A 57,671-nucleotide genomic window follows, 5' to 3' on the forward strand; every position below is an offset into this window, starting at 1 on the left:
GCGGTGATCACAATTTCTTCCGGCGACACATGAATACCCTGTGATGCATAACGCCGCGAAATATTACGGCGCAATTTTTCATTACCGGGCGGCAGATTGACTACCGCACTTTGTGGTGCAATACGCCGTGCCACCGCTCCCAGTGCTTTGGACAGTTTTGGCTGAACCAGCAGAGTGGGATCAGGGAATGCCGAGCCGAACGGTACAATTGCCGGGTCTTTGCATGCCTGAAGCACATCAAAAAGTGAGGAATTTATCTCAACATTTTCAGTGAGATGTAAACCCAGCCCGCCTTTTGCCTGAGCAAACGCAGGTGCGCGTTTTGCCACAAAATAGCCTGATTGCGGACGGGCAACAACCCAGCCCTGACTCTCCAGTAACTGATAGGACTGTACGACAGTCATCAGACTCAGTCCCGACTGTCTGGCGCTTTCACGCAATGACGGCAGCCGGTCACCAACCTGCCAGATATCATCTTCGATCTGTTGTTTTATCTGTTCTGCTAACTGTTCGTAGCGTGTCATGTAGCGTTCCCCGGAAAACTGTTATATACATCTTATGATTAATTGTCACTATTATAGTCTAGCAACTCATGGTGTACTACGCCACACTTTTCATCTGCGTAGTTATAATAACGAGAGGTCACAATGTTCGGGTTAAGTGCCCTTGAGCTTGCGCGAATTCAATTCGCCTTCACTGTGTCGTTTCATATCATATTCCCTGCAATAACCATCGGGCTTGCCTCGTTTCTGGCGGTTCTTGAGGGAATGTGGCTGAAAACCCGCAATGACGATTACAAAAAGCTCTTTCATTTCTGGTCAGCCATCTTTGCCGTCAATTTCGGTATGGGTGTGGTTTCCGGTTTGGTGATGGCGTATCAGTTCGGCACCAACTGGAGTTTCTTTTCCGAGTTTGCAGGTTCAATTACCGGCCCGCTTCTCACTTATGAAGTACTGACAGCATTCTTCCTCGAAGCCGGTTTTCTGGGAGTTATGTTGTTCGGCTGGAACCGTGTCGGCGAAAAACTGCACTATTTCGCCACCTGTATGGTTGCACTCGGCACACTGATGTCCACCTTCTGGATCCTCGCCTCCAACAGCTGGATGCAGACGCCGCAGGGGCATGAGGTCATCAATGGTGTTGTGGTGCCGGTTGACTGGTTTGCGGTGATTTTTAATCCGTCCTTCCCGTACCGCCTGCTGCACATGACGACTGCCGCCTTCCTGGCTGCCGCATTTTTTATCGGCGCGTCTGCTGCCTGGCATCTGCTGCGCGGCAATAAATCGGGGGCGATAAAGAAAATGTTCTCGATGTCGCTCTGGCTCATCCTGGTTCTCGCGCCGTTACAGGCCTTGATCGGGGATGCTCACGGGCTGAATACCCTGAAATATCAGCCGGCTAAAGTGGCTGCAATGGAAGGTCACTGGGAGAACAAACCCGGTGAGGCCACACCGCTTATACTGTTTGGTATTCCGGATAACGACCTGGAAGAGACCCGGTTTGCCCTGGAAATCCCGGGTCTGGCGAGTCTTATCCTGACGCACAGCCTTGATAAACAAGTGCCTGCACTGAAAGAGTTTGCACCTGATGAACGCCCGTCTAACGTCTTTATGGTGTTCTGGTCATTCCGCGTTATGGTCGGGCTGGGCATGCTGATGATTTTAGCCGGTGTTCTGAGTCTGTGGCTGCGTTACCGCAAACGCCTGTATGACTCGCGTCCGTTCCAGCATTTTATATTCTGGATGGCACCGTCCGGGCTGATCGCCCTTCTTGCAGGCTGGTTTGTCACGGAGATCGGGCGGCAACCCTGGGTGGTTTACGGCCTGCAGCGTACAAAGGATGCGGTCTCCGCGCATGGCGATGTACACATGAGTATCAGTTTGCTTCTCTTCTTTATCGTCTATGGTTCTGTATTTGGTATTGGCTACATCTATATGATGAAACTGATCCGCAAAGGTATCGCGACGGAGGTTCCTCATGAGCATTGATTTACCGCTGATTTGGTTCGTCATCATCATATTCAGCACGCTGATGTATATCGTGATGGATGGCTTTGATTTAGGGATAGGGATCCTCTACCCCTTTGTGAAAAGCAATGCTGACCGTGACCTGATGATGAACAGTGTTGCACCGGTCTGGGACGGTAACGAAACCTGGCTGGTGCTGGGCGGTGCGGCACTGTTTGGTGCCTTTCCGCTGGCATACGCGGTGATCCTTGATGCACTGGCTATCCCGCTGACGTTAATGCTTATTGCCCTGATTTTCCGTGGCGTGGCATTTGAGTTCCGCTTTAAAGCCGATGAACATCACCGCTATTTCTGGGATCGCGCCTTTATGACCGGTTCTGTCATAACCACCTTTGCACAAGGTGTGGTTGTCGGCAGTGTGATTGAAGGTTTTCCGGTGGAAAACCGTGCCTTTACCGGCGGCGCACTGGACTGGTTCACACCGTTTGCCCTCTTTTGCGGGGCCGGGTTAGTTGTCGCTTATGCGCTGCTCGGCTGTGGCTGGCTGGTGATGAAAACAGAAGGTCATCTGCAACAGCAGATGTATAAGGTACTGAAACCACTGACCGGTGTGATGCTGATTGTGCTGGCTATCATCAGTCTGTGGACGCCTCTGGCACATGAAGCGATTGCTGTCCGCTGGTTCAGTTTCCCGAATATTCTGTTTTTCCTGCCGGTTCCGCTGCTGGTGCTGGTCTGTGTTATCGCGCTGTTGCGCAGTGCCACCCGTCACGGGCACTACACACCATTCTTTGCCGCACTCGCTTTGGTATTTCTTGGTTTTACCGGGCTTGGTATCAGTATCTGGCCAATGATCATTCCCCCGGTGATTGACTATAAAATGGCGGCAGCGCCCGCTGAAAGTCTGAGCTTTATGTTAGTCGGTGCGCTGTTCATTATCCCTGTGATCCTGGTGTATACCTGGTGGAGTTATTATGTCTTCAGAGGAAAAATCACTCATGACCAAGGCTACCACTGAGTCTCCATGGTGGAAAAAAGCCGGCTGGATGTTAGCTATCTGGGCGGGCAGTGTTCTGGCACTGTTTGCTGTCTCTTCGGTTTTCCGCTTATTAATGACGGCGGCGGGAATGAAAGTAAAATAGTCATTATGTTTCATCCGTAAGTACCTCATCAGTACTTCATCAGTACCTCATGCCCTGTATTTCAGGGGCATTGCCCTGCACACCACGCCCCCTCGTGGTGTGCTTTTTTTATGCCTTTTTGGGCAATTATTTTATTAATATCGATTTTATTGATAATGATTACCATTCATTTAAATTCCTGATACACTCTGCGAAACAGATATAACGAAATAGCCCACTGAATAATGGAGTGTTCCGCATGAGCCGGGATAAAAAAGAGAAAAATATCTACCGCCCTGCACCGCCGCGTCTGGTTCAGGTGAAATCGTACATTGATATCACACCAAATCTGCGCCGTATCACCTTTACATCTGAGACCATGGATACTTATCCGTCAGGCTGTGAAGGCGGTCATCTGAAGCTGTTTATTGCCAAAGATGCACCTAATGCGCCTGTGCTGCCGGTTTTATCGGATAAAGGCCCGGTCTGGCCGGAAGGTAAAGAGCGCCCGATAGCCCGTACCTACACTGTGCGCGCCATCCGTCCTGATCTGAAAGAGATAGATATTGAATTTGCCCTGCATGAAGATGCCGGTCCGGCGGTGGATTTTGCCAAAAATGCCAAACCGGGTGATTACATCGGTATTACCAATCCGGGCGGACCGGATCCGCTGCTGCCTTTGGCAAAGCACTATTATATGGCGGGTGATTTAACAGCACTGCCGGCGATTGCGGCACTGCTGGAAAAAATGCCTGCTGATGCGCAGGGAAATGTGGTTGTCCGTATTGATCATGACGATGATAAACAAACGCTGCATAAACCCGCCGGAATAACGGTTCACTGGGTAACCGGCGGCACAGAAAAAACCGATGAGATAGCTGCACTGTTTAAAAGCTGGGCAGTCACCGATGTGACTGAGTGTACTTTCTGGATTGCCGGGGAGGACACTCTGGTGAAAAACCTGCGCCGCTATGTCCGCCGTGAGTTGGGCGGGGAGCACAATCAGATGTATGCTATCCCGTACTGGCGCTTTGGTTATGATGAAGAGGGTTATCATCATCAGCGCCATGATGTAATGGATGCCGACGATTAATAACGATTAATCGCAAAAAAAACAGCGGCTCACAACGGCCGCTGTTTTTATCATGATTATGTATCAGTTATACCCAACGCCATTCAAGATACAGGAAGGCGGCAAGCTCTGATTGCCGGGGAGCATACACAAGTATGTGACCCGGCTAGCTGAGTGCCGCCAACGAACCTGTAGTTTGAATGGATAAGGGTATATAGGCCTGCAATGCCCGCAAACACAGCGATGAACGCACACAATCATCCTGTGTAAACGACACCACCGACACCATTTCATCGTCACTGAAACGGCGCAGTACATCTGCCAGCCCTGACGGCACGTTCCCCGGTAAATCACACTGACTGACATCCCCGTTGACAATGACTGTCACATTTTCGCCCATCCGGGTCAGGAACATTTTCATTTGTGTGACAGTCACATTTTGTGCCTCATCAAGGATCACCACCGCATTTTCAAATGTCCGCCCGCGCATGTAAGCAAACGGGGCAATCTCCACCTTGCCTATCTCCGGGCGCAGGCAATATTGCAGAAATGATGCGCCCATCCGTTTCACCAGAATGTCATATACCGGTCTGAAATAGGGTGCGAATTTATCACTCATATCGCCGGGCAGAAAACCCAGGTCTTCTTCCGCCTGTAATACCGGGCGGGTCACAATTATCCGTTCAATTTCTTTATTAATCAGGGCATCTGCTGCAAGTGCGGTACTGATAAAGGTTTTTCCGCACCCGGCCTCGCCGTTGGCAATGATAAGCTGCTTATGTGCTATCGCCTGAATATATTTACTTTGTGCATCGTTGCGGGGTAAAACTCTGCTGTTATCCCGTTTCTCCCGCGCCATACCAATGGCTTCCACACCGCCCGCGGGGATGAATACGGCCACATTATCATCATTGAAACGTCCCCTGCGGGACTCTTTCCGACCCATTCGTTTTGCCTCTTTGCGTACTCTGACTACCGCTTTTTGTCTGCCCATAATCTTAATCCTGTTGCGTTATGATGACGGAGTAACTGAAACAGTGAGTTGGCAACCGGCGCCTTCCTCAGGCCATGAGTGAAAATCCGGATATAAAAAAACCGGTGATAAACTCCACCGGACATACTCTGAATAATTCAGTATGACGAGTATGTATAAGGGAGGTTATCACCGGTTGGTACTGTCGTTCGTCTGTATTACGCATTCGTTATCCTCAGATGACAAACTAAAGCGAACACTAAACTGACTGTGTGACAGTATGATGACAATGTTACGGACCTTAGCGCAGCTTACAATTTTTCGCCGCAGTATACCCGGCCTCTTCTGCCGAAATTGCGTCTGTGAAATATTCACTGTTTTTAGCACTGACGCGGTTATAGCCGGGGCAATCCGGATGGTGATAAATCTTGCTGTTACGATTGCCGAGGATCCGCTTATTTTCCGGTTTTTTCGCCGGCGATGGTGTTATTTTTACCGGTGTCGTTTTTACCGGTGCGGAAGGAATACGGGTAAAAATACCGCCTGCTGTATTGATATGACCCTGCTCCCAGCGGCGCTCACCGGTTACAAACGGATTAGATTGCCCGGTTACTGCGCTGATACGGCGGTCGCGTTCATGCTCCCACGCTGATGGCGGATAGGTTGCATCCCAGGTTATCAGGAGTTTCTGCTGCTGATCTGACATTGCCAGGTCATAGCGATCATGCATATAGAACCAGACACGGGCAACCTGTCCTTTGACCTCATCACGCGGTTCAAATACCCGCTGTTTAAAATCTACCCGGCTGGTGCATTGCCCGTAACTCTTTGTCCCCGCACCGCGTGCCATACTGTAACGGAAATTACTGCGGTCGCCGTTCACTTCACCAATGGAGGGTGCCAGGTTATGGAGGTCAGCTTCCATCGCGCGGAATACCGGATCTTCGCTGATACAATTTTTACGTCCGCCCTGCTGCCAGCACTGACGTTGATGTCCGAACACCCAGGCAGGGACAATATGCTCCCACTCAATCCGTTCTGCGCGGGTTTGTTGTGATCGCACCTGATAGCCGCAACTGTTCAGATCCACCCTGCCGCCTGATTTTCCTGTCCACTCCCACTGACAGCCGCAATAGAGAGTTCCTTCGCCCTGCGGGTCACGGTTTTGATCATAATACACCTGCTCACGGGACACGATTTTCGCCTCATCAAACCGCTCAGGTGCAGCGGCAAACGCTGCGGGTAATATCAAAAATAATGAGAATAATGACAAACTAAATAATTTTAAAATACGCATATAAATCAGATACCAACAGAATAATGAGGACGGCAATTATGCCATGTCAGACACGGATAATCGCGTCAGATGTGAGAATAACATCTCAATCCGCTGTTTATGACGTGTTTAGGGTGTTTTTTTACAGTATTACCCTGATACAAATTGTATATTCTGGGCTCTGAATGACAGAAAAAGGAGATACATAATGCATCCGTTAGTCGATAAGATGATAGCTGAGATAGTCGGAACTGCCCGTTCCCATAATGAAGAAGAAGTTGATGTCAGTATTCAGGAAAGCTACAACCGGGTACAGATTCAGGTTAATATCGCAGAAAAACCGGTAATGGATATTATCCTGAACCTGAACCCCGCCACTTAAACGCGCGGACGCTTACGGTAAAGCCACAATCCCGGTACCGACAAACCTATCGACAATGCCCCGACAATAAACGCCGCCCGCAGAAAATTACTCACCAGCATCTCGAGCAACTCAGGCGTATAACCCGCCTGTGATAGTTTGACAACAGCCAGCATCGCCATATAGGCATTAATCCCGGGAAACATCGGGATAATCGCCGCAACCGTAAAGACTTTCGGATGAGCCAGCCACCAGCGTGACCACTGAATACCGATAATACCCACCAGTACCGATGCCCAGAACGTGGCGGCAACTATATCAAAATCCGCTGCCATCAGGATAAACCGGCTGCCATGACCAATTGCGCCCAGATAAGCACAATATTTCAGCGCACGTTTCGGTACATTAAAGACCATGGCAAAACCGACCGCAGGGATCGCCGCCAGCAGCATATCCTGCATCAGTGCAGCCAGAAAAGAGAGTACTGTCATCATATCCAGTCCCTCAAACCGGCGAGCGTTATCGCCATAAAAATACCGATACAGGTTGCCAGAGTCAGCAGGCTCGCCATCGCCCAGCGCGCGAGCCCTGTATTCACATGTCCTTTAAACATATCCGCTACCGCATTAATCAGCGGAAAACCCGGCACCAGCAGCAGAACACTCGCTGCCATGGCAATACCCGATGTTGCTGTGAACAGCGGTAGCTTCAGCATCAGTCCGGCCACCATCGTGGCTGAAAATGCCGTAAAACAGAAATTGATCAACGGATTCATATGCCGTGCCGTCAGCACCTGACGAACATACATAGCACAACCGCTGGCAACAAATGTGATACAGGCCCCGTCCCATCCGCCTTTGTTCAGTTTACAGAAACAGGCACAGGAAAGTGCTACCATCAACACCATTATCCAGCGCGGGTAACGCAGCGGCTTAATATGGGCAAATTTTTTCTGTACCCCTTTGTAATCCAGATGCCCGTGTTCCGCGAGGATCACCACATGCTGCACCTCTGTCACCACGTGCATATTGATACCACGATCCACGACTTTACGTGTGGATGTCATACAGTGCCCGTCAATAATTGTTGTTAATACAATGGCATTTGCTGAAATAGCACAATCTACCTGCTCAGCCCCGAGTGCTCTGCCTGTCCGTACCGCCAGTTCTTCCACCAGCATACTTTCCGCGCCGTGCTGCAACAGCAGTAACCCGCACTCAATACATAACCGGGTGATCGTCCGCTGTGTATCAACTGAAATCTCTTTCCCCTGCCCCATAGTTTTACCGTTAGCCGTTGATGGTCTGACTTTCCCGCTATTCTAAATCTTTGTATTAACAACTCACTGGGTTTGATCAAGAGTTTGAATAATAATTTGAACAACAATCTGACCAAGAAATGATTACGCTTTGTCTTATAGTCAGTATGGCAGCAAAGGCAGCTATTGAGCAATCCTCCCAGGCGTGGTTAAATCAGGGCTTATAATCATCACCGGAGCCTGTTTTTGTTATGTCATCTTCCCCGTCACCATTAACCCCGAAAGGGCAGCGCCGCCGCCATGCAATTTTAGCCGCCGCTGCAGATGTCTTTATTCTTCATGGCTACGAGGGAACGACGCTGGATATGATTATTGAACAATCAGGCGGGTCACGCTCCACACTTTATACCTCGTTCGGGGGGAAAGAAGCGCTGTTTCTGGCGGTGATAGAACATCTTATCTGCGGGATTTTTGAAGAAGAGAATGATACCCCGGATATTGCTCCGGAGCCGGAAGCTCTGTTATATGACTGCGGCAGACGTTATCTGAACAGCATTGTTCATCCGCAATCACTCGGGCTGTATCAGTTGATTCTTGCGGAATCCCAGCGCTTTCCGCAAATCAGCGAGCACTTTTATCAGGCAGGGCCTCTGCGGACATCACAACAATTAGCTGCAAGGCTGAAAGCCATCCCCGGGACCGATGCATCACAAGAGACATTACAGGCTGTCGCCGCGCGTTTTCTGGAAATGCTGAAAGCGGATCTTTATCTGCCGGTATTCAGTCAGCGCCATGAAAAACCCACCGCCGAATTTATTGAGAAACAACTGCCGTTATCCGTTGAGATAACGGCCTGTTATATTCGTCACCACCTGACCTGCCAATAGGCGGCGGTAGCAATCAGCATCTGCGTTCAGCCGTTCAGTTCAGCGGCTTTTTCACGCGCGGTATTCAGATCGTCTGCGACAACAACCGGCACGCCATAAATTGCCGATGCCATTGGTGCAAATTGTTCCAGCGCCGCTTTATCCTGTACATCCTGGTTAACTGTCAGGATCATTGCCCGGCAATACTCTGCCATTTTGTCCTTTCCGGTTTTTAACCAGCGGCGGACATATTTACGGGCATCCATATCTTCCTGTGTATCCGGTTTTTCCGGTGCGTCTTTCGGCGGATAAATCAGTGAAAAAGCCGTCTGTTTTCCCAGCAGCACATCCAGCTCTTTTACCCACTGCTCTGTTTGCGCCATATTTTCCGGGAATGCAAGCATAGTCACTACCGGAAATTCGCTGATATCCATATGAATAAAGGTAAACTCTGACATAAAAACTCCGAATCTTATTTTGTATTTATCGGTACAATATTGACCAATTGGTCTTATGTCAACAAATAAGAATGATTTTCACTTTCATCCGCACGAATTATCCGGCTTTTCCCTGCACAGCTTCATTTCTGTTTACTACACAATTATATGGTTTTTACCCGATATCTACGTAATTGTGCGGATATTCATATTATTCTTATATATAAAACAGGATACTCCGGGGCATAGTGACCAATTGTTTATACCTATCCGCCCTACCTACACTATAAGGTTTATAATGAAAAAGCTGACGTTAATTTCCCTGGGATGCCTGTTTTCTCTGACCGCTTTTGCGGCAAATGCAAGCAAGGTATGTGATGAGTATTTCACCGAAATAGACGGTATGGTGAAACTCGCAGAGCAGGAAGCGAAAGGTAATGCCGATGCCACCGCACAGGTTAATGCGATGAAACAACAGCTTGAAACCGCCAAAACACAGATCAAATCTGTCCCGCAGGAAACACAGGATATGGCATGTCAGCAAGGGCTGGATGCATTAAAGGAATTCAAAGCCACAGCAAATAAACCGTAGTTTTCCTCTGTTCCGCTGCATTAAAAAAAGTTCGCTGACGGTAATGTCGGTCAGTTGCTTAACTGACCGACATTGGCTTGTTTAAGGCTATTTTTTTATTTTACAGTACAAGATATCTGTTTCAGCGATTGTAAGCATGCTGAGACTGATACCACCATAACAAACTGAAGATGGATGCAGACAGTGCCAGTGATGAGATGGCTGCCGGTGTGGCTCTGTTATTTGAACCAGACAGAAGCGGTGCGTTTTCATCTTGCTCTCCTTCCGCAATATTAAACGTTTCAGGTATATGGGAAGTTGCGCCTGATTCACCATTGGAAGTTTCGCCTGACTCACCGAAATTATATGTCTCCTCTTCCAGCTCATCCCAGCAATTATCAAACTCTCTCTGTATACTCTGCATGCCATCCTCCACCTCGAATATGAGTGATGCATTATCGATCTGATAGGCAAGTGTCGGAAAATCCCAAGGTTTGCCATCATTGATATCACCCAAAGGATCCCATTCCACAGCAGGATTATCCGCCCCCATATCTTCAGGATAGCTCGTCAACGTTGACTCCGTTAAATTAACTCTGCACGGAGAGTTTTCCGTTTCACCGGAAAAACCGCTTGTTTCCTCAGCCAGAAGTAACTGCATTTCCATCTCATCAACACCACTTTCAGCACCTCTGAAACGCTGCAATGCGGAACGAATCCTGCCGGCAATACCCCTGATTGCCCGCCCTATCCCGGCAATACCATTGATCACCGACACCAGCGGACGGGTTAATAATCTGCCGGCACTGCGCAACCGATCACCGACACTCTGCCGCAATGCAGAAGAAGTCCTGTACACCTGAGATGCCATTCTTCGGTATTCGAATGGAGCCCCCGACTCCTGCATCTCAATGGTCTGTGACATCAGACCGGCAGTATCCCTGTATGTCGCAGGATTATTATGCACCATACAATAGGCATTCATGCCATCCGCTATTCCCAGCGGATCAGGTGAAATCCAGCGGCATAACCACGGTGCATAATAACGGAATCCGTAATCATACAGTCCGGTCAGATTATCCCGTTCTTTATTACTGTAACGGTGATATTTATATTCTGCCTCACTTTCACTCCGCGAACTGAAAAGTGAAGTACCGCCGAACGGATAATATTCTTCCTGCGTAATAATATCGCCCTCAGCACTCAGCTCAAGTGCGACAGATCCCTGCGCATCAAGACAGTTATAACGCATCAGAGAAAGCGGTATTTCTTTCTTTTCCGGCTCCCGCTCAGACAGGCATACCACCGCCGAATGACCAGCCAGCGGAAAGCTCAGTGAATAATGACTGCCCTGTGGTTTACCTTCATAATCATACTCACACAAACGCATGCCGGAAATATATGTCACGGTTTCCCGGCGGCGGGCCTGAGTGATACCGTCAGCAATCCGGCTGCTGAGTTTGCTGCAGCGCTGACCACTACTGTCATACTGATAAAACTCATAGTCTGTCGCCCCGTTTGCCCGCCGTGCGCCATCCGCACGGACAAGTTGCTGCTGTGAGTCGCGGGTAAAACGCACACCGTTACTTTCTTTAAGATGACCGAAACTATCAAAAAAGCGCTCCACTTCATACGGAGAAACCGGTTGCGGTAAACTGCGATTACTTTGCGGTGAAACAGAAAAAACCTGAGTCCGGTTATTTTGCCCGGCACTGTGACGAAGCTGCGTCATATTGCCCGCATTATCATAATCATACCATCGCTGGTAATTCACTAATTGATGTGACCCGCTAACAAGCGGCGTTATTGTATTTTTGCCGCTATTCAGTGCTTCACGACCCGCAGCACGACGTAACCGGTAGCAGGAATCATAGTGATACTGATTATGTGCCGTGATCTGCTGATTATTGAAATACTGATCCTCCCGGCCCACGTCATAACGTTCTGTGACATTTCCGGCGGGATCATACTGATATGAAATATCCTGAATCGGATAATGTGTTTCATTACCGCCCTGACGCCAGGTTGAAATCCGCAGCAGCCGTTTTGTGAAATGTTCCTGAGAATAATAACGGGTAACACCATTGCCCAGCATTTCCTGCTGACATGCACCATTCGCATGATAATCGGCTGACATCAGCAATGCGTGCTGATGCCCGCCCTCATCGGTCAGATGACTGCTGATAAGCTGTCCGCGCCGGTTGTAATTATTGCAGCGGGTATAAACAGAACGTTCCTGCCCGGATTCATGACAAGATAACGATAGCTGCCGGACGGCACCTGATGCAGATAAATCATTACGGTTAATCCACGTCCTCATCTCTGCTTCCGGCGGATGATTCAAATCAACACTCCGGTCACGAACTGACCAGAAACGACGGTTGAATGTTTTATTTTTGCCGGCGATATCAAACGCTGTAAATGTTTCAATTCCGGCACCATTGTGTATCTCCGTACACTGCCCGCGGCAATTATATTCTTCGGCATTATCAACGCCATCACCGTAACGCCGGGTCTGTAATAAGATCGCCTCTGTTCCGTCCAGACTGTGCAGTGACAACAAACGTCCGGTACGATCATAGGTAAAACGCTGGTTGACAGCCCCCTCTCCCGGATTTTTTGTTGTCCATTCCGGCTGGCCATCAGCATGCAACAGGTTTAATGATTCACCACTGTCGATACTGACCTGGTGGATAGGCTGTTGCAGTAAATCCGTGGCAGAAACGAGATTCTGATATCCATGTTCATTTCCCTGTTCCGATACACTGAAACGCGGATCCGCACACATCTGCATTTCACCTCTTTCTCCGTACTGATAACGGGTTATCAGTACATCGGGTATATCTGTACTGTTTTCCCGGTTAAAATCCACTGTCCGCGCAGTCAGCCCTCTGGGATCAAATACGGTCATCCGGGGCGTGTCTGCGCAAAGTTCACCAATTTCAGATAGATTCATGATATTTTTCCTTATACTTTCGGCGGAGTCAGAGTCATTTCAAAACATATCTCCTGCAACTCAATAATCTCCGGCTGATAAAATAATCCCTGCTGATCCTGTGCAATCCACTCCATTTTCAGACGATAGTTAAATGCATTCTGTTTTAATTGCTGAATCTGTTTCGTTGGCGAGCACCTGCATATTGTCGTACCATCCGGGCGGTTAAAATTAAAATGTGTATTTATATTGCCTGCTTTGTTCTTCACAGATACGGCAATAACCTGATTCTGAAACCAGTGATAGTAATGTGTTTCCCCGGGGATAGTTGAAGTATCAACAACTTCCTGATCAAAAAGCTGCCGGCTCATAAGATGCTCATTATTGTAAGTATCATGAATCTGCCGGAAAACAGCCGGGCCGTCGGGATATAGCGGAGGAGACTGAATAATCTGAATAACCTGATGTCCGTGAGAATCATAAATAAATGTTTTTATGGTTTTTCCGCCATCCGGCGTTGTTATCGTCATTCTGACAACATTCTGTTCTCCGCCATATTCATACTCTTCTTTATAACCATCAGAACGGATACGGGAAATCAGCTTGCCATCCTTATTCCACGCATATTTTTCTGTTTCCGGCCACCCAGCCTTAAAAGGACAATGTGTCAGCGAATCCAGACGGGGGGATTTATCCTTATAGCTATAACTGATAATATCGCTGATGCCTGAACTGAAACGCCGGGTACTGCGAATAATTAATCCGTCTTCATTATATTGATAGCTTTGACCGGACAGTATCCTGCCCATATTATTTGTCAGTGACAAATCACCACTATATTTGCAATCCGTCAGTTCATCTAAGTTATTAAACTGACGTAATTCTTTATAATTACGTTCACTCCTTTCCTCACTATGACGACTGCCGTCAGGAGGTGAAAATAGATTAAGCTTTGTCATTTCAACACGATCATTAACGTCATAGTTAAAAATCAATGTGCCTAATGTCTCCCAGTCATCGTTCTTCCTTACACCTAAAGGATCAAGTAGTATATTACCTGATAAAATTTCAGTTTTATTTACATTCCCTCTATCATTATAATCATAACTGTAACGTAATTTTGTATATAGCAGAGAGTTACTTTTTACACTATCAGCCACATACGTATTAACATAAATATCACTCAGACGGTTGTTTTTATTATATTCCGTTTTACAAAAACACCTTACCGTCCCATTAACCACAGACCATATATACTCTATATTACCATTTTCTTCATTATATTGATAAATTTCACGACATTCATCATTCCCGATTGAAATGATTTTTCTTTCCGACCAATCAACCCGGTTAAATACATTACTGGTAATCAGCATCTTACTTTCCCTCTTAAATTATTCCTGTACGTTCAGATGATTATTTTTTAATTTAGTTATCATTGTCATTATCTCCGTACCATACCTGTGGCATTGCATAAGGTCTGAGAATATCCCGCCCCGGCGTCAGAGTAATACAGGCATCCGGCAGCCAGGTTTCCCGTCCGCCATTGAAATAATAGCGCTGAATATTATCAGCATACCTTTTCTCTGAATCCGGTTTATCAATTTCAGTCATTTGCCCGAAAATTCCCCGCTCCACACATAATAAATCACGGTTACCGGATGCGGCTGATATATTATTCTGACGCTGAAACAGCCGCAGAAGATCAAAACCAGAGGAGATTGTGTCATTCTCATCATAGGCCAGATTAAACCAGGGGAAATAGCGCTGATAACGTAAATACCCTTCCGCATCTTGCACAAATACCGGTTTATTCTGTGCGTCATATCCGGTTATTTCACACGGAATAAGATCTGACAGTCTGATATCAATAACAGGGTCGCAGTGGTCAGAAAACCAGGGTCTGAAACGACGAATGATATTGCCGGATAATGTAGTTTCCGGCTCTGGCATAATCCGCCAGCGGGTATCTGCCATCACCTCTTTCAGCTGATTATCGTCCTGCAATAATACGCCGTCAGCACAGGGATAAGCCGCTCCCGGCACATCCCGGCTGAACTGCTGCCGCGGATGCCCTGCACCATCAAAGTACGTAATATCAATTGCGCATGGCGCCATATCCGGTGTTCCGGGGTAATCTGACGCACTGATAGTCATCATCCATGCCGGCAGCGGATTATCTCCCGTCAGCTCATTTTCGTGATACAGAGTGACAGAGGACAGCCCGCTTAACAGTGCTTCTGATTCCTCAATCGCCTGCGCTAAGGTAAGCGGCTCTGGCGGTATAAATTCAGATACCGGTTTAAATCCGACTGTTTTACCGCCTTCTGTGCCATACCGGCTGGTTGCGGTAATATCACCAAATGCATTTAAACGAATCTCACTGGTATTATTATTGATGTCATAAATACGAACAGGCTGCCAAAAACGCTCATCAATGTCTGTCACCTGTATTTTCTGGCCAAATTCATCCGTGAAACTATCCGCCATTCTGTAATAGGTGTTGTAATGAAATAGCTGAACGCCGCCGCGTGTATTTTTACTTTGTGCCGGTAAATAAAATCCCTCCGCATCCAGATACGTCAATGTGCTTCCTGATGATATCCAGACAGATTGCCCCAATTCTTCCGGTGTTCGTTTCTGATATCCGGCCGCACTCAGTTGCTGTGCCAGTTCATCATCACTGAGATGTGTATGATATGGCTGTAATGTGGCGTCATTAAACACCGCCTGTTCATCACCGGTAATCCGGGGCGGATAATTAATCTCTGCGCCGTCCTGCTGGTAGCATGCTTTCTTCCACGTCAGCAGTGTCCGGGATTTACCCGCCAGCGGACTGTCCTGCGCCTGTAATATTTCCCGGCTGAATAAGGTATTGCCGTTCATTTCACTGCCGGTCAGAGAGACACTTTCCTGCCAGTTACATTCAGGCAGAACCGGCAGCCAGCGATCAGGCGTGATCATACTCAGTGAGCGGCGGCGGGTTTCAGTAAACCAGCACAGGGTTTGAGCATCATCGAATGAATTCTGCCACTGAAGCGGGGTGACCGCCGGATAGGAATTTTCCTCAGACTCACTCTGGCGCGGCAGGAAAACAGTTATCTCATGTAACGCTTCGCCGAACTCAGAGTAATCCATGACAATATGCTGCTGACAGGCGGTGTCTTTTTCTGACCGCTGATAATTAATGCTCAGAGTTTCCAGTAATAATGGGGCTGCGCAGATAATATCGTCATTCTGCTGAAGCAGGCGGGCCTGATAACGGTGCTCCTGCACAGAAAACGGAACAGTAGTATCTTCCGAATCAAATAATTCTTCCCGCAATAATGCACCTTTCAGGGCATAATGCAGAGACGGTGCGGTGCTATCCGCGACTATCTGATCTTTATTATCCCGCCAGTGTGTCAGTAAAGAATCTGACGTTACCGGTAATGAAAAATATCCTTCACGTTTTACCGCATCACCCACAGCACCGGTATGATACCAGCGGCGCAACAGACGGGGTCTTTGTAACGGCGTATCGTTGCGGTTGTTACTCTCATCACAGATATCTGTTTCATCAACCCGGTGATAGCCGCAATAATGGCGTTTATCCGTATCATAGCGTCCGCCACGGTAACAATAAGTTGTATGCCGTTCCTGACGGGCTATCAGATCCCGGCGGTGTATACCGGAAAGCAGGGATAAGCGCAGCGGAAGCTGACTCCGGCGTGATGGCTCTGCCAGTTTCTCATCCAGCCAGTAATCTGCCGAACTCCGGTAACTGAGCTGAGTATAAAATCCACGGTGATTGGTGATGGTTTTCAGCAGCCACGGCTGCTCAGATGTCAGATTCAGCCGCCAGTGACGAGCTCCCATATGGCGTTCACTGACCACCAGACTGACGCCTTGTCCGCTCAGCGCGGCAAACTGCAGTGTATTGAGATCATCCCAGGCAAAATCGTCCGGCCAGCTGATCAGTAATGGTTCTGCAAATCCGTTACCGGACAGATTACGGTAATAGTTCAGCCCCGCCGGGGTCGCATAGAGAAGATCATCTGTACCGCTGCCGTCAATATCCGTCATATAAAGGTGCTGCGGACGAAACTGCGTTTCCTTATCAATCTCTCCCGGCAGATGCAGTTCAACCGCTTTGCCGAACTGTCCGTAACCGTTTCCCGGCCAGCAGGTGACACTGTTATACCGGATGCGGGTTAAGTGCGCCCCCCCACTGCCAAGCGGATTCGCCAGCGCAACCCATTCACGGGCATCAGAAGAGGGTAATGGCAAGCACTCGTCATTACAGGTGATAACCGCCGGTTCAAAACCCTCGCGGTTATTGGCATAAAAACGCACGGTATGCGGGCCGATAAGGGCAATTCCCATCAATCCGTTACCGGCTAAGTCAGCAAACTGGCTCTGCGGATGAAAAAATTCAGACGGAAAAGCGGAAAACGGGGTAAAACTATTTTCCTGCTGCTGCGGATTCAGTGTAAAAAAGCCGTTCAGATCCGGACGTAATATCACCCATTCAGGGAATCCGTCACCGTTAATATCCGCCAGCAGGTTTTCATCTCCCTGCTCAGAAGGGATCAGCGGCAGCGGCTGCCAGTCCGCATATTCTGTTCCGTCCGGTGTCACCTCACTGCGTACCGGCGCCTGATATCCCCACACACCTTCATGCCGGGATAACCATCCCGCATAACCTTCACCGTATAAATCCACCAGCAACCCAGTGCCGCGATCCACTTCCGGCCAGTTCATCAGCGGAACATAATCCGTCTGTCCGGTTGTCAGTTTAGCATCCGTATAGGTAAAAGCGACCGGGGGTTTTTCAGCAACACGGAGCGTATCACTAACCGTTTCATACGCCAGCCGGGTAATACGGCTCAGACAGGTCATGACCGGGCTTTCGGTATACTCAAACAGGTAGCGGTTAACCATCACCGGGTCACGTTTCAAATCATCCGCTTTGCGGGAAAACATCAGAATTTGGCGGCATAACCGGCGGCAGCGAGTTTCAAAACCGGCGGAATAGAGTGAAAACGGATCACGGCGCAGCAACCAGCCGGATTCAGGAGCAACGGTCCACGGCGGGACTTGCGATTTCTGTAATGTTCTTTCGCCGTAATCAAAAACAATGTGCAATAAAAAAGCGTCCGGCGCGGGCATGTCCCCCGCCAGACAATACAGAGTCCCGTGAGCTTTTACATTCGCATAATCTGTCCGTTGCGGATAAAGCCGGTTATTTCCGCCCCGCCGTTCCCCGTCATTCACCCCGGTATCATCCTCCCGGCGGTAGTGAAAACAGATATGCTCACCGTTAACGGCCAGAAACTCTTCCTGATACCATTCACTGATCCGCAGCGGGTCAGTTTCATCTGCCACCCGGGCACCAGCGGAATGCCCAAAACAAGTGATCGAGCCATCACTGTGGTATATCAGCCAGAACTGCTGTGATTTATCGGTTTCGCCCGCCCAGCGCTCAATCCGCTCATAACGGTTTTCAGTCTGTGCGCGGTAACGACGGACGGTATAAGGTTGTTCAAGAGTTATCCCCTGACAAACCTGAATGTTACTCCTGACTTCAGGCAACCCGTTATCATCACGGTATTCCGTTAATTCCCCGCCATCCGGTGCAAGAAAAATATCATCATCCTGATAGCGCGGTACACCGTGAAGTGTGCTGCGGGAAATACAGGCAGTCTGCAATGACCAGCCGATACCGGTTTCACCGTTGCCCGATGCGCAGCTGTAATAAAGAGAGCATGATGGTGCTGTCCCTCTGCCGGCGCATACCGCAAGAGGAATATTTGCTGTGGCCATCCCGTCAGCACCGGCACCTGTCACGGTTTCTTCCATTCCTCCCGGAGAGACATTTCCTGAAGGTAAAGACGGCGGCGTTATCGTAACAGCGTCACCGGACCAGATAGTATTTTCCATAACCTTACCTTTGTCTGTAATAGATAAAACAAAAACCCGGTACCGCACATGCGGTACCGGGTCTGGTTATTACTGTTCCGGGGAATAGGTAGCCAGTATTGTTTCTTTATAGGTATTCAGCGGCAGCGGGATCGCAATTGCGCAATAAAACGCATCTTCATCCTCGTCGAGATATTTTGTACTGATAACCGCAAAACCGTTATCTGTCGGCTGGTTGCAGGATAAAATACCGGTTTCAGTATCCAGCGTTGCACCACCGGATTCCAGAACCGTCCACACAGTATCCTCTGCCGGTATTGCGCTTTCCGTATCATCAGGATCAGGGCAATAGGTGAGCTGTACACTGTTTTCCGGCACATTCTCATATGATACCCGGATATATCCGGTTAACAGCACATTCCGGACTAAAATCAGTGCTTCCGTCGTTGTCCCCGTTTTATCCGTCACTGAAACACGTTCGAGATTCAGTTTTAGTTTCGTGTTCCTTTTACCGGCTGTATAGGTATATTCGTTATTGCTGACCCCTGCCAGCGTTGAACCCTGCGGGTTATCGGCCAGTGTCCAGGTCAGTTCCCCTCCGTTCAATGATTCCGCCGTTAAAGCGGAGGATTTGCCCGGCAAAATAACCTGATACGCCGGTGAAATATTCACACTATGAGCAAGAACAGAGACCAGAGCATACACTTTGGTGTCCCCTTTTTCGGCACACACCACCACATGGCGTACACCTTCCGTAATTGCCTTAGCTTGTGGTGCGGTATATTTCCCGGTTGCGGCATCAATATGCCCTAAATCAGCGTTGGTATTGCCTTTTTCGGAATCAGAAAGGCTCCATTTCACACCGCTGACTTCAGGGGTGGTTGTAAACTGATATATTGAACCGGCAACGATATTGATTTCAGTCGGGGTGACAGCAAATGATTCAGAGCCGGGAGCTAACTTCCCCTGCACCAGCAGATCACCGGGAAGATGAGCCAATTCAGAATGAAAGTAATTCGAGCCGGGAAATAATAAATTACCTAAAACAAATGTGTTTACAAGCGGAAGATTATACTGATTGAAATAATTAAAAAATTCAGTTTTTATATCCCCCGCAAATTTATCTCTAAGTATTTTCGAAATCTCCTCCCTAATATATATATAAAACTCACCCAATTGACCACTACTATCATCAGGAATAACTGGCACATCATAAGAATTAATATTTGCATCCTCATTTACATCTTTATTTACACCCTCATTTACATCTTTATTTACACCCTCATTATAATCTATATTTAAATTATAAAACTCAATGTGAACCATATCACCAACATCCCGACCGGAATGAATTAAAGAAATATTACTTTTCTCATTTAAATCAACACTTGCTTTGTAGGGGATATTGATGGTTAAATTCATATCCACTGAGCCTTTATAATCCTCATAATATACTTCATCCAATATAGCCATTGCATGAATATCAAAATAAATCTGATGTAAAAAAATACTGAACTTACTCACCAATTCACTTTCATCACCAGGATTTATATAACCCGGGGATAATTTATATATTTCATTTCCATTTCCAGAATCAAAAAAATCAAAGTTAACGTTAACTTCAAAAGAAAAAGTATATTTTAAAGCAAATGTACTACCATCAGCAATTATATTACTATATTTCCCTTTGGCTGCCTCTAATCCCGATAACGAAGCAGCATCATTACCCATACGATATTTTTTAAACGTAACAGGGAAATCATCGTCTCTGAACTGGATATTATCCAGTACCTGATTGTTACTAACTACCAGCGCACTGGTATAACCATCCGCCAATAACCAATTCGCTTCAGTCCTTCCCGGCTCTGAGTCACTGCCTTTCATCTGCACAAATAACACCACCGCGCCATCGCCTTCATCCTGCGAGCCGCGGGATGCTGTGTTCGGCGCCCCCATGGTGCGGATAACAAACTCATCCGGCTGGAATTGTTCATGTTCATAATTACTGATGGTGCCCAGTTTATAGATCCGCTGTTCTGGCGGGGTTGCCTCAAAAAGGCTCTTAAAAATGCCGCTGATAACATGCTGCTCTACATCATTCACCACCAGGTTATTGGTAAAGTGATCGCCCTCTCTAATATCAAACTGCACCTCACCAATCTTACTTACTGACCCGGGTGCTCTTGACAACGGTACCTTCATACTGATAAACGGGGAATTCAGCGGGGTGATTTTTTCAATCTTATTAACACGGTAAGATCCGTCATCCGCTTCCTGTGTAAAAACAATCATCCCTTTGACAAAATCCCAACCGACCTGCGCCATTGAATCTCCGGTGCCTGTACCGTCGAATGACAGATGCGGGGCGCTCAGTATCAGGTTATGTGTCTGTAACCGGCTGACGCCTGATGAATCCATAATTTCATTCAGCGGCGCTAACACATTACCGGTAATAAACCGCTTAATATGCTGCTGTTTCAGCAGCATGTTGGCCTGCCCGCGCTGATAAACGACAACCGCATCCCAGCCGTGGGTGGTGGTTTTACCGGCCATGTTGGCCAGTAAATCTTTCAGCGGGTAACGCCCCTCTTTTGCCGCAAAAATCCAGTTCACCTCACCGGCAGAGATGTTCAGCATCACCTGTGGCCGTGAATCAGGCTGAATCATCAGTGTAATCTGTAACGGACACTGATCCGTCACCGCCTGAACGGCAACGGCCAGTTTCGCCAGTCCCTCTGCCGCCGGCATACTTTCAGAGCGATGCTCCTGACCGGAAGCTTCGGGTAACCGCCACCGTTCATTTGCCATCTCCGCCGGGCGCTCAGTTAACACCAGTTCAGCCCCCAGTTCCTGTGCCCGGAACTGCATTTTTTGTAAGGCCACTTCGGTTTCTGACAGCGATGCTTTGTCTGTTTTCAGCCTCGCAGTTAATTTACGTTTCCCTTCCGATTGCCCCTGAACCCTGTTCAGCGAAATGCCTTGTTGTTTAAACTGAGACTGAATATCTGACAGTAATAATGTCAGCGCTTTATTATTATCATCGTTTATTTTTGCTGATTTCTCGTTTTTTTTAATAACATTAATTTGAGCATCTTCATTTGAAGAGAAATTAAAATAAATACATGCCCGGATTTTATCCGCTGTATCTATTAATTTACCAAAGATACTTTTTGATTTTTCTGACATAGCATTCTCCATATATAATTAATATGTATTTTATTAATCACACAACTTAAGTTAATTACTGTAAAACAGTTACACTGAGGTAAATTTCATAACGGCGCGGATATTTTTTAAATTCGCCAAAACGATCTCCAGTGTAAAACGGTGACCGACTGCCACATCTGTTTCAACGGTCCACTCAAGGTCAGGTTTATTTTTATCAACAGTAATTAATTCATCTGAGGTTATAATCAGACTATCACCCTCATCCTTTACTTTATGAACAACTAATGCTAATACCATTCCATTCAGAAACTCTGATATCTCCTGTGATAATTTCAGTTTAAGTGATATTTTTTCTTTATATTTAAGGTCGTTATTATTTACACCAGGGGTAATAACTGAATCATTCAACATGAAAATACATTGACTTGCTTCCAGATATTTCTCATCACTGAAAATATGGCATGGAATTTTATAACTGAACTTACCCTGACTATTTAATACTACATCGAATTGAGTACTTTCTTTTCCGGTATAATTGAATTCCCAATCGGTACCCTGTAAATCTAATACTATCGGTGTCTCCGGATCAAACGAAACAGCATCCCGGTGATGGTCCCCTTCCGTCAGTTCCCAGGAAACAGTTTGTCCGCTGATTAAATTATCCGGTAAAAGTTTCAGATCCAGTGAATAGAATTCAAAAGCCAGAAAAGCAAAACCAATATTAAAATCAATATCGTATTTTCTGCCCATGTAACCATCAGTGACACGGACAGAACCTTCATCCTGTAAATCTGCAGACAATACCACACCATCCAGATGAACCGGTGCTCCTCCCCACTGACTCTGAATTTGCAATGAGAATTTTCCGCGTGCAGAAGCAGAGTCAGCAGATATCTGCCATGAGGTTCCGTTTTCTGCCAGACTGACTTCCTGACCACTCGGCGGATTACTGATAACCGAAACGTTGTTACTGGTTTCTGTAACTAATGAAACAGGAATATCCTTCAGTAAAGGATGAGGTTTCACTGTCAGTGTGCAGGTCCGCCCCGGCGCAAGAAATAAATCTCCCGGGGTTGTTACCGGCGCATTATTCAGCGTAATGAGTTCAATTCCTGAGATGATTTCCTGCGGCAGTGCACGACCGGAAAGCGTCAGTGGAATTGTCAATGGCGGAATATTCAGATCCAGATTAAAGAATCCTCCCTGCGGGGAAGTATTGTATATTACCCATTCCGCTGCATTGTCTTTCAGTGCCTGTAATTGCCCGAGAGCCGGTTCTGCTGTCAGTAATGTGTTATCATTGCTGCTCAGTTCTGCCTGTAAGCAGGACAATAATTTATTGACCGTACAATTTAGTGTCATACTCTCTTGCGCAGCAATAATTAACGGTATCTTTTCATTTATTTCCTGACCATTAATCTTCAGTGACTGAATCTCTTTTCCGGTATTATCCTGTAATGCAATAACACGAATTTCCTGTGATATACCGAACTGGTCACTGGTTAATAAGAATGTCAGTTCTCTGCTGTCGCTGCCTGATATATCAATATCCCATGACAATCCTTCCGGTGAAATGTCACGACCTTCCGCCGGCGTGATACTGACACCTGTATTTCCCTCTTTACTTTCGAGCTTAACTTGGCCAAAAGCAGAGTGGTTTTTATCGCAGGTCAGGCGAAAAGCACTCACCTCTCCGTTCATCAGATATCCGGCTTTCCCCGATAGATCAACATCGGCATTGTTTATAGCAACCCGGGCATCATCCAGCCACGGAGAACGGTCATAAACAATAATATCAAACGGATGGCGGCTTTCGCGTCCTGTTTTATCGGTTATTACTGCAACAAGTTTATAATTCCCGCTTTTCTCCGGTAAAAAGGCAAGAACAGCCATACCATCCGTATCCGTTTTGGTCGTACGGGCAAATTCCCCGTCATCAGTTTTCCAGCAAATATCAACATCCGGAACTCCCGGTAAATCCGGATATTCGTCATCATAGTCACAAACAACACGAATACTGACTTCAGCCGATACATTCTGAGCAATAACAGCAACCCCGCTGATTTTCGGTTCCGTCAATTTATAGAGGAAATCGCCTATTTCAGCGTTAAAAATAAAAGGTACTGAACTGTATTCTGACGCCAGTACTATGTCGAATGTCTCCGGAATATCACTGACCTTTTGTGTTAAGCAGGAAATAACCCACTCACTTCCCTCTTTTTTTAACGATTGCACTGTTTCCAGTTTGGGCTCAAAAATGATCGGATAGTTAGATGCCGGAGTATCACTATTCCACTTCAGCAAACAGCCAAGATCACGCCATGCACTGTCATCAGACGGCTTGATATTAAGAATATGCTTACGTCCATAGTTAAGTCGCAGATGGGGCTTATCTGCCGGAATATTTTCATGATCAAATACAATGGATTCCGGGCTGAATCCGCCGATATGTAGCTGCATATCAACGGCAGTCAGGTTAATCCCTTTATTCCCTGCTGATTTTCCGGCATAAAATTCAAGTCTTATTTCAGTATCTTTTTCTGATACATCAAGTAACAATTCATGCTGACTCCACTCTTTTTCATCCGGTAACGAAATTTCTTTCTTATCACGTTCACTTTCCCCGCTCATATATGTCAGAATCAATGAAACAGACGCTTTATTTTTAACAGAGTAATCAAACGATAATGAATAAAAAGGAGGCTGAGCTGACTTCCCGGAACTTTTTTTCGGTAAAATAACAGATTGTGAAACACTACCTGTCCCTCTGATATACAGATAAGTTTTACCATTCTCGTTTTTCTGTGTGTAATTACCCGGTTTACCTGTTTCCCACTTACCCTCATCCCATTTTTCAAAATAAGGATCTGATATAAAATTATGACCTTTAATTTCATCCTGGTTATATTTTTCAGTCATTCTCATTACTCTCTATTTTTACTGATTCAGTATTTTCCAGTAAATTATTTACGGCTGTTTCGAAGGCTTCATTACCACTTCTCGCTGTGTAATTAAGTTTGATAATAATATCATTAAGATTATCAATAAGTTCCGGGCTATTCTGCGGACGGGGAACAGATAACCGCCAGTGTGAAATAGCGCCTGAATGTTCAAAACTATGGTATTGTCCTCCGGTAGAGGCGTCTTCCGGAAACTCCCCGCTATCATCACTGCCACGGGAAAATATAATTTTCTGATTTATCCGCAAATTACGGATAATTAATTCACTATTTATTTCCTCTGTTGGTATATAGAGGGATTTAACCGCATCAATATCCGGTGAAACTAATAACGTATTCGATGTTTGCTCCAGAAGAACCCGCATATTCTGATATGGCGGTAATAATGTCGGAAATGTCACGGATAAAGAGTGAATTTTTCGTGCGTAATGTCCGGGGAAATCTGTATCAAAAAATTGATGGGATAACCCGAAGGACAGTTTTTTTGCTCCTTTTAACGCTTCTTTTACTTCATCCCATGTTGTCAGCGCTGTTTCATCTGTTTTAACCAGGTGGTTACTGACAAGCGATTTCAGTGAAATCGTTCTTGTGATATTCAGGCGGCGTGTATTTTGTTGTGTATACTCCATTTCCATTTCAAGCAGTGCTTTCTGTAATTTAACACCGACCAGAATACCTAAATTATCGCCGCTCCACAGATCGGCAGGAATAAACGTCTGCCGTTTATAATTATCCGTTTCATAACGCCAGGATGCCTCTGTTGAGGCACAAAATGTTCTGACCAAAGAACACAACTGATCATGCAATAAACCAATAATATTGACCATTTTTTCATACAAACTTTCGTTAACCTGCCTGGTTTGGCTGAAATATTCATACAAATTTTTGGCCTGAGTCTGAAGAAGCGTTGTATATTTAACGCTGTTTTCAGCTGCGGTAATGGCTACATTCTGGGCTTTGATTTGTTCATCCAGAACCGTGACTTCATTTTTAGCCTGCTCTGCAGAAAAATTCCATTCTTCCTGACGGCGGCGGTATTGTTCATCCAGCTGAACATACTCCGCGGTACCGCGCATAATATCTGCACTTAATGTCGCGACCCCCCCCACACCGGAAATTAGTGCTGTTTTACCATGATCGCCGGTATCCTGCGCCAAACCAAATATACGAGGAAAAGCAGCCGCGATACCTGCGGCAATAGCAGCACCCGAAATAACGCCCTGAAAGACGGATGAACTCACCAACAGATTTCTGGCCTGACACTCCTTTGTACTCGCACCGCCAGCGGACAGTTTTGTGTAATATTTTTGTTTGTTCTCAGCCATCGTCCGCGCGGCATTCAGAGAGAGCAACGTAGTTTTTTGTTGTTCCAGTAACGATGACTGAATACCGGCACTGGCCTGTGCAAGCGCTGTCGCATCATTTAATTGCATATTCTCAGTATGATAGCGTTCTTTTTGCTCGTAATAACTGAGACGTTTATCCCCTAATGTAATCAGTACCGCCGCCTGTTCTTTTGCTTTTTCCAGCATGTTCCGGAAACAATATGACGGAATATTTAATGACCCTGATTGTAAATACATCAATTCGGCAGTTCCGCCCAGCCGGGAACGCAGCAGGTCGAACGGATCAAACGCAGCAGCATATAATGGCAGGTTCATCATGTTGCCTTCAATATCCAGATAATGACGTAAATTAAATAGACGTTGATCCAGAACTGACTGTCTACTCAGTAAACTTGTCTGAACCGGCAGACGGAACCGCTCATTACCCAGACTGCCGTACCAGAAAAAGCCCCTGAGCTGTTTTGGTATATTTTCCGGATGTATTTCTGAAAATAACTCAGATAAGGTATTTTCCTGTACAGAATATGTTTTATTCTCCAGCAGTTCACTCACGATACATGGCTGCCATTTCGGCAAACTGCGCTCCTTTGGTATATGACCCAGCATTCCCAGAGCCTGATGATAAATTCCCCAGGCACGGGTAATGCTGTCACGGCTGAGCTGGCGGTAATTTAAATCGGCCTCGGAAATCAGGGTATCGATATACATTAAATAGACTGATTTACGATAATGAGAAGGAGCATCTTCGGATATCGCGTAAGGATCAGGTAATGCATTATCGTTATTTTGATATTTCAGGTCGGCCTGCGTTAATGCACGACAGTTCCAATAAGGAGGAGGTAATGATTCACTATCATCTTTTACTGATAAACGGTGCCCGTCATAAGGTGAAAAAATATAATGCAACCACTGACGGGCCTGATAATAAAGACGGTTTTGTGAAAAGCGACTAGCCACCAGATAAGGTAAATAAAAAAACAATTCCCATAAATACCGGCTGTTAGCACTGTATAAATCGAGTTTCTCTTTTGTATTCTCACCATATCCCGGTTCTTGTGCAATTTGTGCGTCCCAGTCAAAAATATGTCTGACTGCAATCTTGGCACGATAGATAAGATCACGAACCTGAACAGAATTAAGACGTATATTCTTCAGTGCTGCACCTGACTGATTAAAAGTCAAAAACTGCTGATGTTCTGTAAAGGTTTCAATAACAGGAGTTTCTTTCGATAACTTACTGATTGTAATTGTAAATTCGCCTTTTACACTTTCATTTGTCAATCCGAATTTAAAACGCACATTATCGATTTCTGATGTTTTATCCACCCAACTGAAGGTACACCATGGTGTATAACTGCCCTTCTGATAGATCAAATCCCCTTTCCAGTCTTCTTTTTTTAGCCCCTCTAATTTGTCATCGAATATAGATAGCTCCGCAGGGACAATAACGGGTTGCATCACCGTACTGACACGGTTTTTAATATGTGCCAGTAAATTTTTAGATCCCCCGGACGTTATCTGATAGGAAAAACCGGCACCGCTACGTATTTCTTTATTATTTTTTATTGCTATCAGGTCACATTGTTCCTGAGAAAGTGATAATATTTTCTCTGCGGAAAACCAGCCGTTATGCTGCGTAAAGTCCGCCTTATTAAACATAACGACGTTTTTATCAGACAGTGATAATGCTAAATATTCTGCTCCTTCGGTTGCCTCTGCTCTGACAGTAATATTATTTCGGTCTCCGCTGACAATAATACGGCCGTTACTCCATTCACTGACCGTTGCCTGGAGGTTAAGTGAAATAAGATCAGGTATTTTAGCTGAACGGTGACAAACTCCCCTGACACGTAACTGATGACGGTTATCTCTGAGAGAATAGAATGCCTCCAGCGATAAATTCGGATCATTGTCAGTACTGCTGATATTGCTTATATCCTTTGAAATACCAAAGATACGGTGCTGGCAGATATTTTCTTTTTCTTTTTCTGTGCTAAAAAATCGGGATGCTAAATTGCTCGTCCATCCATCCCCGAGAATTAACTTGCTATCGATGGTTAATTTTTGTCTGAGTACATTCAAAACATCGGAAAAAACAATATTATCCTTATTATCCTTATTATCCAGCCATGCAATAACCAGATAATCATCCCGTTGTTCGTCCTGAGTAAATGCAACGGACATTAATCTAAACGGGTTTGATTTATCTTCGGTTTTTGTTCCGGGCTTACTTTCATAGATTTTTTCATATAACTGTTCAGGAATATCCCATTTTCCATCCAATCCCATACGGCTTAGCTTAAGCGTGACCTTATATTGTTTCTTATTTTCAGCTCTGCTTCCTTCCGTTGGTTTTTCTTCATCCGGAATCGTTTCTTCCTTACCGGTCAGGTACACAATAAAAAGACAACCACTTACTTTGACAATCCGCATTTGCAAAATAGCATTTGCATCTTCAGTGATGTTCAGTGGCTGCCATTCATACCATGCACGGGGTGAAATATAAGCGGAGGATTTATCCGCTTTTATATTTGCTTCACGCCAGTAAAAACCAGCAGGCGATGAATTATTTTTACCAATAAAAAAATAGTCAGAATTCAGAAAACCATACCCTTTAAATCTATCCTTATCATTTCGTTCTCCGGGATAATCAACATACCCGGAGATGACATTGATCGCATTAACAGCTTCATAACTATGCAGATATTTAAGAAAAGCTGTTTGTATTCCCGCATCGTTCAGACTGTCACTCCCCAGGTCTGCGGCAAAGTTACTGAACAGTTTTGTTTTATCAGTAATATAATCAGGTAAATTATAGTCTTCCGGATAATCTTCTATTTTCTGATACGCTTTCCACAGTGAGATATGTCCGAGATAACCAGACCACCACTGCTGAAGCTCTTCACTAAATTCACCTGAATAACCGGGTTCTTTTTGATTAAGGATATTATTGATATATTGCTGAACACTGGCCAGTGCATCCGCAACATGGCTGGTTTCAAAATCAGCACTCGTTTTTATATCTGTTAAAAAGTAATCATACAGATCATCAGCATCGGTAATTCCCAGCATGGCTGTATTTTCATCTTTGCCCACTACATAATTAGTGAAGTAATCAACATATGCATCCCGTTTCTTCTCTGCGAGATGATTAAAAATCTGTTTTACATTACGAGGCATTTTATTCTCCCGTTATTTTTGTTCATTGTATACACCGGTGAAATTCATCCCTTCCCAGCTATTTTTAAATAAAAGAAATATCAACTTCATTGTAGTCTTCAGGCATATTTTCATAGAATACACGCACCGTAATATCAGCAGGTTCATCACTGACCAGCGTTGCGTAACATTTTCCGTCAGTATCAGTCATTCCGCCTTTATAAATAAAATGCCCTCCGGTTGCTTCCCAGCGGATATTTTTATCAATTCCAGGATTATCGTAGCTGTCACGGAAGAACGCAGTAATCTCGACCGGTGTTTTTCCGTCTGCCGGAATATCAACCGGATTTTCCGGTACGGTCTCAATACCTGTTGCGCCCAATGTACTGATGTCGCAATCAACCCGGATCTGAGGTAACGGAATATTCTTCACACCATAATGTGCTTTAATTAATGCAACCCCCTGCTGCAGCCCCGCTTTTAAGGTCACTGACGCCCGGCCTGATTTATCGGTTTTACTTTCAGTCCCTGATAATTCACCCTGTTCAGATACTTTTTCCCATGAAACAGAAATGCCCTCCAGAGGGGTACTTTCCAGCGTCTGTAAGGTAACGGTCAGTTGTGTCTCATCTTCAGCAACTCCATCTTCTTTCTGATTTTCACTGTAAACCAGCAGTGTTATCTGCCCGGCTGAAACACTGACGGTCAGGTCGCCCTGACTGGATTCATCATTGCTGTAAAGTGATACATCCTGCGCTGCCAGACTTTCCATTACCTGATCAGCAACAGACTGATACAGCGATGATTCGCTATCTTCATTCAGATTAAACAGAGAGATAACACTACGGGCGCTCAATCCCGTTTTCAGGCAAACTGAATGAATTTGTTTAACAAGAAGGATTTGCGGCAATGTCCTGATAATGGCATTTTCCGGTACAACATATTGCGCAGCCGTTAATAGCTCATTAATACTCCATCCCATAAAAAGCGACAGCTTATTCAGTGCCTGATCACGATACAGACGTATTTCATCACTGCTGCCATCTGTAGGGAGAAAATTAATAAGAGACAGATAATTCAGTAATTTTTCAGCCGGTTGTTTACCATCATCAATAAGCTGACGATATACTGAAAGCCGGTGAAGTAGCTGTAAGGTTGGTTTTTCTGTTTTCAGCCCGTACCAAAGATAATTATTATAAGATAATAATTGCGACATCATGGCGGGTTCAAGGCGAAAATGTGTAATAATGTCACTATAACGCCGCAGACCTGATAATAGCTCCATGACGTTGTTATCTCCCGCAGATAACATTTTATCATCAGGAAGTTCTCTGATATTTTTCAAAAATGATTCTGTATTACTTCCGCACCAGTACAATGCCGGTATAATACTGTCTGTTTTATTTCCGAGGTAGCCTTCGAGTAACCCACTCACACTTTTCCACTGAGCAGCTCTTTTTTCCAGAAGCACAGATAAAATTGTATTAATAATAACTTCTTGTTCTTCTGTTGTTACATTGATTAATATTTTTTTCGTTACAGAAGTAATAATATCTAACGCAGAGGTTTTATAACGATCCCAGTCAAGACCGGCATCAGTGTCCTTCAGAATTCCCTGTTCATTGACCAGACCATGTAATACCGAAACCCAGTCTGTATCCTTCGGTACACCGGCGATATACAATGCCTCATTATTGAATAACGTACTGTCTGTATTTTTTTTAATCTGACGGAACAGTTCCCGCTCAGTTTTATCCTCCTGGTCATCAACAATCGCAGGCGTGATCCAATTAAAGATTTGTGCTACCGATAATTTATTCTCTGTCCGCCATGTCTGGATACTGACCAATGCACTAATCGCACTGGTAATATCCGCCTGTTCAAATATCCCGTATACTTTGTTTTCCGGTATTCCGGTAAATAAACGTCCAAACTGAGCATCAGGGTTCATTGATTTCAGTAATGCGAGTAATTCCAATGGTTTTATTTTCAGCAAGCTGGCCAAAACCACGGGGCGATAAATAGCAGAAATAACATTCCTGCTACGGGTTAATACGTCCAGTCCCATAACTTCCCTGGTCTGCAGCGCCAGATAAGAAAAGGTATCGTAGTTAATACCAAAAACGCTGCAGATACGGTTAATATCCCGCTCTTCCATTTTTTTATCATCAAGAATAAAACGGTAATTAAAGCGATCATCATTATTAAATAACCGGTCAAAATCACTGATTTCTTTTCCCCGGCTGTAAATCGTAATACCATCATATAAAACAGAAAACTGACTGACAGTACATTTCAGTTTCCGGTTAAGGTTCACAAATAAACCTATTGCACGCAACGTATTACCGGTAATCGTCAGACCTTTGTCCAACTGATTATTTTCAGCACGTATAACAGAAGTCAGCAATGTATCCAACTCGTCATACGGCAGATTCAGCGCACGGGAAAGACGTAAAAAAACGTTCAATTCGTTCACACCGGCTCTCATCCATATAGCTGAGTATATGCTCATCAACATAGGTATCACTGCCGGTTTTGATTGCCGGTGATGTATTATTATTAATAAAAACTGATCCATAAACAGCAGGAGAAACCTCCGTTCCCTGCTCAGCGGCATAGCCGGTAATCGTTTTCGGATCAACATTCACAGATAAATGCGGTACATATTCCCCGCAGGAAAACAACGATTCCAGGTCACTGCGCTCAAGTTTTAATTGCTGACAAAAAACTGTGCTGTTCAGCAAATCCGTGAACTGTTCAACACCAAAATTTTGTTTAAAATACTGAGTATTGTCTTCTGTCTGACTATTTTTTACTTGTGGTACCGCCAGTAAAATTTCACGCAGACCCGGACCTAAATGGCTATCCAGCCAGAGTGCTGAATCTGAATATATTCCGTGCAAACCAGGCTGTGTAAAATAAGGTGCCTGAGGATCACAGCACCGTTTAATATCACCTATAGATAAATCATATTCATCTAATACGGCATAAATCTGATTCAGATAATTTTCAAACGGAAATCGATAGGGATAGCGCACATTCAGCATCAGTTTCTCAGGATCCTCACCTTTTTCCTGCTGACTAATTGCAGAACTGATAATTTTATTGATAATGTGAATTTTGGAAATATTTCCGTTTACATTTTCTTCATTCAGTAAAATATTATAAATATCCGGCCGGCGCTGTTTCAGTGTAATCGCTTTATCACTGTCTCCTTTCGGTTCAATCTCGCTTTCCGCAAATTTAAGCAGGTCATAAAGATAAGCAACGGCTCCGTGACCTGAATCTATCGCATCAGGTAATGTGTTTCCTGCCCAGTTTGGCGAGAACTGATCTTCATAGGTTAATTGCCGGGTTAATGCTTTCAGTCCTTTTTCTTCACGCGGCGATCGTGATACATTCAGCTGACGTAACTCCCGCTGTTTACGGATCACAGCATGGACCGCAACCGCCAAACGGTTATGCAGCAATTCAGCATCCGGATACCCAAGCCCGGGATAGTCTGCCATCAGTCCTTCCGTTCCCTGCTTCAGACGGGTAATAACCGATTTTTCAGTCTTTTTTGCTGATAGTTTATTTGACAGTCCCGGAAGCGCCTGATCTATTATGCGTGAAAAGAGTAAATTATGTTTGTCAGTTCCCATTAGAATTGCTCCTGAATAATGCAGATTTTAATAACGAAATACAGTCATCCGTGTCGTGTTTGAAAACTGACACTACCGAATGTAAATAATTTTCATCGAAGAATAATTAATTATAAAAATATTTCAGTTAATAATTAAATCCTGCCTTATGATTAAATTAGCCAATGCCATATAAAATAGTTTATAAGAATATGATATTGTTATCGTAAATATTTTTACGATGATTGCACTGTGTCATTTTCATCCTCCTGTACAGTAAACCAGGGTGTATATATATTATTGCGCAGATAACCTTTTGCAGTCACAACGCTGATAAGGCGTCCCAGCGGATCATAATAATAGGTATCTGACCACTGTTTTTTTTGCACGACATAATTACGGATATATCGCCAATCATTTATAAAATAAGGCTGATACTCACGAATAACATAACCTTTATTATTATACTCTTTACGGCCCGTTACCGCCCAGCGAAAACCGGAATCATTTATTTTCAGAGAGCACTCATTTTTTTCATTTCTTATAGTAGTATTACCAGCTGTTACTCTGGCAGATATTTGCAACTGACGGGAAAGTCCATCAAAAAAAGTCACTTTCTGCCGTATTTGTTGTGCGTTGTCATTATCATAACGGTCAGTCTGCAGCTGTAATATATGTGGCGGCAATCTGTTTTCATCCGGTATCATCACTGCTTTTATTAAGCAGCCGTTTTCTTCAGAAATACGTTCACGGGAAAATGCACTGAAATAACCATCTTCAGTAATGATATGATCATCTTTCAGCCTTGATATAATATCATTATATTCCGGTGTCATAAATTCAGGGGAGATTTTTAGCATCCAGCTGTTTGAATCATATAAAAATAACTCAGACACCGGTAAACGAGTTGTCAGATTAAGTGCATCAGTTACAGAATCAGGCATCGTTAATACAGCATCAGAATAACCGGTGTTCTTCCCCTGCTCTGTACCGGAAAACCGGATGCTGATAACCTGCCCTGTTCCGTTATGCGTCACAGTGGATATATTATTATTAACGTCAGTTATTTTAACGGGAGAAAGGTATTTAACATTATATTCAGGTCTGGTTATTCCTTTAGCTGAGTCAGTATATTCAGTAATCATGCAAGAATATCTGTCCCACTTCCATGTATTATACGCAGTCAGGTTTACCTCGCGGTAAGACACCGGTTTATAAAATTGTTCCTGAGCTCCGTATTTCGTCATGTCCCGTTGTGCTGCATAGATGATTTTTTCTTTCTCATTTTCTGCCGGAAATGCATACTCTGTTTTCTTGTATCCACCGGATGATAATAAATCCGCTATATTTTTTTCCGGGAAACAACGTTCCATTTCTTTAAGATGATTTTCATCAAATTCTGTGTTTTCCGTATAAGCCACCCTAACAGGAAAATCAGGTGAAAATAATCCGCTATCTCCGGTATTATTCAGATATGCCACACGGGTTTGCCCGGAAAATATAAACTTATCCTTCTTGTTAATCAGGCTGTCTCTCTGTAATAAACTCTCCAGTGAATAGCCATCCTGCGGCAGACTGTTTCCGTCAAATTCAGCCAAATCCCGGCGCTGTGTATTCGCTATCGCCAGTTGCCAGGTACCGTTTTCTGTTTTATCAAAATCGTAATAACTGTTTTGCTGTAATACAAAATGCAGTTTCTTTTGCTGTGTATCATAACTACTCTGCCATGTACTTTCCGGCAGGCTGTCTAGAACCAGGTAAGGATTAACACTCCCCTGTGGCCGCCGCGGGTAACTGATACTGACCTGTTTCAGTGGCGAACCATACTGATCACTACGCAGGATCACCGTTTGTGTGCATTTAGGATCAATCATAAACCGTTCATACAGATAGCTGCGATGTTCAATAACCGACGGATACACCACCGGATAACCGCCCCGTTTTTCAATCAGACGAACAGCAATCCTCTGCTCAGTGACCTCATAAGGAACTGCTGATAATTCGGATTTATCAAGACCGTAAACTTCCTGCCTGAGTAATTGTCCCTTTAATCCGCGACGCAGCCAATAATTCGCCGCTTCTTTACTCTCTTCCTCACATTCGGTTTCATTATCACCATAATTTTGCGTAAATCTGGGTGTAAAGCCGGGAAATGCGGCTTTATCTTTATTCCAGTATTCATCAGGAAACCGTTTGTCCAGTGATTCAATGCCTGTCGCAAACCAGCTGCGGGTTTGTTTTGGCATCGCTGTTTCCGGTTTACCTTCTTCATTTTCCGTCAGCAGAGAATCCGTTATTTCGACATAGCCAAAACCCCGGAATTCCCGCTCAGCGCCATCCCATGCACCATGACGGTAACGCACAGTGCTGGTCAGCGTATTGCCGGTAATTTCATCTTTGGTTTCCATTTGCCATACACAGTGAACCGGGAAAGGAAGATAACAGACCGGCGTATTCTCATGATTTGGCGTTGCTTTTTCGTCCAGCCACAGTTGCGCCGAACTCCGGTAACTCAGCGTGTAATTTACGCCCATGTTGTTATTTATTTCACTGAGGAGCCACGGTTTTTTGGTTGAGAACTCAAACAACCAATGACGCAGCTCCGGCAGCGGCCTGGTCAGGATCATACAATCCACGCCGTTTCCCTGAACATCAGCAAATTGCAGTTCACAGGTATGGTCATAGCGGACACCTTCGGGTAACGGTAATTTAACCGGCTCAGAAAAACGATTACCGCTCTGATTGATATAAATATCAAGGTGATCCGAATGCGCATAAATAATACTTGCCGAACCGTTACCGTCAATATCCGCCAGATAAAGGTTTGCAGGGTCAAAATCCTCTCCCGGAATAAAACCGGGAATATAAACAGGGTGACCAAAATAGCCATTACCTTTATTCGGCCAATAATAAACACCATCCATATTAATCCGGACCAGATGCTGCTGACCGGAACCCGGTAAATCACTGAATCCGGTAAAAGAACGTTCATCTCTCCCGAAAATCGGCAATGTTACATCGTCAGGCTGCTTAAAGATTGTGCCGGCCTTCCAGCCTTTACTGTCTGACGGATACAGCCGGACACTTTTCGGGCCGACAACCACTAAGTCACTCAACCCTTTACCGGTCAAATCAATTAATTGAGCTGCAGGATAATGAAATTCTGTCGGTAAACCGCTGAGAGAAGAGAAACGCAGCCATTGTTCCGCATTATCTTTGTCCTGCGGATAATAACCCTTTGTCCCCTGATGAATAACGACCCATTCCAGGCGACCGTCACCGTTCAGATCAATCAGCAGAGTGTGTTTATCCAATGCAGGAATGTCGGGTAAAAGTTGCGGTTTGCTCCAGGTAATAGCATTAATATCACTGCTGTTTTTATTTCTGACGGGGGAACGGTACCACCATGCCCCGCGATTCTTATACAATATGCCTTTACTGCCCTCGCCCCATAAATCCAGAAACTGATAGGGCTGATGAGAATTGAGTTTCCCGATATGATCCAATGTTTCCCATTGATGTTCTGACCATTTTTCCGGCTTTGTCCAGTTAAATTCAAGCGGTGGTAATACGGTTATCCCGTTTTTATCCGCCGGGTCATTAAAGCCGGATCGGCGTACAGCAACCAGCGTTGTGATAACAGGGGATTCGTCATAGGTCAGAACAAGGCGCGATACAAGCTCCGGGTCGCGGCCTTGATCGGTGTCATTTGCCAAATCAGCAACGCGGTGAAAAAGCAGAACCTGACGGCACAGGCGCCGGATACGGATGTCAAATCCGTATTCATAAGAGGAAAATATATCCTGACGCAGTGACCACCGATTCCCGGTCGGAATTTGCCAGCCGGGGATATCTGCCAGCGTACAGCTGCGCTGACCATAATCAAATACCAGGAAAAACAGCCACTGGTTATCATCAGCGTTATTATTCACACAAGGAAAGTTTCGCCCGCTCTTTTTATTGCCATAATAAATTTTTTCAGGATAGCGGTATGATTGTTCCGGATGAGCGTTTTTTTCATCTTCAGGACAATTATCTTCATTTTCATTACGGTAACGATAATAAATCTGCTCTCCCTGCGGGGATACCGAAGCATTAATTAACCAGCGGGCAATGTACTGCGGGTTATCCGGCTTATATAGGCGGGCCGAATCCTCATACCCGAACAGATGTGCCTGCCCGTCTGCGGCAAATATTACCCAAAATTCAGGCGGACACCCCGCTACTTCGCTTTCCGCCTGCCAGTATTGCAGCCGGTCAGATGTGGTTTCCAGCCGGGAACGATACTCAGTTACCCTGTATTTCGTTTTCAGGACGGTATCAAACAATTTGCTTTTCAGGGATGACACCGGGTTGCCGTCACCCCCCAAAACAGGAACAATGACCTCATTATCCGGGCCGGTAAATTCATCTTCATTATTGTAGCGGGGAACACCTTTCGCTACTCTGCGGCTGACGGCTGCCATACTGACCGTCCAGCCAAGGCCGAAGATATCATTGCCATTCCGGCTATTGTAATTCAGTACCGGTTCAGGGAAATAACCCCGCCCGTGGCTGACCGGCAGCGGAACAGAAAAGGTCGCTGCACCATCCGGCCCGATATTTCCCGGTCCGCCGGTCATTCCGGTAATCGCGCCGCCTCCTTTCGGCAGTGACGGCGTTTCAATTCTCATCTGTTCTGTATTATTCATTTTCGGTTTCCTTACAGCGGCCCACATACAGGCCGGAGATGGTTCATTAAGCGCGATCAATAAATGGTGTCGATGCTGGTAGCATCATCTTTACATTCCTTTCCACCCAACGGAGGGTTATCAAAAATAGAATCTAATTGTGATTTAAGAATAAATAAATCAAACTCAAGAAATCACTTCATTTTTATATAAGCAGACAAACCATTTGATTTTTAAAAGGTTATTTTTATGTTCTATTTTACCTTGATCACTGAATTCATATATTATATTAATGAAATAATAAAAACCATTCATGGTATTAAATCACATAGCATCCGGATGCTATTTCCACCATTACTGCTTATTTTTCAATGTTATTGATACTCTCTGCATAATTTATTCTCCGTTTAACCCTATCAGGAACTGAGCTGACAATACTGCCATACTCATCCTCGCATCGTGAATTATAATATTATGAATCACCGTCTATATTTTATTAATAATTACTCTAAGGACATCCCTGATGCCAGATATTTCTTTTCATGCTTCCATGAATTTTTTTTTAACCCTCCGGTAATAATCAGACTTCATGCCACTATCAGCACAACAATTATCATTTACTACTTTTACACCTGAAAAAAAAATAACATAGATAATATTTATCATTCCGAGAAATGTATTCATCGTAAAAATATAAAATTAATTTATTATGTATACCATATCAAAATTTTACTTTTTTTTGTTAAAGCAATAGTTAAATTAAGTGTATAGTCCTTAATTATCAGTTTCGTGACAGGATTATAAACATACCCTTTAATCGATATTTTTACGTAGGTTATACTTATGTTTTTTTCAAGACAACTAACTCAATTCTTTGCCATTGCTGAAAATGCCAGTTTAGCAGAGGCCGCTGCGCAGCTTAATCTGACACCTTCTGCGCTCAGCCATGGCATCCGTGAGCTTGAGTGTAAAACAGGTATTTCATTAATTAAGCGGACAGGTCAAAAAACATCACTAACAATTGCCGGGACACATCTTTATGAACAACTTCTACCTCATTATATAAAAATGACAGAGATAAAAGATAAATTATATGAACACAAAAATAACAAATTATCTATTAATATAAAGATTGACGAACTCTATTACACTCCGTTAAGAGAGAAAATAATTTCATTCTGTAAGGGAAAAAATAATCTCAGCTTGTCATTAACATCAGAAAAATTCCTTGACATTGAAAAGGAAATTATTCTTAACGACACGGACATAGTCATATCTTCTGCCGGTATAAAAAATAACAGCAAGATTAAATGTATCAACCTTCCCTCTGAAAGCATCGGACTGATCATTCATAATGACTTATTATCTAAATATAACTCCCTTCAATCATTAATTGAAAATGAACGAATCATTCAAAGAAAATATGAAATTAACGGGAGTGTTTTTAATGAATTCCTAAATAAATTTAAAAAAAATAATTGTTGTTGTAATAGTATTTGTGTATCAGAGGCAAGTGATATATCTGAATTTATTTCTTCCGCCCTCGGTTACAGTCTCATTGCTGAAAATAAAGCTTTCATTGCTGACATGAAAAATAAAAACTGTAGTTTTATTCCGCTTACTTTACCCTGTAATATGATAATTAACCGGCAGGTTTACTTCAGGAGAAACTGCAACAATATAATTACTGAGCTTATATTAAAAATAAGCGAATTGAATAATTGATATCAGACCAATTCATTCACAATAATAAATTTTACTGTTAAGTACGATGGGAAAAGTGAAGATGCTCCGGCGAAAAAACAGCCGGTCAGCTGTTTAACTGACCGGCATTCGCTCGTGAACTAACATTTTTTAATGTCATATTTCAGATACAGTCAGCGAACAACCAACACCGAAATCGGCGCATGCGCCACAATTCCTGATGCGGTAGAGCCAAGCAAATGGGTGGAAATGCTCGGATGGCGGGAACCAATAACAATAAGGTCGGCATTTATCTCTTTTGCTTTCGCAAGGACTTTATCCCGTGGTGTACCGTAATCAACAAAATAACGCACCTGCTCCGCAGGCAAATCAATTTTTGCGGCAATTACTTTTAATTCTTCTTTTGAACGCTCAACGGCTTTATCTGCAAATGAACTCAAAAGTTCATAATGATAATTATAACTTATTGAAAATTTAGAAATATCAGGCACAGAATGAAATAACATCAGCTTTGCCTGCGACATTTTTGCCAGATATACCGCATGTTTAAGTCCGTTACTGGTCAATACATCTTCTGTCACATCAATAGGAACTAATATCATTTTATACATACTATCCCTCATTATTGATTAATGTGCATCTGACTTAAGTATAGGCAGCATTAGGCAAATAGCTGTGTTCGCTATCCTGTTTTTGATAAACAAATTTTATTTGAGGTTAGTACTTAATAAGCGGGGAAAACATATCCGGTGATAATGTACTTATCACCGGATAACGATATCAGCAAATAGTGATATCAGCGGACAACCATGACAGAAACCGGGGCGTAACGAACCACACCACCGGCGGTTGAGCCTAATAAATGGGTGGATATATTCGGACGGCGGGAGCCGATAACAATAAGATCGGCATTTACCTCTTCAGCAGCCTGAATAATTTCATCCCTTGGTGAGCCGAAGGTAATCGTATATGCCAGACGATCTGCCGGCAGATCAATTGAATCCATCAGCATGCGTATATCTTCTTCCGCTTTAATCGTCGCTTTATCTTTTATTTCCATATAACCCAGGGCATACGCATTAATAATTGCGGATGAAATAGGCAGGACATGGACAATATGAAGCTTCGCTCCTGTTTCTTTTGCCAGATAAAGGGCATGGTTGACAGCTTTACTGGTTAATTCTTCTTCAGAGATATCAACCGGAACTAAAATTATATTATACATACTGCCTCCTGATACGGGTCATGCGATATGTCGTCACTATAATAAATTTCACTGAAAATATCTGTGAGATTGATACCGTTACCTCTTATTTGTCAGTGATTATCTCAGCCTGAAAAATTAACCGGTTACGGATGAGCCTGACATAATCAATGATTTCATGAGCAGTTAATCCGACCGGACCCATTCCGGCTGCCACACACTCATCGGCTGCCGCGCCATGAAGCCAGACTCCGCCGCAAACAGCTTCCTGCACAGGTAATTGTTGTGCCAGCAGGCTGGCGATAATCCCTGACAACACATCGCCGCTGCCCGCTGTGGCTAATCCGCTGTTACCGCTGTAATTACACCATAATGCGCCATCCGGAGATGCCACAAGGCTGCGGTGCCCTTTCAGAACCACCCAGCAGCGGTATTGTGATGCGAGTACCTGTGCCGCTGTCGCGCGGTCTGCCTGAATATCAGTCACCGTTGTATGTAAAAGGCGGGCTGCTTCCTGCGGGTGCGGGGTTATCACACAGTTGTCATGCAGCGTTGTGCCGGGAAGCCCGGCCAGGATAGTCAGCGCGTCCGCATCCAGCACCAGAGGCTTATCTGTTACCAAAAATGCATCCTGTGCCAGTTGACAGCTTTGTGTATTTAGCCCCAGACCGGGGCCTGTCACCATTGCAGTGACTGGCGGAACGTCTGCCGGGTCGCCTGCTGTTCTCAGCATCAGTTCCGGTGCATTTTCAATAAACGGTAATGGTAATTGTGGCTGATTAAAACAAAGAATAACTTTGCCGCAACCACTTTTCAGCGCAGCACATCCCGCCAGAATAATGGCACCACTCATGCCCTGCGCACCGCCGGTAATACTCAGCGTGCCAAATGTGCCTTTATGACTGTCTGCAGCACGCGCTGTTTTCAGCACCGGGTAATGGCTGGTTATCGTATTGATATCAATGCGGTTCATATTATTAACCCTATAGCCTGGCACGGATCGTTATTTATGCATATACCCTTATTCATTCAAACTGCAGGTGTGTTGGCTACGCTCAGCCCGCCGGGTCACATACTGATATATGCTCCCCGTCTGTCGGAGCTTGCCGCCTTCCTGCAATCTGAATGACGTTGGGTATATTCATCATCATAATGAGTCGATGAAAAAGAAACTAGGGTACTAACGGTCATTTCTGGTATTCTTTGCCGCTGATATATCGGGACAGATAAAATAAAACGGTTGAGGTTAACCATGAACAACGCATTTAAAACTGAAAACGAAATTGAAACATTGGCAGCGGAAGTCACTTGTTTAAAGGCGCTGGTAACATATTTACTGAAAGCAGTTGGTCAGGCTGATGCCGGCCGGATTATTGTTAATATGGAACGTCAGATCAGTGAGATTGATGATGAACACTTATCTGAGACGTTTAAAAATACTATCGATCAGATTAAAACGGTCTACCGGAAATAATTCTGCCGCCTGGCAATAAATGCGATTCATTCGTAATGCAACGAATCGCTAAAGAGAGGAAGAGGTATTCTTGTTACCATAAGTTTCCTGTACTAAATACCCTTCCTTTTATTTTTTTATTTATTCCGCACGCTGTTATGCAACGTGCGGATTTTTTTATTTTCTGATCTGCGCCAATGGTTACATCTGCGAGGGTTTAATCTCTTTCAGTAACCTGACGGCAAATAACCCGAGCACGGCAACACCCGCCACCAGTACGCCCCATAACAGCCAGGTTTTCCAGGCAAACGGGGGTGCCGCCGGAGGGGCCGGACGGAGTTTGTCTTCTCCTCCCAGCGTTCTGACCTGGTCTGATACCGTGGCTGACGGCAACTCTGTCTGGTTTTTCAGGGTATTTTCCGGCAGCATCTGTGAAAGCGGCATAAATACCGGTTCCGCATTATAAGCGCCCCACGCCAGAAGATACGGCGCGGTTCCCTGTGCATTAAAGGTCAGATATTGCGCGTATTTTATACCTGTCACCTTCGGCGGCTGATCACGCCAACTGCTGTTAATTGCGGCCAGACGTAACTGCCGGACAGGCTGATTATTGAGCACAATATTGGCATTGTGACTTTCCATGCCATTATCCTCCAGCGAAAACAGCACCTGATTTGCCAGCGGTAGCCACTTGCCGTCTGTTTCTGTCCGGTACTCAATCCGCACCGGAAGCACGGTATTTTGCTGTGCAATAGTAATCTCCAGCCGGTTCAGATACTGACTATTCGGCAAACTGTAAATCACCGCACCGTCCGGCTCTGCATTATGCTCAAAAACAAAACGATTCACATCCCGGCGCTCAACTGTCTGTAACCCGGTCCCTTCTGCTTTTGTAATAAGCGGCGGTGTCTGCCCGTTATCCCCGGTAACCGAGAGCAGCCAGTACGGCGCTTTTCTTTCTGATGCACTGACAGATGACGGAACCATTATTTGCTGAGCCAATAAGGTATCTGTGCCGGATGTCAGATCCATCAGCGGAATATCACGGGCTACCGGTGACCAGTTTTGTTTATCATCACTGCGGTAGAGGGTCGCTTTTGCCTGCATATTACCGGACTGCGCCGGCCAGGTCAGACTGACCTCACGCAGCGGCAGTACCAGCGGCTGATGATTGTCCGGCACCAGAAGATACGTCGCCGTTGCCGGACGCAGCAAAGTCCCTGCATTGTCATTGTAAATCGTCAGTTCTGTGCCGTTATCCGCTTTCAGGCGGATTTTACGGTCGTCATCACTTCCCTGCGCGCGGGTCTGTGAGAGCGGGTAAATAATAAACCGGACTCTGATCGTTTCGTCGGTTGTCTGCTTTGCTGATGTCAGTGCCAGCGGAACAGAATGACCGGTGTTATCAAACACACGGATATCCCGCAGATCCGGCCGGGCACTGTTCAGATAAACATTCTCCGGCACGGTCAGCCGGTAGAATGGTGCATTGCCGCCCTGCAAAACCAGTTCAGCGCCCTGATTAAAATCATTCAGGGTCAATGCCTGCGCCGGTGTTTCTGCCCGGGAAAGTGATGTCACTGATGCCAGAAATGCAGTCAGGATCATCAGACCGCAGCGCCATCCGCGATGATTTATTGCATTATTCCCTGAATTCATCCGTTCTGTTCCTTATTGTTATACTTGCCAGTCGCCACTTTCGGCGGTAACGGGGAGAAATACCCCACAACCAGGATAAGCAGCGCAACACCGATAAACGCGATTGCACGGGCAAGCCCGCTGCTCTGGTTCATATCAATGACAAAAAGCTTAATTATCACCACCGTCAGCGTAACCGCTCCCGCCAGCCACAAGTAACGTTTATGGTAACGGGTTGCGCTTATCATCAGGATCACGGCGGTCAGCGCCCAGATAATCGCCAGTGTGGTCTGAATAAACCGGGACTGAATCAGCGCTTGTGATGTCCATGCCGTACCATCAACAAACGCCAGCGCACGTATAAGTATCCCGTTAGCCCACCAGATACCCAGCGCAATAACAGTAAAGCCCAGCCAGCGGACAATATCTGCCCGGTAACGGACTTTCGGTCGTGTACGGATAAGCGCATTGCGCAGACTCCATAATGCGGCAATGCCGAATAATCCGGCCTCATCCAGCGGATTAAGCAGCGGAATATATGTCCAGAGGGATAACTGACCATCCTGAATATTCCCGCTGATAAGCATAATGACAAGTATGACCACAAGCGGATACAGGCACTGCCAGTAAAGCCCGGCATGTTTGTCCATCGGTGGCAGCGGAAGGTGCTGCAATATATAAAGCGTAAAAATGATGCCGCAGATTGCCAACAGATTAATAAAATAGATCCATTCATCCATACCCCACGGCAGGCGGTTGTCTACCCACAATACTTCTGCCAGCAGCAGACCGATCAGCGTCCACAGGGTCGCACCGTGCATCAGATTACGGACAATCTTCGGAACATTGTCCGGCAGGAGGCGGATAAAGGTCACCATACTCGCAATAATCAGCAACCAGATAGAACTGCCGTACACAGAGCCCAAAGGGTGATTACCGATGCTGATGTCACCGATGATGGCCAGAAGACTGAGTGACCACAGGAAGCCGATGCAGTAATACAGTTGAGTCCACTGCACACGGCGGGCAAGGAAATACCAGCACCAGACCGAGATAACCAGACCGGTCAGCAGATGTTCCTGCGACGACAGGAAATTCCCCGCCGGTGACAGCCACGGCAGCATCCATAACCACAATCCCCAGACTATCATTGCCAGAACAAGTAAAAGAGCCGAAACGGATTTACTGACGGAAAGTAACCGGTAATGATGATGCAGCGCACCCGCTGTCAGCAATCCCGCCCACTGAAAGATGTACATCCACATACTTTGCTGTGACCAGTAAATGAAATCCATACTGTACAGAAGAGATGCAAAACCAAATAAAACCAGCCCTGTCCCGCTCAGGACAGAAACCCGCTGTTTTTGCAGGCAGGCAAACCACAAAATTGCCAGTCCTTCAATGGTCCAGACAACTGACGTCCACTGTGCCGATAAGGCCAGCGGAACGGCAAGAGAAATAAACCCGGTGCTGAGCAGTAAAAAACCGAGTGAGAGCCTGTGACCGGGCTCTCTGAAACGACGCAGACTGATAACCGTCAGCACCATATAGATCAGACCAAAGCTCAGCGAGGAGATAGCCGTTCCGAGGTAAAATGGCAGTGTAATCGCGTATTGCAGCGAAAATGCCAGGATCGGTGGCGCAAACAGTAAAACAGAATCTACTGTCAGTTGTTTGCGGTCCCCGTCAGTCTGCATATGGAGCCGGGCATACTGCTGGGTCATCAGACCATACAGGATCAGGTTCAGAATAATAAAAATCTGGCAGCTCAGATAGTATTCCGGCTGGTAATTATTTACCCCCCAGAGCACCCCGATAACAAAGGTAAATGCAAAGCCGATAATATTGAGTAACCGCCAGCCCTGCCAGTGATTCATCACCAGAATGGATACGGAGAGCATCAGGTAATAAGAGAACAACGCGATATAGTTTCCGCTGCCGGTTGAAAGCAAGACCGGGGCGGCATAACCGCCAATCACAGCAAGAACCGCCAGACTGACTGCCCGCTGCACCACGGCAAAAAAGACCGATGCCATGCAGATAATCACCATCAGCAACAGAGCAAAAACAGGCGGCAGGAACTGATACAATTTATAGGCTGCAAAAATGGTGATATAGAAAGCACCCAGGCTGCCGCCCTGAACTATCAGGCTGTACAACCGGTTTTTATCGCGCACACGCCAGGCGGCGATAAACAGCACAACAGACAGCGTTCCCGCACCGATCAGCCGGAATTCCGGCGTCAGCATATTGTTTTCAATACTGAATTTCAGTAAATAGGAGAGACCGACAAACAGCAGCAGAATACCGACTTTTGCCAGCACATTGCCGTTGAGCAACCACTGTATAATAGTTGCAGCGGGATTATTCCGCTCCTGAATATCACCGGTATTTCCGTCATAAACAGGCGGACGATTAACCGGCTCCGCTGTTTTTGTTATGGTAACCGGTGCAGGAGTCGCAACCGGTACAGGGGTTGCAAACGGCGGCGCTTTCTCTGTCACCGCCTGCATTGAATACGGCGCAGGCGCGGGTTCAGCCCGGACAGCAACTGTTTCAATTTCAGTTTCCGGCACCTGTTCACCGGCAAGGTAACGTTTAAGAGCTCTGCGCAGTTCTTCCGTTTCTGCACTCAGGTCACTCACTTTGTCTTTCAGTTCAGCTGTACGCCGCAATGCCGTATACGCGATAAACGGCGTAACGATAATGATGGCCAGCAATACAAAACCACCGATGAGCAATGAATCCATATTTATCCTGTTTGTCAGCCGCCGGTACACAGCGCAGATAACATTTAATTTCAGTTAAGTGCCATTCTGCCTGTTTTGCTGATGAAAATCCCGCTGAGCCATGCGTTATTTAACAAATACAATAAAATCCTGTCATCCGCCGTTAATCCGATGTGAAAATACAATTGAATAAAGTCCGGCATCTGTTTCACACTTATTTTAATCAAAATTCATTTTCGCGGACTTTAAATGTTGACTGCCATCACAAAAAAGTGCAATTTTTAGATACAGATCACAACAACACAAGGATATTTGCCATGCGATTTTTTGCCCGCTTCTTAAAAGAATTAGACAAAGTGACTGCGTCCTTCTGTGTGGTCGCATTTTATCGTAATCGTCTCTGAACCAGCTTGTTAGCTGCATTCATAAACACCATGGCGGTTAAAATCAAATTTTTGTTTAAATGTTAAATTTAATTTGCAATGAAGATTGACATACATCAATCAGATGTTAAAGTAACTGCATCGCATTGTAAAAACGCAATAATAAGAACGCAATTATGTTACCTGCAATAAAAAATATCAGACGTTTTATCTCAGAGCTGAATAAGATCGCCCGTATTATATTCTGAAGATATACGCATACTACTTTCAAGGCTCCCTTCGCGGAGCCTTATTTTTTTCTCTCCATACCCCATCCGGCACCGAAAGGTTTATACCCTTATTTATTCAGGCTACAAGTTCGTTGGCGGAGCTTACCGCCTACCTGTATCTCGAATGACGTTGGGTATATACTGGCTGCATTATTTTTTGCGAACAATGCGAACAAGGAGCTATTGTCGTTATGCAACATGACATCCAACGTCTGAGAAGAATTCGCCAGACCCCGCAGATGCGTGATCTGTTCCGGGAAACCTCACTCAGTCTCAATGACCTGGCATTACCGATTTTTGTCGAAGAAGGTGCCGATGACTATAAAGCTATCGCCAGTATGCCGGGCGTGATGCGCATTCCGGAAAAACGGCTGGCGTATGAGATAGAACGGATAGCGAAAGCCGGGATCAAATCAGTGATGACGTTTGGTGTGTCACATCACCTTGATGCCACCGGCAGTGATGCCTGGTCAGAAAACGGGCTCGTCGCCCGTATGTCACGCATCTGCAAGGAAACTGTGCCTGAAATGGTAGTGATGTCAGACACCTGTTTCTGTGAATATACCAGCCACGGCCATTGCGGTGTGGTGCATGACGGTGTTGTCGATAATGACGAAACATTGCATAACCTGGGCTTACAGGCTGTTATCGCCGCACAGGCCGGGGCTGATTTTATTGCGCCGTCAGCGGCTCAGGACGGACAGGTCCGTGCGATCCGCCTGGCACTGGATGCCGCCGGTTTCCATAATACCGGTATTGTATCTTACTCGACAAAGTTTGCCTCAGCCCTTTACGGCCCGTTCCGGGATGCCGCCGGTTCCTGTCTGAAAGGCGATCGCAAAACCTACCAGATGGATCCGATGAACCGCCGCGAAGCTATCCGTGAATCACTTACCGATGAGCAGGAAGGTGCGGATATGCTGATGGTGAAACCAGCCGGGGCTTATCTTGATATCCTGCGTGATGTACGCGAGCGTTCAAACCTGCCGCTGGCGGCTTATCAGGTGAGCGGCGAATACGCCATGATCAAACTGGCGGCACAAGCCGGCGCTATTGATGAAGAGCGCGTGGTACTGGAAACGCTGGGGTCAATTAAACGTGCCGGTGCTGATTTGATTTTCAGTTACTTTGCACTGAGCCTGGCTGAAAACAAGATCCTGAGCTGACAGATACCAATAAAAAAATCCCGGAAACGGGATTTTTTTATTTAACTGATTTAATCACATTGTATCTGTTTTTCTTCCAAAAATGCCTTCAGTACCTTTGCCTGATTATGTTCTTTATCTTTTGCCGCAAACAGTAACGTCAGATTACCCTGCTCCGCTTTTACCACTAACGTCTGCCAGGATTGAGGTCTGTCTTCCAGTTCCTGCCGGTAACGTCGCTCAAATTCGTCGAATTTATCCGTATTAGTATGAAACCACTTGCGCAACTCTGTCTCAGGCGCAACGTCTTTATTCCATTCATCATAATGCAGATCGGTTTTTTTGATCCCTCTTGGCCACAGGCGGTCAACCAGAACCCGGTAACCATCACTCTCAGTGACCTCATCATAAACCCGTTTACAGAAAATCATACCGCCACTCCTTTGTACTGTTTTTCATGTGCCAGCAACCGGGCTTTACGCTCAATACCCCCTGCATAGCCGGTCAGTTCCCCGTTTTTACCTGTGATACGGTGACACGGCACCAGTATTGATACCGGGTTCATTCCGTTTGCCCGCCCCACTGCCCTGACAGCCTGCGGGCAGGACAATATCTCCGCCAGCCCGCTGTACGTCTGCGTACAGCCGAAAGGTATACATTGTAATTGCGTCCAGACCTGTTGCTGAAAGGGTGTGCCGGGTAACACCAGCGGTACCGTAAAACGGTGTAATTTGCCGGCAAAATAGTTCTGTAATTGTGTTTCCAGCAAGATGAGATGTGTATTGCTCCCGTCAATAACCGGCAGATTCAGACGCCGGGCGACCAGTGCGAGGGTATCTTCCCGCCGGTTGTCCTCAAGAAATTCCAGAAAACAGATGCCCTGCTCAGTCGCCGCCGCAGACATATCGCCCAATAGCGTATTGAATTTTGTACGAATTATCATCATTACTCTCCGGGCTGATAAACATGGCCTTATCGCTGTACTGTTTTCTTTACAAAGTGGACAGTTTTTAAGTTAAAATTGATTTAATTGTGTTCAACTTCTTTTGAGCAAAAACTTGATTGAACTCACACTAATGAGTAAAGTGCATCTCAAGGATACAGCGTGATTGTTCACCTGACTGTATCAATTTGTATAATGAAATAAATATCACTCACCTGAATATTAAACATTATTTTTTAAAATAATGGAGGAATTGTTATGGCTAAATTAATCAAATCTACAAAAACAACTTTCGATCGTATTACTGATGCTGTTATGACAATTTCTGTACCGCGCTTCTTTTAATTAGCGATACGATTGCCGGTGCTGCTTGATACGCAATAGTATCTGTGTATGCAGTACAAAAAAAAATCGACAGCCTGTAAGCTGTCGATTTTTTTATATCTGATTATCAGATGAAAAAACAGATTATTGTGCGCTCTTCGTAATATCCGGTACTTTGGCTAAATCCGCAGCAATTTTAACGGTTTCCTCAAGATAGGCATCCGGCCCTTCATAATCTTTCGGCAATGCCTCCAGATTCAGAATCGGTTTTTTACCTTCGCGTGCATAGCGTTCATTAATCCGCTTCAGCCGGGTTGCTTCCAGCTCTTTATCTTCTTTATCACGCTTGGCAAAATTGAGCGAAATAACATCCTGCGTTGCTTTATTGGCTTTATAGCGTTGCAGATCTTCATAGATATAACCAAATTCAGGATCTGTTTTCGTCCGCTCCTGATATTTCAGTGCAAGCTCCGGTACCGCTTTACTGACCACATCGGCAGACTTGTACTCTGCAGGGGTAATGCTGTCCCACGGCAACGCATTATCTTCAAAACTTTCGCCGATATCATCATTATCAAAGCCGGTCGGCATAATAATATCCGGTGTCACGCCTTTGCGCTGCGTACTGCCACCGTTGATACGGTAGAATTTCTGGATAGTATACTGAACAGAGCCTAAATCCGGCCATTCCGGACGCAGCATCTGATCGTAAATCCGGCTGATCGGCCGATGCTGCTGAACGGTACCTTTACCAAAAGTCGGTTCGCCGACAATCAGCGCACGTCCGTAATCCTGCATGGCAGCGGCAAAAATTTCAGAGGCGGAGGCACTCAGTCTGTCGACCATGACCACCAGCGGGCCTTTATAGTAAATAACATCATCGGTATCCGCATCCTCACGGACGCGGCCATTGTTATCACGAACCTGAACCACCGGACCACTGGTAATAAAGAGACCGGATAAATCCACCGCTTCTGTCAGTGCACCGCCGCCGTTACCGCGCAGGTCGATAATCACCGCATCCACTTTCTCTTTTGCCAGTTTCTGCAACTGCGTTTTGGTGTCATTGGTCAGACCGACATAAAAGCCCGGAATATTAAGAACCGCGACTTTCTGATTACCGACCTGTTTAATGGTCATTTTAACCGCGCGGTCTTCCAGACGGATCTGTTCACGGGTCAGCGTCACAATGCGTGGCTTCGCGCCTTTGGTGTCACCCAGGACTTCAAGGCGGACTTTACTGCCCTTCGCACCTTTGATTTGAGAAACAACATCATCCAGGCGCCAGCGACCACGTCCACCATTGGCTTACCGGTCTGACCTACCGCGAGGATTTTGTCCCCGACAGCCAGTTCTTTGCTCTTAAGTGCAGGACCCCCCGCGACCAGTGAATTGATCACGGTATAATCGTCATCCATACGCAGCACCGCACCGATCCCTTCAAGAGAAAGGCTCATTTCTGAGTTAAACTGCTCGGTATTGCGTGGAGAAAGGTAGCTGGTATGCGGGTCAATTTCACGCGCAAACGCCGTCATGATTAACTGAAATACATCCTCACTTTTCGTCTGCGTCAGACGTTTAAGCGCGTAGGTATAGCGCTTTGTGAGTGTTTCTTTAATTTCTTTGTCATCTTTGCCGGATAATTTCAGGGTCAGCCAGTCATATTTGACTTTAGCATCCCACAAATTATTCAGCTCAGCTTCTGTCTGTGGCCAGGGCGCTTTGCTTCTGTCCGTGGCAATAACATCGTCACCATCAAAATTCATCGGCTGCTTCAGACGGGCCAGTGCATACTCAAACCGCTCAAAGCGGCGTTTCTGCGACAGGTTAAACAGCTCGTATAAGGGCTGTAACTCGCCTTTCTGAAGGTAACTGCCGACCTGCGATTTGTTTTTACTGAATGCGGCCACATCAGAGGCTAAAAACACATTATGGCTGTAATCCAGTAAATTCAGGTAACGTTCAAGAATTTTTGCTGAAAATTCAGCATCTAACTGAAACTGACGGTAATGGGAGTGCAGAAACCGCGACGTCACTCGCTCACTGACGGTAGAGTGCTCCGGTGCCTGCTGTGTATCCGGTAACTGACTCAGTTTCACATCCGGCAATACAGTTGTGCCGGTTTTGGCTATCGTGTTGCCGGTTAAACTAACTCCGATGAGCAACGCCAGGGGTAAAAATTTGTTCATGCCTTGGTTGACTCCGTATCAGAATTTTAAGTGTTCCGCACGTACGATCATTGCCAACCCGGAAGGTAGCTGAACACGTACACCATCTTTGGTGATTTCGAGGACCTGCGCATCCATAACGCCGGAGCCTACCGTCACCTTCAGCTTTTGCCCTACAGTCAGTGCCTGAATATCCGTAATAGGAATCAGAGCAGGCTGAGGTTCTGCACGGGGTACGCGTGGTTTATTACGTGGCGCACTCCGGGTCTGTGGCGGCTGAGCAGTTCCGGTATTCTGCGCTTTAGGCTGTTCCGGGTTATGGCGGCGGGTATTACCGGCGGCTTTATCAGCCGTACGCGGTTTTTTCTCACCGTTCTGCTCACGTTTCTGTGCACGCTGAGCCTGAACCCGCGCTTTGGCTTCTGCTAACTGAATACGGGCATGTTCAACATGTTCCGCCTCCAGTTCACCGCAATCGTTACCATCCAGATCAACACGTTTTGCTCCCTCTTTGACGCCATAAAGGTAACGCCAACTGGAGGTATACATCCGCAGTGCGGTACGTAACTGTGTTTTACTGATGCCGTCTTCTTCGGTGATACGACTAACGATATCGCGGAAGATGCCGATTTTCAGCGGGCAGGCTTCGCCTTCTGCGATAAAGCAGAGAGGGAAACGCTGAGCCAAAAATGAAATAATTTCTTTACTACTATTCAACTTGGGTTGATTTTCCATGAAATTTCCTGATTACTACGGGGCTTTGCCAACCAGTAGGCATGAACAGGCGACATTATAATAGTGTTGCAGACAAATGCTATGCTCCTGTGAGCCTAACTTGCGATCATTTCACGATATTTTGGCATAACGCACGTTGCCAGATGTGCGCAGAGCGCGTCATTCAAGGCTTTAAGACCAATTTCATCATTATTATCGAAACGATTAAAAATCGGGCTGTCGATATCCAATACACCAATAATCAGATTATTTACACACAGCGGTAACACAATTTCTGATTTACTGGCTGAATCACACGCGATATGACCGGCAAAATCGTGCACATCCTGTACACGGATTACCCGGGATTCGGACACTGCCGTTCCGCAAACTCCTCGTCCGACAGGAATACGGACACATGCCACTTTTCCCTGAAAGGGACCCAATACCAGAGTATCACCCTGTAAAAGATAAAATCCCGCCCAGTTTACGTTATCCAGTTCGTCAAAAAGCACGGCACTGACATTAGACAGTGTCGCTATCACATCTTTTTCATCACTGATAAGCGACGTTAACCGGCGGGTCAAATCCTGATAAAACGCAATTTTATTCATGTACCACACTATATTACGGATTAATATATCAGTTGAGATAATGGTTAATTTATATCAAATTACGGAACGACCCTACAGGAATATTACAAATCCTTTCGTAATTAGGAAAAAAAGCAGGAAAAGTGCATCAGATACGCGGAATTATTCAGGATACAGGAAGGCAACAAGCTCCGACCGTCGGGGAGTATACATAAGTATGTGACCCGGCGGGCTGAACGTAGTCAACACCGGGCATTCTGAAGTATGACGGGTATAAAAAAGAGACCGGATAAAGTCCGCTATCCGGTCCAGGGAAAAAGGCTCACAGCGAGCCATGCGCTAAAATTGCCATTGAAAATATCTTACAACCTACATAATTAAGATTAGCTGATTTATTTACATATACAATGTATTTATTTATCAAATCATTAACATATATCTTATTTAAATAGCTTATATTTCAATGGATTAATTAATAACCTGATATCAATCGTTAAATTTCATAACCATACCCACCCTCATTCAGGATGCAGGCAGGCGGGCGTAGCGCGGCCAACGAACCTGCGGTTTGAATGAATAAGGGTATAATATCGGTTATTTTTCACCGCACAGTGCCTCAGCTGCTTCAATGACAGGGGCAATATCCCTGTATTTTTCCGCATCATCCGGTCGCTTTAATAAAATTACGGAGAGATCTGTCACCTTCATTTTTTGCGCCTTCGCCTGCTCTGCTGCCACATCATTGAGCGGATAGGACATCAGTGTCGAGGGATTGATGACCCACAACGCATGACCTTCACGGCAATTGATCATGACTTCTTCGCGGGTAAAGGGCCAGCTTTCGCCAAACTCAAATTTACTGATGGTCTTCAGTGGTGCAGCCTGCGCCGCACCAACAAGTAAAAGAGGAATTAATGCCAGTGCTTTCATTATATTATGTCTCATTTGTCTGCCGGTATGCGGCCTGCTTATCATGCAGGCTGATAGGTTGCAAAAATTGCCACCATTAAAATGGCAAGTGTGCCGAGAATTATCTCAACCCAGCAGTTAATCATCAACAGGCGAAAGCGCCCTGATTGTGCTATTTTCGGAACAATTGCATAACGGTTAATCAATGCCAGAATCACCATAGTCAGTACCAGACCGGTTTTCAGCCACAACAGTGCCTGATAATCACTGCCGCTGAAATGTGGCCAGTCAGGCAGCAACAGCACCGTACTGATAAGCCCGGTCGTCAGCACCAGGAAAACCGCAACATGCCCCCAATTTGAAAACCGGATTAGCGTGGCGGTCACTTCTTTCGGTACACCATCGGCAAGGGAAGCGCGGCGCAGAAGTATCAGCAGGCAGACCAGGAACGGCCACAAACCACCGAACCAGTATGCCGCACTCAACAGATGAATAACCTGTATTATCTGATGAAGCCGCCCTGTCCAGCCACTGTGAAGTACCCCGTGCCCGGTAAAGGCGTGCAGTGACAACATAACTGCCGCGCACAGCAGAAACAGAAAACTCTGTTTTCGTCCTGACGGTAAAAACAATCCGGCGGTCAGAATGGCAGCAAACACCAGTTGCCAGCGCCAGACCTCACCGAACGCCGTGGAGAGCACCGCAAGGATGATATCCGGATCCCGCATATCCGCCCAGCCGTCGCCCATCAGTGCGCCCTGGAGCAGCAGCCACAACACAGTAGTCAGGGCAGTGAAAACCACCGCTGTGCACGCTGTATTATGTAACCGTGCCCGCAGCAATACGGCAACACGATCGGATGCCGGTAACACAGAAAAAAGGGCGCACCCGGCTGACAGCATAAGAGAGATAAAGTGAATGAAGCGGCTGCTAATCAGCAGCGCTTCAGGTGTCAGAGTCATCGCGCAGTTATTTCACAGTAAACTGATAATTACCGTTGGTTTTATGACCATCAACAGAAACAACTTTCCAGTCAACATGATACAACCCGGCGGGCAGTGTTTCAGGCAGCGGCAGAATGAGCTGAGTGTCATTGTGTTCATTCAGTGCCAGTTTACCGGCGGCAACCACGTTATTTTGTGCATCTTTTACACTGATCTTACTGAATTTCAGTTCAATTCCTTCGGAAAAATCCAGTGTAATATGTTCAGGTGCGGTCGCAACCGATGTATCTGCTGCCGGTTCAAGTGCTTTGATGTGTGCATGAGCCAGCGCCTGCTGGCCGGATAAGCCGACAAACAGAACAACAATTGCAGAGAGTTTGCGCCATTGCGCGGTCAGGGTGGTTAACATAATGGTATGCCTCATTTTTTGCAGGTGATGTAATTATGAGGGACATACTAGCGTAACCGGCAGGCTTGCGGAAATCATCAAAGCAAAAAGCGTTTTTTTTGTGATCAGCACCACAAATAAAAACCACACAATTATCAGTTAATTATGATAATTGTGTGGCTATATTCTTATTCATTCAACCTGCAGGTTCGCCGGCTGCATCCTGAATGATAAACACATCAGCAGGCTGACGGCTCAACTGCCATACGTGCCAGGTCTTTATCCAGCAGGAACAGTGATTTACCGCTGTCACCCACCATGGCGAATTTATCCAGGACAGATTTGAATAATTTCTCTTCTTCATGCTGCTCAGACACGTACCATTGCAGGAAGTTAAAGGTGGAATAATCCTGAGATGTCAGTGCAACATGCGCCAGTTTGTTAATTTCCTGTGTGATTAATTTTTCATGCTCCAGGGTCTGCTCAAAAATCTCACTGACTGATTTGAACTCTGACGGCGGCGCCTGAATTGATCCCAGCAGTGGCATAGCGCCGGTATCACTAAGGTAATTAAACAGGCGGTGCATATGCTCCATTTCTTCGGCAGCATGAGCTTTCAGGAACGCCGCAGCGCCTTCATAGCCTTTATCCGCGCACCATGCACTCATCTGTAAATATAAATTTGAAGAATAGAATTCCAGATTCAGCTGTGCATTCAGTTGTTTGATCATATCCGGCTTTAACATAACATGCTCCTGTGCAGTCGTTTATTTCATCATCTGCGGTCATTATGCACACTCCCGCGGGGAAGAAAAGCGCTATTTAATATATTCACAACATATTGAAAACAAAATAATTTTGTAAAGATAATCAGAATTAATCGCATTCTCTTTCTGCCGGTTGACCGGCCTTATTATTTAAGGATATTTTCCGGTAAAAACGTCCGCTCTTGCACATCCGGTGTAACTCGATTACCGTTATGCCTTCAGCAATAACAGGGGCATATTATGGGTTATAATCTGGCAACACTCAGCCATGAAGAGATGGACAAAATTAATGTGGATCTGGCGGCGTCCGGCGTGGCATTTAAAGAGCGCTACAATATGCCGGTGATTGCAGAACAGGTACAGCAGACGCAACCTGAAATACTGCGCCTGTATTTTGCTGAGCGCCTGGCATTCTACCGTGCGCGAAGTGTGCATTTCTCACGCCTGCCGTATGAGCCAAATAGTAAGCGATAAGAGCCCGCCTGAGCGTATACCCTTATTCATTCAAACTGCAGGTTCGTTGGCTACGCTCAGCCAGTCGGGTCACATACTGATGTATGCTCCCCGTCTGTCTTCCTTTGCCGGCGTCACATAGTTATCTACTTTGGCAGACCGTATGTCATTGTTTGTGCGGCACAATTAATATCAACAATATAGCTGAGCTGCTTTTTCGAGCCACGCACTGTCAGCGGCACAGTATAGTTGCCGTCTTTTTCAGTCACGTCAGCAGTATTCACCCACGCCACCGGCTTGCTGCCCAGCAATGCTTTATCATCCTGCCAGCGGGTATAACGGTTTTGCACAAAGTCATACTTAACCTGTGCTGCAACCTGATCTTTTGTCAGTGAATCACACGTCGGAAATGTCACCATACGCTCATTTTCAACAACCGGTTTTACCGGTGTCTGCGCACTTACCGTAAACGCCAGCAGTATACCGGCACCGGATAATCCGATACGGGTACACAGATTGATTACGTTCATAAAACCTCCTGTTTATCCCTGTCTGAGATTAGTGTCTTGTATACTCTTATTCATTCAAACTGCAGGTTCGTTGGCTACGCTCAGCCCGCTGGGTCACATACTTGTGTATGCTCCCCATCGGTCTTCCCTTGCCGCCTGCCTGCATCCCGAATGACGTTGAGTATAAAATTTCACTTAAATCTTATTCATAAGACATTAACATATTTATTATCAGGAAATTGTGACATTTGTTAGATATTTGTTACCGACTATTGTCGTCGCTGTCATTATTATAGTCATCAGATTCAGCGTCGTAGTTATCTGTTTCATAACCTTCTGTTGCATTCTCATCTGTAACATAGTCATCAGCGTCATCTTCATCAAACAGCACGCGGACCTGCTCTCCGCCCTGATGCTGTTCGCGTAATTCAGCCGCAACCTGTGCAATAGCTTCACCACTGCTCATGCCGTCCTGCATCAGAGCATGGATACGTTCAACGGCTGCCTGCTGCTCTTCGTGATTTAATACGGGAATACCGGTAGACATAATGACCTTCTGTAACATAGCGGCAAAAAACACATTATACTCACAAAGGTCACCGCACGCATCTGCCCGTTTTCAGTTAAGATAGTGCGATGTTTTCCTGAGATCCGTTTACTGACAGACCAAACCATGACACAACATTCAATACCTGTACTGACACCGCTTGATTATCATCCCGGACTTGCCGTCACCCTGTTCACGCCGCTGGCTCACCGGCCCGGGGCCG

The 57,671-nt window shown here is 45.6% G+C and carries 41 protein-coding genes and 2 pseudogenes (2 of these 43 only partly in view); 12 read left to right on the forward strand and 31 right to left on the reverse strand.

Annotated features, from left to right (window positions below):
• A pseudogene (locus AYY17_RS01065) lies at positions 1–524 on the reverse strand (aminotransferase-like domain-containing protein); it reaches 894 nt to the left of the window's first position.
• A 123-nt stretch (positions 525–647) separates the two neighbouring features.
• On the opposite strand from AYY17_RS01065, the gene AYY17_RS01070 reads away from it, so the two are divergent.
• The 4 genes from AYY17_RS01070 (at position 648) to AYY17_RS01080 (ending at position 4,181) form a co-directional block, all read left to right on the forward strand.
• Positions 648–1,988: a cytochrome ubiquinol oxidase subunit I gene (locus AYY17_RS01070; RefSeq protein WP_067420583.1), complete on the forward strand. Its 1,341-nt coding sequence runs from the start codon at positions 648–650 to the stop codon at positions 1,986–1,988.
• Positions 1,978–2,985, forward strand: a complete 1,008-nt coding sequence (gene cydB / locus AYY17_RS01075; RefSeq protein WP_067420585.1) for a cytochrome d ubiquinol oxidase subunit II — start codon at positions 1,978–1,980, stop codon at positions 2,983–2,985. The genes AYY17_RS01070 and cydB overlap by 11 nt, the downstream gene beginning before the upstream one ends.
• A complete protein-coding gene (locus AYY17_RS20920) occupies positions 2,966–3,109 on the forward strand; it encodes a DUF2474 domain-containing protein (RefSeq protein ID WP_082981213.1) in 144 nt (47 codons plus the stop codon). The genes cydB and AYY17_RS20920 overlap by 20 nt, the downstream gene beginning before the upstream one ends.
• Before the next feature lie 238 nt (positions 3,110–3,347).
• A complete protein-coding gene (locus tag AYY17_RS01080) occupies positions 3,348–4,181 on the forward strand; it encodes a siderophore-interacting protein (protein WP_067400048.1) in 834 nt (277 codons plus the stop codon).
• Positions 4,182–4,326: 145 nt separating this feature from the next.
• Here AYY17_RS01080 and phoH read toward each other — a convergent pair whose 3' ends face one another.
• A complete protein-coding gene (gene phoH / locus AYY17_RS01085) occupies positions 4,327–5,154 on the reverse strand; it encodes a phosphate starvation-inducible protein PhoH (RefSeq protein ID WP_067420587.1) in 828 nt (275 codons plus the stop codon).
• 280 nt (positions 5,155–5,434) lie between these two features.
• The gene (locus AYY17_RS01090; RefSeq protein WP_067420589.1) at positions 5,435–6,430 is read right to left on the reverse strand and encodes an endonuclease; all 996 of its coding nucleotides are present in this window, start codon (positions 6,428–6,430) and stop codon (positions 5,435–5,437) included.
• A 187-nt stretch (positions 6,431–6,617) separates the two neighbouring features.
• On the opposite strand from AYY17_RS01090, the gene AYY17_RS21790 reads away from it, so the two are divergent.
• Positions 6,618–6,791: a hypothetical protein gene (locus AYY17_RS21790; RefSeq protein WP_202906365.1), complete on the forward strand. Its 174-nt coding sequence runs from the start codon at positions 6,618–6,620 to the stop codon at positions 6,789–6,791.
• On the opposite strand, the gene AYY17_RS01095 is transcribed toward AYY17_RS21790, so the two are convergent.
• Both AYY17_RS01095 and AYY17_RS01100 read right to left on the reverse strand, forming a co-directional pair.
• Positions 6,788–7,261 carry a threonine/serine exporter gene (locus tag AYY17_RS01095; RefSeq protein ID WP_067400092.1) on the reverse strand — a complete coding sequence of 158 codons (474 nt, stop codon included), beginning with the start codon at positions 7,259–7,261 and terminating at the stop codon, positions 6,788–6,790. The two genes, AYY17_RS21790 and AYY17_RS01095, sit on opposite strands and share 4 nt — an antisense overlap.
• On the reverse strand, positions 7,261–8,049 hold the full coding sequence (locus tag AYY17_RS01100; RefSeq protein WP_067420591.1) for a threonine/serine exporter family protein: 789 nt from the start codon (positions 8,047–8,049) through the stop codon (positions 7,261–7,263). Before AYY17_RS01100 ends, AYY17_RS01095 begins: the two co-directional genes overlap by 1 nt.
• 230 nt (positions 8,050–8,279) lie before the next feature.
• Between AYY17_RS01100 and AYY17_RS01105 the strand changes: the two genes are divergently transcribed.
• On the forward strand, positions 8,280–8,915 hold the full coding sequence (locus tag AYY17_RS01105) for a TetR/AcrR family transcriptional regulator (RefSeq protein WP_067420594.1): 636 nt from the start codon (positions 8,280–8,282) through the stop codon (positions 8,913–8,915).
• 26 nt (positions 8,916–8,941) lie between these two features.
• Here the strand turns inward: AYY17_RS01105 and AYY17_RS01110 are convergent, their stop codons facing one another.
• Positions 8,942–9,352 carry a hypothetical protein gene (locus AYY17_RS01110; protein ID WP_067420596.1) on the reverse strand — a complete coding sequence of 137 codons (411 nt, stop codon included), beginning with the start codon at positions 9,350–9,352 and terminating at the stop codon, positions 8,942–8,944.
• Between the two features lie 277 nt (positions 9,353–9,629).
• Between AYY17_RS01110 and AYY17_RS01115 the strand changes: the two genes are divergently transcribed.
• Positions 9,630–9,923, forward strand: coding sequence for a DUF5339 domain-containing protein (locus AYY17_RS01115; RefSeq protein WP_067420598.1), 294 nt, complete (start codon positions 9,630–9,632; stop codon positions 9,921–9,923).
• Positions 9,924–10,044: 121 nt separating this feature from the next.
• Here the strand turns inward: AYY17_RS01115 and AYY17_RS01120 are convergent, their stop codons facing one another.
• The 9 genes from AYY17_RS01120 to AYY17_RS01155 form a co-directional block, all read right to left on the reverse strand.
• Positions 10,045–12,858 carry an RHS repeat domain-containing protein gene (locus AYY17_RS01120; RefSeq protein ID WP_067420600.1) on the reverse strand — a complete coding sequence of 938 codons (2,814 nt, stop codon included), beginning with the start codon at positions 12,856–12,858 and terminating at the stop codon, positions 10,045–10,047.
• A gap of 11 nt (positions 12,859–12,869) precedes the next feature.
• A complete protein-coding gene (locus AYY17_RS01125; RefSeq protein WP_235845234.1) occupies positions 12,870–13,796 on the reverse strand; it encodes a hypothetical protein in 927 nt (308 codons plus the stop codon).
• Between the two features lie 469 nt (positions 13,797–14,265).
• Complete coding sequence (locus tag AYY17_RS01130) at positions 14,266–18,759, reverse strand: SpvB/TcaC N-terminal domain-containing protein (RefSeq protein WP_235845235.1); 4,494 nt, start codon at positions 18,757–18,759, stop codon at positions 14,266–14,268.
• Between the two features lie 69 nt (positions 18,760–18,828).
• Complete coding sequence (locus AYY17_RS22010; RefSeq protein ID WP_235845236.1) at positions 18,829–21,924, reverse strand: hypothetical protein; 3,096 nt, start codon at positions 21,922–21,924, stop codon at positions 18,829–18,831.
• Positions 21,925–21,993: 69 nt separating this feature from the next.
• Positions 21,994–24,825 (reverse strand): hypothetical protein, encoded by a 2,832-nt coding sequence (locus AYY17_RS01140; RefSeq protein WP_067420606.1) that lies wholly within the window; start codon positions 24,823–24,825, stop codon positions 21,994–21,996.
• On the reverse strand, positions 24,818–29,392 hold the full coding sequence (locus AYY17_RS01145; RefSeq protein ID WP_067420608.1) for a Tc toxin subunit A-related protein: 4,575 nt from the start codon (positions 29,390–29,392) through the stop codon (positions 24,818–24,820). Before AYY17_RS01145 ends, AYY17_RS01140 begins: the two co-directional genes overlap by 8 nt.
• Before the next feature lie 64 nt (positions 29,393–29,456).
• Positions 29,457–31,847 carry an Ig-like domain-containing protein gene (locus tag AYY17_RS01150; RefSeq protein WP_235845237.1) on the reverse strand — a complete coding sequence of 797 codons (2,391 nt, stop codon included), beginning with the start codon at positions 31,845–31,847 and terminating at the stop codon, positions 29,457–29,459.
• The gene (locus AYY17_RS22015; protein WP_235845238.1) at positions 31,792–33,015 is read right to left on the reverse strand and encodes a Tc toxin subunit A; all 1,224 of its coding nucleotides are present in this window, start codon (positions 33,013–33,015) and stop codon (positions 31,792–31,794) included. Before AYY17_RS22015 ends, AYY17_RS01150 begins: the two co-directional genes overlap by 56 nt.
• 215 nt (positions 33,016–33,230) lie before the next feature.
• Positions 33,231–37,685, reverse strand: a complete 4,455-nt coding sequence (locus AYY17_RS01155) for a SpvB/TcaC N-terminal domain-containing protein (RefSeq protein WP_067420610.1) — start codon at positions 37,683–37,685, stop codon at positions 33,231–33,233.
• An 822-nt stretch (positions 37,686–38,507) separates the two neighbouring features.
• On the opposite strand from AYY17_RS01155, the gene AYY17_RS01160 reads away from it, so the two are divergent.
• On the forward strand, positions 38,508–39,389 hold the full coding sequence (locus tag AYY17_RS01160; RefSeq protein ID WP_067420611.1) for a LysR family transcriptional regulator: 882 nt from the start codon (positions 38,508–38,510) through the stop codon (positions 39,387–39,389).
• A 152-nt stretch (positions 39,390–39,541) separates the two neighbouring features.
• Here AYY17_RS01160 and AYY17_RS01165 read toward each other — a convergent pair whose 3' ends face one another.
• The 3 genes from AYY17_RS01165 to AYY17_RS01175 form a co-directional block, all read right to left on the reverse strand.
• Positions 39,542–39,979 (reverse strand): universal stress protein, encoded by a 438-nt coding sequence (locus AYY17_RS01165; protein ID WP_067420613.1) that lies wholly within the window; start codon positions 39,977–39,979, stop codon positions 39,542–39,544.
• 185 nt (positions 39,980–40,164) lie between these two features.
• Entirely contained in the window at positions 40,165–40,593 is a 429-nt protein-coding gene (locus AYY17_RS01170; protein WP_067420615.1) for a universal stress protein, read from the reverse strand.
• Between the two features lie 85 nt (positions 40,594–40,678).
• On the reverse strand, positions 40,679–41,545 hold the full coding sequence (locus AYY17_RS01175) for an NAD(P)H-hydrate dehydratase (RefSeq protein WP_067420617.1): 867 nt from the start codon (positions 41,543–41,545) through the stop codon (positions 40,679–40,681).
• Positions 41,546–41,824: 279 nt separating this feature from the next.
• Here AYY17_RS01175 and AYY17_RS01180 point away from each other — a divergent pair, with 279 nt between their 5' ends.
• The gene (locus tag AYY17_RS01180) at positions 41,825–42,046 is read left to right on the forward strand and encodes a DUF2594 family protein (protein ID WP_067397983.1); all 222 of its coding nucleotides are present in this window, start codon (positions 41,825–41,827) and stop codon (positions 42,044–42,046) included.
• Between the two features lie 180 nt (positions 42,047–42,226).
• On the opposite strand, the gene AYY17_RS01185 is transcribed toward AYY17_RS01180, so the two are convergent.
• Both AYY17_RS01185 and AYY17_RS01190 read right to left on the reverse strand, forming a co-directional pair.
• Entirely contained in the window at positions 42,227–43,684 is a 1,458-nt protein-coding gene (locus AYY17_RS01185) for a DUF3999 domain-containing protein (protein ID WP_067420619.1), read from the reverse strand.
• Positions 43,681–46,413 (reverse strand): DUF2339 domain-containing protein, encoded by a 2,733-nt coding sequence (locus tag AYY17_RS01190; RefSeq protein ID WP_067420621.1) that lies wholly within the window; start codon positions 46,411–46,413, stop codon positions 43,681–43,683. The genes AYY17_RS01185 and AYY17_RS01190 overlap by 4 nt, the downstream gene beginning before the upstream one ends.
• Positions 46,414–47,235: 822 nt before the next feature.
• Here AYY17_RS01190 and hemB point away from each other — a divergent pair.
• Positions 47,236–48,210 carry a porphobilinogen synthase gene (hemB, locus tag AYY17_RS01195; RefSeq protein ID WP_067362846.1) on the forward strand — a complete coding sequence of 325 codons (975 nt, stop codon included), beginning with the start codon at positions 47,236–47,238 and terminating at the stop codon, positions 48,208–48,210.
• Positions 48,211–48,260: 50 nt separating this feature from the next.
• On the opposite strand, the gene AYY17_RS01200 is transcribed toward hemB, so the two are convergent.
• From AYY17_RS01200 to ftnA, 9 genes and pseudogenes are all read right to left on the reverse strand, one after another.
• Positions 48,261–48,620 (reverse strand): DUF488 domain-containing protein, encoded by a 360-nt coding sequence (locus AYY17_RS01200; protein ID WP_067420623.1) that lies wholly within the window; start codon positions 48,618–48,620, stop codon positions 48,261–48,263.
• Complete coding sequence (locus AYY17_RS01205) at positions 48,617–49,135, reverse strand: methylated-DNA--[protein]-cysteine S-methyltransferase (RefSeq protein ID WP_235845239.1); 519 nt, start codon at positions 49,133–49,135, stop codon at positions 48,617–48,619. Before AYY17_RS01205 ends, AYY17_RS01200 begins: the two co-directional genes overlap by 4 nt.
• 465 nt (positions 49,136–49,600) lie before the next feature.
• A pseudogene (gene prc / locus AYY17_RS01210) lies at positions 49,601–51,645 on the reverse strand (carboxy terminal-processing peptidase).
• An 18-nt stretch (positions 51,646–51,663) separates the two neighbouring features.
• Positions 51,664–52,359: an RNA chaperone ProQ gene (gene proQ / locus AYY17_RS01215; protein ID WP_067420628.1), complete on the reverse strand. Its 696-nt coding sequence runs from the start codon at positions 52,357–52,359 to the stop codon at positions 51,664–51,666.
• Between the two features lie 95 nt (positions 52,360–52,454).
• Positions 52,455–52,952 carry a GAF domain-containing protein gene (locus AYY17_RS01220; protein ID WP_067397993.1) on the reverse strand — a complete coding sequence of 166 codons (498 nt, stop codon included), beginning with the start codon at positions 52,950–52,952 and terminating at the stop codon, positions 52,455–52,457.
• A gap of 573 nt (positions 52,953–53,525) precedes the next feature.
• Positions 53,526–53,861, reverse strand: coding sequence for a YebY family protein (locus AYY17_RS01225; protein ID WP_067421281.1), 336 nt, complete (start codon positions 53,859–53,861; stop codon positions 53,526–53,528).
• A gap of 41 nt (positions 53,862–53,902) precedes the next feature.
• Positions 53,903–54,802, reverse strand: a complete 900-nt coding sequence (gene copD / locus AYY17_RS01230) for a copper homeostasis membrane protein CopD (protein WP_082981214.1) — start codon at positions 54,800–54,802, stop codon at positions 53,903–53,905.
• A gap of 7 nt (positions 54,803–54,809) precedes the next feature.
• Positions 54,810–55,196 (reverse strand): copper homeostasis periplasmic binding protein CopC, encoded by a 387-nt coding sequence (gene copC, locus AYY17_RS01235; RefSeq protein WP_067421285.1) that lies wholly within the window; start codon positions 55,194–55,196, stop codon positions 54,810–54,812.
• Positions 55,197–55,411: 215 nt separating this feature from the next.
• Positions 55,412–55,918, reverse strand: coding sequence for a non-heme ferritin (gene ftnA / locus AYY17_RS01240; protein WP_067398001.1), 507 nt, complete (start codon positions 55,916–55,918; stop codon positions 55,412–55,414).
• A gap of 261 nt (positions 55,919–56,179) precedes the next feature.
• On the opposite strand from ftnA, the gene AYY17_RS01245 reads away from it, so the two are divergent.
• Positions 56,180–56,413 (forward strand): DNA polymerase III subunit theta, encoded by a 234-nt coding sequence (locus AYY17_RS01245; RefSeq protein ID WP_067420630.1) that lies wholly within the window; start codon positions 56,180–56,182, stop codon positions 56,411–56,413.
• Between the two features lie 125 nt (positions 56,414–56,538).
• Here the strand turns inward: AYY17_RS01245 and yebF are convergent, their stop codons facing one another.
• Both yebF and AYY17_RS01255 read right to left on the reverse strand, forming a co-directional pair.
• On the reverse strand, positions 56,539–56,922 hold the full coding sequence (gene yebF / locus AYY17_RS01250) for a protein YebF (protein WP_067420632.1): 384 nt from the start codon (positions 56,920–56,922) through the stop codon (positions 56,539–56,541).
• 241 nt (positions 56,923–57,163) lie between these two features.
• On the reverse strand, positions 57,164–57,448 hold the full coding sequence (locus tag AYY17_RS01255) for a YoaH family protein (protein WP_067421287.1): 285 nt from the start codon (positions 57,446–57,448) through the stop codon (positions 57,164–57,166).
• A 126-nt stretch (positions 57,449–57,574) separates the two neighbouring features.
• Between AYY17_RS01255 and pabB the strand changes: the two genes are divergently transcribed.
• Positions 57,575–57,671: the beginning of an aminodeoxychorismate synthase component 1 gene (gene pabB / locus AYY17_RS01260; RefSeq protein WP_067420634.1), read on the forward strand. It continues 1,286 nt past the right edge of the window; the window shows 97 of its 1,383 coding nt (coding positions 1–97); it begins with the start codon at positions 57,575–57,577; the stop codon falls past the right edge of the window.

The sequence above is a fragment of the Morganella psychrotolerans genome (assembly GCF_001676055.1).
In the GTDB taxonomy this organism is placed as follows: domain Bacteria; phylum Pseudomonadota; class Gammaproteobacteria; order Enterobacterales; family Enterobacteriaceae; genus Morganella; species Morganella psychrotolerans_B.

What these genes read in the sequence shown, in the direction of transcription:
- AYY17_RS01070 (WP_067420583.1), top strand. Translation starts at nt 648, where the DNA reads ATGTTCGGGTTAAGTGCCCTTGAGCTTGCGCGAATTCAATTCGCCTTC.
- cydB (WP_067420585.1), top strand. Translation starts at nt 1,978, where the DNA reads ATGAGCATTGATTTACCGCTGATTTGGTTCGTCATCATCATATTCAGC.
- AYY17_RS20920 (WP_082981213.1), top strand. Translation starts at nt 2,966, where the DNA reads ATGACCAAGGCTACCACTGAGTCTCCATGGTGGAAAAAAGCCGGCTGG.
- AYY17_RS01080 (WP_067400048.1), top strand. Translation starts at nt 3,348, where the DNA reads ATGAGCCGGGATAAAAAAGAGAAAAATATCTACCGCCCTGCACCGCCG.
- phoH (WP_067420587.1), bottom strand. Translation starts at nt 5,154, where the DNA reads ATGGGCAGACAAAAAGCGGTAGTCAGAGTACGCAAAGAGGCAAAACGA.
- AYY17_RS01090 (WP_067420589.1), bottom strand. Translation starts at nt 6,430, where the DNA reads ATGCGTATTTTAAAATTATTTAGTTTGTCATTATTCTCATTATTTTTG.
- AYY17_RS21790 (WP_202906365.1), top strand. Translation starts at nt 6,618, where the DNA reads ATGCATCCGTTAGTCGATAAGATGATAGCTGAGATAGTCGGAACTGCC.
- AYY17_RS01095 (WP_067400092.1), bottom strand. Translation starts at nt 7,261, where the DNA reads ATGACAGTACTCTCTTTTCTGGCTGCACTGATGCAGGATATGCTGCTG.
- AYY17_RS01100 (WP_067420591.1), bottom strand. Translation starts at nt 8,049, where the DNA reads ATGGGGCAGGGGAAAGAGATTTCAGTTGATACACAGCGGACGATCACC.
- AYY17_RS01105 (WP_067420594.1), top strand. Translation starts at nt 8,280, where the DNA reads ATGTCATCTTCCCCGTCACCATTAACCCCGAAAGGGCAGCGCCGCCGC.
- AYY17_RS01110 (WP_067420596.1), bottom strand. Translation starts at nt 9,352, where the DNA reads ATGTCAGAGTTTACCTTTATTCATATGGATATCAGCGAATTTCCGGTA.
- AYY17_RS01115 (WP_067420598.1), top strand. Translation starts at nt 9,630, where the DNA reads ATGAAAAAGCTGACGTTAATTTCCCTGGGATGCCTGTTTTCTCTGACC.
- AYY17_RS01120 (WP_067420600.1), bottom strand. Translation starts at nt 12,858, where the DNA reads ATGAATCTATCTGAAATTGGTGAACTTTGCGCAGACACGCCCCGGATG.
- AYY17_RS01125 (WP_235845234.1), bottom strand. Translation starts at nt 13,796, where the DNA reads ATGACAAAGCTTAATCTATTTTCACCTCCTGACGGCAGTCGTCATAGT.
- AYY17_RS01130 (WP_235845235.1), bottom strand. Translation starts at nt 18,759, where the DNA reads ATGGAAAATACTATCTGGTCCGGTGACGCTGTTACGATAACGCCGCCG.
- AYY17_RS22010 (WP_235845236.1), bottom strand. Translation starts at nt 21,924, where the DNA reads ATGTCAGAAAAATCAAAAAGTATCTTTGGTAAATTAATAGATACAGCG.
- AYY17_RS01140 (WP_067420606.1), bottom strand. Translation starts at nt 24,825, where the DNA reads ATGACTGAAAAATATAACCAGGATGAAATTAAAGGTCATAATTTTATA.
- AYY17_RS01145 (WP_067420608.1), bottom strand. Translation starts at nt 29,392, where the DNA reads ATGCCTCGTAATGTAAAACAGATTTTTAATCATCTCGCAGAGAAGAAA.
- AYY17_RS22015 (WP_235845238.1), bottom strand. Translation starts at nt 33,015, where the DNA reads ATGGGAACTGACAAACATAATTTACTCTTTTCACGCATAATAGATCAG.
- AYY17_RS01155 (WP_067420610.1), bottom strand. Translation starts at nt 37,685, where the DNA reads ATGAATAATACAGAACAGATGAGAATTGAAACGCCGTCACTGCCGAAA.
- AYY17_RS01160 (WP_067420611.1), top strand. Translation starts at nt 38,508, where the DNA reads ATGTTTTTTTCAAGACAACTAACTCAATTCTTTGCCATTGCTGAAAAT.
- AYY17_RS01165 (WP_067420613.1), bottom strand. Translation starts at nt 39,979, where the DNA reads ATGTATAAAATGATATTAGTTCCTATTGATGTGACAGAAGATGTATTG.
- AYY17_RS01170 (WP_067420615.1), bottom strand. Translation starts at nt 40,593, where the DNA reads ATGTATAATATAATTTTAGTTCCGGTTGATATCTCTGAAGAAGAATTA.
- AYY17_RS01175 (WP_067420617.1), bottom strand. Translation starts at nt 41,545, where the DNA reads ATGAACCGCATTGATATCAATACGATAACCAGCCATTACCCGGTGCTG.
- AYY17_RS01180 (WP_067397983.1), top strand. Translation starts at nt 41,825, where the DNA reads ATGAACAACGCATTTAAAACTGAAAACGAAATTGAAACATTGGCAGCG.
- AYY17_RS01185 (WP_067420619.1), bottom strand. Translation starts at nt 43,684, where the DNA reads ATGAATTCAGGGAATAATGCAATAAATCATCGCGGATGGCGCTGCGGT.
- AYY17_RS01190 (WP_067420621.1), bottom strand. Translation starts at nt 46,413, where the DNA reads ATGGATTCATTGCTCATCGGTGGTTTTGTATTGCTGGCCATCATTATC.
- hemB (WP_067362846.1), top strand. Translation starts at nt 47,236, where the DNA reads ATGCAACATGACATCCAACGTCTGAGAAGAATTCGCCAGACCCCGCAG.
- AYY17_RS01200 (WP_067420623.1), bottom strand. Translation starts at nt 48,620, where the DNA reads ATGATTTTCTGTAAACGGGTTTATGATGAGGTCACTGAGAGTGATGGT.
- AYY17_RS01205 (WP_235845239.1), bottom strand. Translation starts at nt 49,135, where the DNA reads ATGATGATAATTCGTACAAAATTCAATACGCTATTGGGCGATATGTCT.
- proQ (WP_067420628.1), bottom strand. Translation starts at nt 52,359, where the DNA reads ATGGAAAATCAACCCAAGTTGAATAGTAGTAAAGAAATTATTTCATTT.
- AYY17_RS01220 (WP_067397993.1), bottom strand. Translation starts at nt 52,952, where the DNA reads ATGAATAAAATTGCGTTTTATCAGGATTTGACCCGCCGGTTAACGTCG.
- AYY17_RS01225 (WP_067421281.1), bottom strand. Translation starts at nt 53,861, where the DNA reads ATGAAAGCACTGGCATTAATTCCTCTTTTACTTGTTGGTGCGGCGCAG.
- copD (WP_082981214.1), bottom strand. Translation starts at nt 54,802, where the DNA reads ATGACTCTGACACCTGAAGCGCTGCTGATTAGCAGCCGCTTCATTCAC.
- ftnA (WP_067398001.1), bottom strand. Translation starts at nt 55,918, where the DNA reads ATGTTAAAGCCGGATATGATCAAACAACTGAATGCACAGCTGAATCTG.
- AYY17_RS01245 (WP_067420630.1), top strand. Translation starts at nt 56,180, where the DNA reads ATGGGTTATAATCTGGCAACACTCAGCCATGAAGAGATGGACAAAATT.
- yebF (WP_067420632.1), bottom strand. Translation starts at nt 56,922, where the DNA reads ATGAACGTAATCAATCTGTGTACCCGTATCGGATTATCCGGTGCCGGT.
- AYY17_RS01255 (WP_067421287.1), bottom strand. Translation starts at nt 57,448, where the DNA reads ATGTCTACCGGTATTCCCGTATTAAATCACGAAGAGCAGCAGGCAGCC.